Origin of the sequence: Tardiphaga sp. 172_B4_N1_3, assembly GCF_052076035.1 — a bacterium.
Taxonomy (GTDB): Bacteria; Pseudomonadota; Alphaproteobacteria; order Rhizobiales; family Xanthobacteraceae; genus Tardiphaga; species Tardiphaga robiniae.
Genome location: NZ_CP197238.1, coordinates 4,884,482 through 4,939,637, shown reverse-complemented (window position 1 = coordinate 4,939,637; position 55,156 = coordinate 4,884,482). Strand labels below are relative to the sequence as shown.

57 protein-coding genes (2 of these 57 cut by a window edge) are annotated in these 55,156 nt (G+C 62.2%); 25 read left to right on the top strand and 32 right to left on the bottom strand.

The window, feature by feature from the left end; all coding sequences use genetic code 11:
* From pheT to AB7783_RS23385, 3 genes are all read left to right on the top strand, one after another.
* A protein-coding gene (gene pheT / locus AB7783_RS23395; RefSeq protein ID WP_441278915.1) for a phenylalanine--tRNA ligase subunit beta crosses the window boundary here: on the top strand, nt 1-2,094 show its 3' portion. The gene continues 312 nt to the left of window position 1, outside the view; 2,094 of the gene's 2,406 nt are visible here — the last part of the coding sequence; the start codon falls outside the window, past its left edge; its stop codon occupies nt 2,092-2,094.
* Entirely contained in the window at nt 2,091-2,858 is a 768-nt protein-coding gene (locus AB7783_RS23390; RefSeq protein WP_244558212.1) for a sulfite exporter TauE/SafE family protein, read from the top strand. The genes pheT and AB7783_RS23390 overlap by 4 nt, the downstream gene beginning before the upstream one ends.
* A 73-nt stretch (nt 2,859-2,931) precedes the next feature.
* Nucleotides 2,932-3,879: an MBL fold metallo-hydrolase gene (locus AB7783_RS23385; protein WP_441278914.1), complete on the top strand. Its 948-nt coding sequence runs from the start codon at nt 2,932-2,934 to the stop codon at nt 3,877-3,879.
* A 25-nt stretch (nt 3,880-3,904) separates the two neighbouring features.
* Here the strand turns inward: AB7783_RS23385 and AB7783_RS23380 are convergent, their stop codons facing one another.
* Nucleotides 3,905-5,308, bottom strand: a complete 1,404-nt coding sequence (locus AB7783_RS23380) for a flavin monoamine oxidase family protein (RefSeq protein WP_441278913.1) — start codon at nt 5,306-5,308, stop codon at nt 3,905-3,907.
* A gap of 194 nt (nt 5,309-5,502) precedes the next feature.
* Between AB7783_RS23380 and AB7783_RS23375 the strand changes: the two genes are divergently transcribed.
* A complete protein-coding gene (locus AB7783_RS23375) occupies nt 5,503-6,390 on the top strand; it encodes a YiiX/YebB-like N1pC/P60 family cysteine hydrolase (protein ID WP_120287707.1) in 888 nt (295 codons plus the stop codon).
* 9 nt (nt 6,391-6,399) lie between these two features.
* On the opposite strand, the gene AB7783_RS23370 is transcribed toward AB7783_RS23375, so the two are convergent.
* From AB7783_RS23370 to AB7783_RS23360, 3 genes are read right to left on the bottom strand one after another with little or no spacing between them, the layout of a single operon-like run.
* Complete coding sequence (locus AB7783_RS23370) at nt 6,400-7,251, bottom strand: carbohydrate ABC transporter permease (protein ID WP_068730277.1); 852 nt, start codon at nt 7,249-7,251, stop codon at nt 6,400-6,402.
* Nucleotides 7,252-7,264: 13 nt separating this feature from the next.
* Nucleotides 7,265-8,143, bottom strand: a complete 879-nt coding sequence (locus AB7783_RS23365) for a carbohydrate ABC transporter permease (protein ID WP_441278912.1) — start codon at nt 8,141-8,143, stop codon at nt 7,265-7,267.
* 53 nt (nt 8,144-8,196) lie between these two features.
* On the bottom strand, nt 8,197-9,579 hold the full coding sequence (locus AB7783_RS23360) for an ABC transporter substrate-binding protein (RefSeq protein WP_089263039.1): 1,383 nt from the start codon (nt 9,577-9,579) through the stop codon (nt 8,197-8,199).
* A 140-nt stretch (nt 9,580-9,719) separates the two neighbouring features.
* Here AB7783_RS23360 and AB7783_RS23355 point away from each other — a divergent pair, with 140 nt between their 5' ends.
* Nucleotides 9,720-10,472, top strand: a complete 753-nt coding sequence (locus AB7783_RS23355; RefSeq protein ID WP_441278911.1) for a sulfate transporter family protein — start codon at nt 9,720-9,722, stop codon at nt 10,470-10,472.
* On the opposite strand, the gene nth is transcribed toward AB7783_RS23355, so the two are convergent.
* A complete protein-coding gene (nth, locus tag AB7783_RS23350; protein WP_441278910.1) occupies nt 10,469-11,245 on the bottom strand; it encodes an endonuclease III in 777 nt (258 codons plus the stop codon). The genes AB7783_RS23355 and nth overlap by 4 nt on opposite strands.
* Nucleotides 11,246-11,267: 22 nt before the next feature.
* Here nth and AB7783_RS23345 point away from each other — a divergent pair, with 22 nt between their 5' ends.
* A complete protein-coding gene (locus tag AB7783_RS23345) occupies nt 11,268-11,786 on the top strand; it encodes a DUF2244 domain-containing protein (protein ID WP_441278909.1) in 519 nt (172 codons plus the stop codon).
* Nucleotides 11,787-11,867: 81 nt separating this feature from the next.
* Nucleotides 11,868-12,749, top strand: coding sequence for a methylated-DNA--[protein]-cysteine S-methyltransferase (locus AB7783_RS23340; protein WP_441278908.1), 882 nt, complete (start codon nt 11,868-11,870; stop codon nt 12,747-12,749).
* 43 nt (nt 12,750-12,792) lie between these two features.
* Here the strand turns inward: AB7783_RS23340 and AB7783_RS23335 are convergent, their stop codons facing one another.
* The 3 genes from AB7783_RS23335 to AB7783_RS23325 form a co-directional block, all read right to left on the bottom strand.
* Nucleotides 12,793-14,160 carry an MFS transporter gene (locus tag AB7783_RS23335; protein ID WP_441278907.1) on the bottom strand — a complete coding sequence of 456 codons (1,368 nt, stop codon included), beginning with the start codon at nt 14,158-14,160 and terminating at the stop codon, nt 12,793-12,795.
* Nucleotides 14,161-14,236: 76 nt separating this feature from the next.
* Nucleotides 14,237-15,766 carry an aldehyde dehydrogenase gene (locus tag AB7783_RS23330; protein WP_441278906.1) on the bottom strand — a complete coding sequence of 510 codons (1,530 nt, stop codon included), beginning with the start codon at nt 15,764-15,766 and terminating at the stop codon, nt 14,237-14,239.
* Nucleotides 15,763-16,413 (bottom strand): GntR family transcriptional regulator, encoded by a 651-nt coding sequence (locus AB7783_RS23325; protein ID WP_320446131.1) that lies wholly within the window; start codon nt 16,411-16,413, stop codon nt 15,763-15,765. Before AB7783_RS23325 ends, AB7783_RS23330 begins: the two co-directional genes overlap by 4 nt.
* 171 nt (nt 16,414-16,584) lie before the next feature.
* Here AB7783_RS23325 and AB7783_RS23320 point away from each other — a divergent pair, with 171 nt between their 5' ends.
* On the top strand, nt 16,585-17,376 hold the full coding sequence (locus AB7783_RS23320) for an alpha/beta fold hydrolase (protein WP_441278905.1): 792 nt from the start codon (nt 16,585-16,587) through the stop codon (nt 17,374-17,376).
* A 26-nt stretch (nt 17,377-17,402) separates the two neighbouring features.
* Here AB7783_RS23320 and AB7783_RS23315 read toward each other — a convergent pair whose 3' ends face one another.
* From AB7783_RS23315 to dnaK, 8 genes are all read right to left on the bottom strand, one after another.
* Entirely contained in the window at nt 17,403-18,026 is a 624-nt protein-coding gene (locus tag AB7783_RS23315) for a 2,3-bisphosphoglycerate-dependent phosphoglycerate mutase (protein WP_441278904.1), read from the bottom strand.
* Between the two features lie 22 nt (nt 18,027-18,048).
* Entirely contained in the window at nt 18,049-18,864 is an 816-nt protein-coding gene (dapB, locus tag AB7783_RS23310; RefSeq protein WP_089263057.1) for a 4-hydroxy-tetrahydrodipicolinate reductase, read from the bottom strand.
* A gap of 120 nt (nt 18,865-18,984) precedes the next feature.
* Nucleotides 18,985-19,287: a DUF1330 domain-containing protein gene (locus AB7783_RS23305; RefSeq protein WP_068730266.1), complete on the bottom strand. Its 303-nt coding sequence runs from the start codon at nt 19,285-19,287 to the stop codon at nt 18,985-18,987.
* 23 nt (nt 19,288-19,310) lie between these two features.
* The gene (gene pyrF, locus AB7783_RS23300; protein WP_441278903.1) at nt 19,311-20,027 is read right to left on the bottom strand and encodes an orotidine-5'-phosphate decarboxylase; all 717 of its coding nucleotides are present in this window, start codon (nt 20,025-20,027) and stop codon (nt 19,311-19,313) included.
* 6 nt (nt 20,028-20,033) lie between these two features.
* Nucleotides 20,034-20,612, bottom strand: a complete 579-nt coding sequence (locus AB7783_RS23295; RefSeq protein WP_093757831.1) for an NADPH-dependent FMN reductase — start codon at nt 20,610-20,612, stop codon at nt 20,034-20,036.
* 45 nt (nt 20,613-20,657) lie between these two features.
* Nucleotides 20,658-21,260: a class I SAM-dependent methyltransferase gene (locus tag AB7783_RS23290; RefSeq protein ID WP_441278902.1), complete on the bottom strand. Its 603-nt coding sequence runs from the start codon at nt 21,258-21,260 to the stop codon at nt 20,658-20,660.
* Nucleotides 21,261-21,352: 92 nt separating this feature from the next.
* A complete protein-coding gene (gene dnaJ / locus AB7783_RS23285) occupies nt 21,353-22,495 on the bottom strand; it encodes a molecular chaperone DnaJ (RefSeq protein ID WP_092140889.1) in 1,143 nt (380 codons plus the stop codon).
* A gap of 183 nt (nt 22,496-22,678) precedes the next feature.
* Nucleotides 22,679-24,577 carry a molecular chaperone DnaK gene (gene dnaK / locus AB7783_RS23280; protein ID WP_068730261.1) on the bottom strand — a complete coding sequence of 633 codons (1,899 nt, stop codon included), beginning with the start codon at nt 24,575-24,577 and terminating at the stop codon, nt 22,679-22,681.
* A 379-nt stretch (nt 24,578-24,956) separates the two neighbouring features.
* Here dnaK and AB7783_RS23275 point away from each other — a divergent pair, with 379 nt between their 5' ends.
* Together AB7783_RS23275 and pncA are read left to right on the top strand one after the other, a co-directional pair.
* Nucleotides 24,957-25,901, top strand: a complete 945-nt coding sequence (locus tag AB7783_RS23275; RefSeq protein WP_441278901.1) for a hypothetical protein — start codon at nt 24,957-24,959, stop codon at nt 25,899-25,901.
* An 85-nt stretch (nt 25,902-25,986) separates the two neighbouring features.
* Nucleotides 25,987-26,703 (top strand): bifunctional nicotinamidase/pyrazinamidase, encoded by a 717-nt coding sequence (gene pncA / locus AB7783_RS23270; protein WP_441278900.1) that lies wholly within the window; start codon nt 25,987-25,989, stop codon nt 26,701-26,703.
* Between the two features lie 54 nt (nt 26,704-26,757).
* On the opposite strand, the gene grpE is transcribed toward pncA, so the two are convergent.
* A complete protein-coding gene (grpE, locus tag AB7783_RS23265) occupies nt 26,758-27,357 on the bottom strand; it encodes a nucleotide exchange factor GrpE (RefSeq protein WP_120287695.1) in 600 nt (199 codons plus the stop codon).
* Between the two features lie 105 nt (nt 27,358-27,462).
* Nucleotides 27,463-28,551 (bottom strand): heat-inducible transcriptional repressor HrcA, encoded by a 1,089-nt coding sequence (gene hrcA, locus AB7783_RS23260; RefSeq protein WP_068730256.1) that lies wholly within the window; start codon nt 28,549-28,551, stop codon nt 27,463-27,465.
* 153 nt (nt 28,552-28,704) lie between these two features.
* Here hrcA and rph point away from each other — a divergent pair, with 153 nt between their 5' ends.
* Genes rph through hemW form a run of 3 tightly spaced genes read left to right on the top strand, consistent with a single transcriptional unit; the run spans nt 28,705 to nt 31,248 of the window.
* Nucleotides 28,705-29,427, top strand: coding sequence for a ribonuclease PH (gene rph / locus AB7783_RS23255; RefSeq protein WP_092140905.1), 723 nt, complete (start codon nt 28,705-28,707; stop codon nt 29,425-29,427).
* Between the two features lie 35 nt (nt 29,428-29,462).
* Nucleotides 29,463-30,098 carry an RdgB/HAM1 family non-canonical purine NTP pyrophosphatase gene (gene rdgB / locus AB7783_RS23250; protein WP_441278899.1) on the top strand — a complete coding sequence of 212 codons (636 nt, stop codon included), beginning with the start codon at nt 29,463-29,465 and terminating at the stop codon, nt 30,096-30,098.
* On the top strand, nt 30,085-31,248 hold the full coding sequence (gene hemW / locus AB7783_RS23245) for a radical SAM family heme chaperone HemW (protein WP_441278898.1): 1,164 nt from the start codon (nt 30,085-30,087) through the stop codon (nt 31,246-31,248). Before rdgB ends, hemW begins: the two co-directional genes overlap by 14 nt.
* A 3-nt stretch (nt 31,249-31,251) precedes the next feature.
* On the opposite strand, the gene AB7783_RS23240 is transcribed toward hemW, so the two are convergent.
* Nucleotides 31,252-32,478, bottom strand: a complete 1,227-nt coding sequence (locus tag AB7783_RS23240) for a penicillin-binding protein activator (protein WP_093757821.1) — start codon at nt 32,476-32,478, stop codon at nt 31,252-31,254.
* A 225-nt stretch (nt 32,479-32,703) separates the two neighbouring features.
* Here AB7783_RS23240 and rsmI point away from each other — a divergent pair, with 225 nt between their 5' ends.
* The 3 genes from rsmI to gshB are packed head-to-tail and all read left to right on the top strand — an operon-like array spanning nt 32,704 to nt 35,038.
* A complete protein-coding gene (gene rsmI, locus AB7783_RS23235) occupies nt 32,704-33,660 on the top strand; it encodes a 16S rRNA (cytidine(1402)-2'-O)-methyltransferase (protein ID WP_441278897.1) in 957 nt (318 codons plus the stop codon).
* The gene (locus AB7783_RS23230; protein ID WP_175369361.1) at nt 33,647-34,060 is read left to right on the top strand and encodes a YraN family protein; all 414 of its coding nucleotides are present in this window, start codon (nt 33,647-33,649) and stop codon (nt 34,058-34,060) included. Before rsmI ends, AB7783_RS23230 begins: the two co-directional genes overlap by 14 nt.
* A 36-nt stretch (nt 34,061-34,096) precedes the next feature.
* Complete coding sequence (gshB, locus tag AB7783_RS23225; RefSeq protein ID WP_441278896.1) at nt 34,097-35,038, top strand: glutathione synthase; 942 nt, start codon at nt 34,097-34,099, stop codon at nt 35,036-35,038.
* An 11-nt stretch (nt 35,039-35,049) separates the two neighbouring features.
* Here the strand turns inward: gshB and AB7783_RS23220 are convergent, their stop codons facing one another.
* Nucleotides 35,050-35,232 (bottom strand): hypothetical protein, encoded by a 183-nt coding sequence (locus AB7783_RS23220; RefSeq protein WP_184512517.1) that lies wholly within the window; start codon nt 35,230-35,232, stop codon nt 35,050-35,052.
* On the opposite strand from AB7783_RS23220, the gene AB7783_RS23215 reads away from it, so the two are divergent.
* The gene (locus tag AB7783_RS23215) at nt 35,231-36,211 is read left to right on the top strand and encodes an MBL fold metallo-hydrolase (protein ID WP_441278895.1); all 981 of its coding nucleotides are present in this window, start codon (nt 35,231-35,233) and stop codon (nt 36,209-36,211) included. The genes AB7783_RS23220 and AB7783_RS23215 overlap by 2 nt on opposite strands.
* A 72-nt stretch (nt 36,212-36,283) precedes the next feature.
* Here the strand turns inward: AB7783_RS23215 and AB7783_RS23210 are convergent, their stop codons facing one another.
* Nucleotides 36,284-37,318: a diguanylate cyclase domain-containing protein gene (locus AB7783_RS23210; RefSeq protein ID WP_441278894.1), complete on the bottom strand. Its 1,035-nt coding sequence runs from the start codon at nt 37,316-37,318 to the stop codon at nt 36,284-36,286.
* Nucleotides 37,319-37,500: 182 nt separating this feature from the next.
* On the opposite strand from AB7783_RS23210, the gene AB7783_RS23205 reads away from it, so the two are divergent.
* From AB7783_RS23205 to AB7783_RS23190, 4 genes are all read left to right on the top strand, one after another.
* The gene (locus AB7783_RS23205; protein ID WP_441278893.1) at nt 37,501-39,039 is read left to right on the top strand and encodes a YifB family Mg chelatase-like AAA ATPase; all 1,539 of its coding nucleotides are present in this window, start codon (nt 37,501-37,503) and stop codon (nt 39,037-39,039) included.
* 106 nt (nt 39,040-39,145) lie between these two features.
* On the top strand, nt 39,146-39,616 hold the full coding sequence (locus AB7783_RS23200; RefSeq protein ID WP_309941494.1) for a hypothetical protein: 471 nt from the start codon (nt 39,146-39,148) through the stop codon (nt 39,614-39,616).
* A 175-nt stretch (nt 39,617-39,791) separates the two neighbouring features.
* On the top strand, nt 39,792-42,038 hold the full coding sequence (locus AB7783_RS23195; RefSeq protein ID WP_441278892.1) for an ATP-binding protein: 2,247 nt from the start codon (nt 39,792-39,794) through the stop codon (nt 42,036-42,038).
* Nucleotides 42,039-42,176: 138 nt separating this feature from the next.
* Nucleotides 42,177-43,127, top strand: coding sequence for a GNAT family N-acetyltransferase (locus AB7783_RS23190; RefSeq protein ID WP_441279754.1), 951 nt, complete (start codon nt 42,177-42,179; stop codon nt 43,125-43,127).
* Between the two features lie 4 nt (nt 43,128-43,131).
* Here AB7783_RS23190 and coaA read toward each other — a convergent pair whose 3' ends face one another.
* Genes coaA through hisB form a run of 7 tightly spaced genes read right to left on the bottom strand, consistent with a single transcriptional unit; the run spans nt 43,132 to nt 47,785 of the window.
* Nucleotides 43,132-44,085 carry a type I pantothenate kinase gene (gene coaA, locus AB7783_RS23185; protein ID WP_089263094.1) on the bottom strand — a complete coding sequence of 318 codons (954 nt, stop codon included), beginning with the start codon at nt 44,083-44,085 and terminating at the stop codon, nt 43,132-43,134.
* Nucleotides 44,086-44,113: 28 nt separating this feature from the next.
* Nucleotides 44,114-44,434: a phosphoribosyl-ATP diphosphatase gene (locus tag AB7783_RS23180; protein ID WP_089263096.1), complete on the bottom strand. Its 321-nt coding sequence runs from the start codon at nt 44,432-44,434 to the stop codon at nt 44,114-44,116.
* Between the two features lie 48 nt (nt 44,435-44,482).
* Nucleotides 44,483-45,244, bottom strand: coding sequence for an imidazole glycerol phosphate synthase subunit HisF (gene hisF, locus AB7783_RS23175; RefSeq protein WP_068730242.1), 762 nt, complete (start codon nt 45,242-45,244; stop codon nt 44,483-44,485).
* Between the two features lie 10 nt (nt 45,245-45,254).
* On the bottom strand, nt 45,255-45,986 hold the full coding sequence (gene hisA / locus AB7783_RS23170; protein ID WP_120288087.1) for a 1-(5-phosphoribosyl)-5-[(5-phosphoribosylamino)methylideneamino]imidazole-4-carboxamide isomerase: 732 nt from the start codon (nt 45,984-45,986) through the stop codon (nt 45,255-45,257).
* Nucleotides 45,983-46,633, bottom strand: coding sequence for an imidazole glycerol phosphate synthase subunit HisH (gene hisH, locus AB7783_RS23165; RefSeq protein ID WP_441278891.1), 651 nt, complete (start codon nt 46,631-46,633; stop codon nt 45,983-45,985). Before hisH ends, hisA begins: the two co-directional genes overlap by 4 nt.
* Nucleotides 46,630-47,160: a DUF2628 domain-containing protein gene (locus AB7783_RS23160; RefSeq protein WP_089263100.1), complete on the bottom strand. Its 531-nt coding sequence runs from the start codon at nt 47,158-47,160 to the stop codon at nt 46,630-46,632. The genes hisH and AB7783_RS23160 overlap by 4 nt, the downstream gene beginning before the upstream one ends.
* Nucleotides 47,161-47,191: 31 nt before the next feature.
* Nucleotides 47,192-47,785 carry an imidazoleglycerol-phosphate dehydratase HisB gene (hisB, locus tag AB7783_RS23155; protein ID WP_089263102.1) on the bottom strand — a complete coding sequence of 198 codons (594 nt, stop codon included), beginning with the start codon at nt 47,783-47,785 and terminating at the stop codon, nt 47,192-47,194.
* 201 nt (nt 47,786-47,986) lie between these two features.
* Here hisB and hslV point away from each other — a divergent pair, with 201 nt between their 5' ends.
* The 3 genes from hslV to hslU are packed head-to-tail and all read left to right on the top strand — an operon-like array spanning nt 47,987 to nt 50,510.
* Nucleotides 47,987-48,559, top strand: a complete 573-nt coding sequence (hslV, locus tag AB7783_RS23150; protein WP_068730238.1) for an ATP-dependent protease subunit HslV — start codon at nt 47,987-47,989, stop codon at nt 48,557-48,559.
* A complete protein-coding gene (locus AB7783_RS23145; RefSeq protein ID WP_441278890.1) occupies nt 48,556-49,167 on the top strand; it encodes a DUF2585 domain-containing protein in 612 nt (203 codons plus the stop codon). The genes hslV and AB7783_RS23145 overlap by 4 nt, the downstream gene beginning before the upstream one ends.
* A 41-nt stretch (nt 49,168-49,208) precedes the next feature.
* A complete protein-coding gene (gene hslU, locus AB7783_RS23140) occupies nt 49,209-50,510 on the top strand; it encodes an ATP-dependent protease ATPase subunit HslU (RefSeq protein ID WP_093757810.1) in 1,302 nt (433 codons plus the stop codon).
* 49 nt (nt 50,511-50,559) lie between these two features.
* Here the strand turns inward: hslU and AB7783_RS23135 are convergent, their stop codons facing one another.
* From AB7783_RS23135 to AB7783_RS23125, 3 genes are read right to left on the bottom strand one after another with little or no spacing between them, the layout of a single operon-like run.
* Nucleotides 50,560-51,156 carry a Smr/MutS family protein gene (locus AB7783_RS23135; protein ID WP_441278889.1) on the bottom strand — a complete coding sequence of 199 codons (597 nt, stop codon included), beginning with the start codon at nt 51,154-51,156 and terminating at the stop codon, nt 50,560-50,562.
* Nucleotides 51,153-52,991, bottom strand: coding sequence for a murein transglycosylase A (gene mltA, locus AB7783_RS23130; protein WP_441278888.1), 1,839 nt, complete (start codon nt 52,989-52,991; stop codon nt 51,153-51,155). Before mltA ends, AB7783_RS23135 begins: the two co-directional genes overlap by 4 nt.
* Entirely contained in the window at nt 52,888-53,583 is a 696-nt protein-coding gene (locus AB7783_RS23125; protein WP_068730234.1) for a Tim44/TimA family putative adaptor protein, read from the bottom strand. The genes mltA and AB7783_RS23125 overlap by 104 nt, the downstream gene beginning before the upstream one ends.
* Nucleotides 53,584-54,087: 504 nt before the next feature.
* Here AB7783_RS23125 and secB point away from each other — a divergent pair.
* Nucleotides 54,088-54,567 carry a protein-export chaperone SecB gene (secB, locus tag AB7783_RS23120; protein ID WP_068730233.1) on the top strand — a complete coding sequence of 160 codons (480 nt, stop codon included), beginning with the start codon at nt 54,088-54,090 and terminating at the stop codon, nt 54,565-54,567.
* A gap of 61 nt (nt 54,568-54,628) precedes the next feature.
* On the opposite strand, the gene dnaQ is transcribed toward secB, so the two are convergent.
* A protein-coding gene (gene dnaQ, locus AB7783_RS23115) for a DNA polymerase III subunit epsilon (protein ID WP_089263111.1) crosses the window boundary here: on the bottom strand, nt 54,629-55,156 show its 3' portion. 174 nt of this gene lie beyond the right edge of the window; the window shows 528 of its 702 coding nt (coding positions 175-702); its start codon lies off the right edge, out of view; the stop codon is at nt 54,629-54,631.

Sequence of the window (55,156 nt, the reverse complement as noted above, 5' to 3'; positions counted from 1 at the left end):
ACCATCGGCCTCGGCAATATCCGCGGCGTCGAAAGCCAGGGCATGTTGTGCTCGGCCGGCGAACTCGGACTCCCCGACGTGATCGACGGCATCATCGAACTGCCCGCCGATGCGCCCGTCGGCGCGATCTATGCCGACTGGGCCAAACTCGGCGATCCCGTCATAGAAATCAACCTGACGCCCAATCGTCAGGACTGCACCGGCGTGTCGGGCATTGCGCGCGATCTCGCCGCGGCCGACATGGGCGTGTTCAAGAATCCCGGCATCAAGCCGATCAAGGGCGAATTCCCCTGCCCGGTGAAAGTCACCGTCGAAGACGCCAAGCTGTGCCCCGGCTTCGCACTGCGTCTCGTGCGCGGCGTCAAGAACGGCCCATCGCCGGAGTGGCTGCAGAAGAAGCTGACCTCCATCGGCCTGCGCCCAATCAATGCACTGGTCGACATCACCAACTTCCTGACCTTCGACCGCGCCCGTCCGCTGCATGTGTTCGATGCGTCCAAGGTAAAGGGTGACATCGTTGTCCGCCGCGCACGTGACGGCGAGACGCTGCTCGCGCTCGACGGCAAGACCTACACACTCGACAGCAAGGCCTGCGTTATCGCCGATGACAACGGCGTGGAATCGCTCGCCGGCATCATGGGCGGCGAAGCCTCCGGCTGTTCGGAAGACACCACCGATGTACTGATCGAATCCGCGCTGTGGAACGAGATCAATATCGCGCAGACCGGCCGCAGGCTCGGGATCAATTCCGACGCGCGTTATCGGTTCGAGCGCGGCGTCGATCCGGTGTTCATGGTGCCCGGTCTCGAACTGGCAACCAAGCTGGTGATGGAACTGTGCGGCGGCGCACCGTCGGAGAGCATCGTCGTTGGCAAGCCCTACGGCGACGACCGTATCATCGACTTCCCGATTGCCGAGGTGAAGCGCCTCGCCGCCATCGACGTGCCATTCCCGGAGATGCGACGCATCCTGACGCATCTCGGCTTCATGGTGGCCGGTAGCGGCCCCGTGGTGAAGGTTGCAGTGCCGTCATGGCGTAGCGACGTGACCGGCAAGGCTGACATCGTCGAAGAAGTCATGCGCATCTTCGGCGTCGACAAGGTGCCGATGACGCCGTTCCCGCGCGGCGATGCCCCGCGCAAGCCGGTACTGACGCAGATCCAGCAGCGCACCCGCCGCGCCAAGCGTGGACTGGCCGCGCGCGGCCTCGTCGAGGCCGTGACATGGTCGTTCATCTCGAAGCCGCATGCCGAGGTGTTCGGCGGCGGCGCGCCGGAACTGGCGCTGGCCAACCCGATCGCCTCCGACCTCTCCGACATGCGGCCGAGCCTGTTGCCCGGACTGATCGCAGCCGCTCAGGCCAATGCGCATCGCGGTTCGTCCGACCTAGCGCTGTTCGAAGTCGGCCAGATCTTCCGCGGCGATCGCCCGCAGGATCAGTTCATGGCTGCATCCGGCGTGCGGCGTGGCCTCGCCTCGTCGGCTGGCAACGGCCGTCATTGGTCAGGCGCCAGCGCTGCGAACGCACTCGACGCCAAGGCCGATGCCTTTGCAGTTCTCGCAGCCGCAGGTGCGCCGATGCAGGCGCTGCAGATCGTCGCTGGTGGCGCCGACTGGCTACATCCTGGCCGGTCCGGCACGATCCAGATCGGTCCGCAGAACGTCCTCGGTCATTTCGGCGAATTGCACCCGCGCACGCTCGAAGCACTCGGTGCCGACGGCCCGTTGATGGCGTTCGAAGTGATCCTCGATCGCATTCCCGACGCCAAGCAGAAGGCGACCCGCGCCAAACCGACTTTGGAGCTCTCGGCGTTCCAGCCTGTATCACGCGACTTCGCCTTCATCGTCGATCGCAAGGTCAGGTCCGGCGACATCGTCCGTGCGGCAGCCGGCGTAGACAAAAAGCTGGTCACCGATGTGACCGTGTTCGACGTCTACGAAGGCAAGGGCATCGACGACGACAAGAAGTCGGTGGCAATTGCGGTCACGATCCAGCCGCGCGAGAAGACGCTGACTGATCAGGAAATCGATGCGGTGGCAGCGAAGATCGTGGCGGAAGTAACGAAGAAGACGGGCGGCACGTTACGCGCATGATGGAATCACTCGGCCTGGTCCAGTATTCGACCACGTCGCTCGTTTTTATCACCGTCACCGCCTTCATCGCCGGACTGGCCCGCGGGTTTTCGGGCTTCGGTTCGGCGCTGATCTTCATGCCGCTCGCCTCAAGCGTGGCGGGCGCGCAGGTCGCGTCGCCCTTGCTGCTGTTGATCGACTTCTCGACTACGCTGACGCTGATCCCGAACGCCGCAAGACGAGCCGACAGGCGCGACGTCAGCATCATTTCGCTGGGCGCACTTATTGGCGTGCCGCTCGGCACGATGGCCTTGGCCTGGGCCGATCCGCTGACTGTTCGTTGGGGCATCGTCGCACTGATCGTCACGATGCTGACGCTACTGATCTCCGGCTGGCGCTATCCCGGTAAGCCGACCGTTCCGGTGACGGTCAGTGTCGGCGGCGTCGCCGGCTTTTTTGGTGGCTTGGCGCAACTCGGCGGCCCGCCGATAGTGATGTATTGGCTGCGAGACGCCGCAGTCGCTGCCGTCACCCGCGCAAATATCATCCTGTATTTCGCGGTTGCAGACGTCTTGATCATCATCAGTTATACGATCGGCGGATTGTGGAGCACGGCCATCCTTGGGCTCGCGGTAGTGACCGGCCCCCTGTTCGGCCTCGGCCTGTGGATTGGCTCGAAACTGTTCGGCAAGGCCAGCGACGAGCTGTTCCGCAAGATCTGCTACGCGCTGATCGCCGTCTCGGCGCTGATCAGCCTGCCGCTGTTCGACGGGATATTTCACTGACGCTTGCGTGACTTGCGGCGCCAGCCGCCGCGGCGCTAGGGTCTCTCCAATTCAAGAACAACGGGAGACGACCATGATCGATCGCCGCGACATGCTGAAGTTTGCCGCTGCCGGCGCCATGGTCTTCGCGGCGCGCCCCGCGCTGGCGCAGACGCCGGCAAAACCGCGCACCAGGATCATATTTCTCGGCACCAAGGGCGGCCCACGCGTCGGCGTCGGTGCATCCAATCCAGCCAATCTCGTTGTGGTCAACGACACGCCATTCGTGATCGATTGCGGCATGGGCGTCGGCCGGCAACTGGTCAATGCCGGCGTGCCGCTTCCCTCGGTGAAGTATATCTTCATCAGCCACCACCATTCCGATCACAATCTGGAATACGGCAACTTGTTCTACAATGCTTGGGCCGCAGGCCTCTCGACGCCGATCCACTCGTTTGGTCCCAAGGGCATCGAGGCAATGACCCGGACTTACTGGGAGTTGAACAAATTCGACGTTGATACCCGCATCGAAGATGAAGGCCGCCCCGATCCGCGGCCGTTGCTCGTTGCCAAGGATATCACCGAGGATGGCGTGGTGCTGCAGACCGTCGACGTCAAGGTGACAGCCTTCCGCACTCCGCATCCGCCGATCGTCGACAGCTTCGCCTACAAATTCGAGACGCCCGACGGCGTCATCGTGTTCTCCAGCGACACCGCTTACAACCCGAGGCTAGCAGAGTTCGCCAAGGGAGCGGACGTGCTGGTGCATGAGGCACTTTACGTGCCCGCTGTTGACCGGCTGGTGATCAAGACGAAGAACGGCGCAACGCTGAAAAAGCATTTGATGGAAAGCCACACCACCACCGAGGATGTCGGCCGCATCGCCGCCGCGGCTGGCGTGAAGGTGCTGGTGCTCAGCCACTTCGTGCCGGGCGACGATCCCGAAGTCACCGACGAGGACTGGATCTCGGGCGTGCGAAAGAATTTTTCCGGCAAGATCATCGTGGCCAAAGATCTGATGCAGCTGGCGCTACCGGTGTAGCGCCAATAGCAGCCTCACGTCGCGGCTACTCCAACCCCGCTCCGCTCGACCGCTGCCGCCGCTGCTTCGTCCGCACCGGCTTGTCTGGTTCCGGCTCTTTCATTGCGCCGATCTTCTTGAGCGCCGCCTCTGCTGCGCGCTCGCCGCTTTCCCATGCGCCATCGACCGTGCCCCACAATGTTTCGTGCGTGGCTTCGCCGGCAAGGAACAGATTGCCCATAGGCTCAGCCAATACGCGGCGCGAGGCCTGGCCACCCGGTGCGGCCCCCGACATGGCTCCGAGCACGAATGGCATCGTATCCCAGCGCGTCGTTGCAGAACGCTTGATCGCCGGTTTGATATCGGAGCCGAACAGCTTCGTCAGCCATTCAACGGCGAAAGCCACCATCGCGGCCTCGCCCTGAGTTGCAAGGTCGCGGCCGAATGCGCCCGCGACATCGACGGTACACAGCGATGACCCGCCAATGTTCGCAAACAGTGCACCGGTACGTGTGCTCGTGCTTTGTTCGACCATCAGCTCATCGCGACCCAGCCCGAGCGGATTGCCAGTAAACTGTAGCGCGATACGGTCATAGCTGCCGAGGCTGAGTTTTGCCGCCGCGTCGAGCTGCCGCTTTGGCAGTTCCGGCGTGAACTTGATTGTCCCCGACGACAACACATTGCTTGATGCGGTGATGATCACCGCCCGCGCCGCAATGCGCCCTGACGCCGTCTCAATGCCGATGTCGCGTCCGCTCCAGGTCACGCGCGTCGCAGGGGTCGACAGCGCCACCGGAACGGCCTCGCCGAGCTTGCCCATCAACGCCCCGAGCCCCTGGCGCGTGGCAACATCGATGGCGCGATCCTGCGCGCGCGAGAGATCCAGCGTCGAGAGATCCTTGAGGTCCTTGCCGGTCGCATAGGCCCCGAGCACGAAATCGATCGTGCCCGCCCAGTCCCCGAGGTCCTTCGGCAGCGCCGCGGCGCAGGAGATGTCGGCACGGCGCGCTGCTTCGTCGATGGCGCGATTGGCCCGCACGACCGCAGCGAGCAATTCCTCGGTCTCGCCGGCGCGGGCATTGCGACGGCCGATACGTAGCTTCTGGCTCGGCGGCGATGGCGCGACATCAATTCCCACCGGCCGGGCAAGCTTCACCACTGCGTTGGTTTCCGGCGTGTGCAGCCAGCGCGCGCCGCGATCGAACGGGGCGTCGAAACTTGTCGCGTCTGTCATGCACCGTCCGCCAATCCGGCTGGAGGCCTCGACCACGATCACCTTGCGATTGGCCGCCTGGATACGACGCGCCGCAGCGATGCCCGCAGCGCCCGCGCCAATCACGACAATGTCAGCATCCCGCGGCAGCGACGCGGCCAATGTCCTTGCGCCGAACAGCGGCACAAGTGTCAATGCTGCGGACGCCGACAGGAAATCTCGGCGTGAAATCGTCATGACATGGTTTCCGAAATTTTATGATGCATGAGAACGTCTCGCGAACCTTGCCGTATTCGAGGGTGTGCGGCAACCGTCGTGGTGAATGAATCGTCACCAGCGCCGCGCGGGCATGAACCAAATTGCAATGGCTCTCGACCATGATGGAGCCAGGGAAAGCGGTCGACATGAACCGCGCTGGGGGAGTCACGATCATGGGCCTCATGCTCGATACGGTCGGGAAACTGATCGCGAAATATCTGCAGAAGGAGCTGCCCGGCTACGAGCCATTCACGCCGAGCGACCCCGAACGCCTGCGCGGTATCATCGAGGAAGGTGACGTGCTGCTGGTCGAAGGCAACAACCGCGTCTCCGGCATCATCAAATATCTCACGCAATCGACCTGGTCGCATGCCGCGCTCTATGTCGGCCCAATCGATGGTGCTGCAGAGCCGAACGGCGAGCCGCATGTGCTGATCGAGGCCAATATCGGCGAAGGTGTCACCTCGGCACCGCTGTCGAAATATTATCCGTTCCACACCCGCCTGTGCCGCCCGGTCGGTCTGTCCTACGAGGACCGCACCACTGTGTGTCGCTACGCCATCAACCGGATTGGCTTTGGTTACGACACCAAGAACATTCTCGACCTGATGCGCTTCCTGATCCCGCTGCCAATACCGCAGCGCTGGCGGCGGCGCATGATCGCTTTCGGCTCCGGCGATCCCACCAAGATCATCTGCTCGGCATTGATCGCGCAGGCTTTCGATGCCGTGCGCTATCCGATTCTGCCGAAAATCACCCGCGCCGGTAGCCGCCAGGCCCGTCGCGAGATTCTGCACATCCGCGATTCATCGCTGTATATGCCCAGGGATTTCGATATCTCGCCCTATTTCGAAGTGGTGAAGCCGACCATTGAACTCGGATTCGACTACACGGCATTGCATTGGGCCGACAAACAAAAGCCGCTCCGGGAGGTGGCGGGCACTTTCGATCCATTTCCGGACGTCTTCGGCACGCCGACGCTCATTCCTGAGACGACTGACACGGAAGCGGAAGTGGCTGACGAAGACGTGAGCAGGCCTCGGATCAGGCTTATCGCCTGATCCGCCACTTCAAGACTTGACCGCGCCCGCTGTGAGTCCGCCGACCATGTAGCGCCGAAAGGCGTAATACACTGCGGCTGGTGGTAGCGCGTAAATAAAGCCCGTGGTCATCAGCAATTCCCAGGGCGAGTCATCAGCGGCCAGGAAGTTGCCGAGCGCGACGGGTAGCGTGATCTCGGTATCCTTGGACAGCAGCAGGAAGGCGTAGAGATATTCGTTCCAGGCGAGCAGCAGCGCATAAGTCCCGATCGCGACCAGCGATGGCAACATCAGCGGCACATAGACCATCCGAAACAGTTGCAGCGGCGTCGCGCCGTCCATGATGGCGGCTTCGTCGAGCTCGAGCGGCAGCTTGTCCGACGCCTGCTTGAGCACCCAGATCGCATAGGGCGAAGCAATGGTCACCATCGCCAGGATCAGCGACCAGTGATTGTTGAGCAGGCCGTAATTGCCCATGGTGCGATACATTGGCACAGCGAGGAATGCGGCGGGAATGAAATAGGTGAACAGCGCCATGTTCATCACCGTTCGGCCGCCGCGGACGCGCAGGCGACTGATCGCAAAGGCCGCCGATGTCGCAATCACCAGCGTCAGCGCACCGACCGCCACCGCGATGACGACCGAGTTCAGGAACTGCGCCCAGAAATCGCGCAGGAAATAGTGCTGCTGATTGAACACGATTCTGAAATTGTTCAGCGTCGGATGGTCGGGCCACAACTTGCCCGCGAACGCATCCTGCTTCGGCGAGATCGCGAACAGGAACATGTGGTAGATCGGAATCAACGTCCAGATCAGCACGGGAATGCCGATCAGCAGCAACCGCGCTTCGGTGCCGACTTCTCGTAGCGTTGGCACTCTCATCGGGTGAACCTCTTCATCGAGAGAGCCGTTTCATCATGAAATAGACCAGCGGCAGCACAAGCGGCATCGCGCAAACGATGGATGCCATCGACATGTCGAGCTGATCGAGGCGGAGATAGCGAATCCCCAATGTGGACAGAACATGAGTGAGATCCGCTGGCCCGCCTCCCGTCAACAGATAGACGCTGTTGAAGTCGCCGAGCGTCCAGATCATCGAAAGCAGCGTGCAGGTGAGATACAGCGTCTGCATCGATGGCCAGGTAATGAAGCGGAATTTCTGCCACCAGCTGGCGCCGTCCACATCGGCGGCCTCGAACATGTCCGTCGAGATTGCCAGACGTCCTGTCATCAGGATCAGCGTCCAGAACGGCAGCGACTTCCAGATGTGGACCATGATCGCCAGCGTCAGGCCGATGGCGGGATCGTTCAGCCAGTTGGGCCCATCCTCGCCGGTAAACTTGAAGATCAGATTATTGACCACGCCCCATTCGGGATTGAACATGAAGCGCACCGACAGGATGGTCGGGATCGACGGCACCGCCCAAGGCAGGATGAACAGTACCGACAGCCAGCGTATCCATGTCCGTGACTGCACGAAGAAGCCGGACAGAAACAGAGCGATCAGCATCTTCACATTGATGCCGATAATCAGGAAGATCAGCGTGTTGACGACGGCGCGCGCGAATACCGGATCGTTATAGAGCGCGACGTAACTCGCCGGGTGCCGCGCCAGCCACAAGCCATAACCGATCGGATAGACCACGAAGGCGGCGAACACGAGCAGATAGGGCGCGATCATCACGACGCCCCAGACCTGCGGCGTCGTCAGGCGGGCCGACCATGGCCGGCGTGGCAGCGTATCGGCGGGAGCGGGATAGGTGATCGTGGCCATGCTGTACACCATTGCAAAAGCCGGCCGCGAGGGGCGGCCGGCTTTGTCTCGGACTAACCCGCGATTTCCTTGATGCGGGCGATCAACTCATCGACGGCCTTCTCGACCGGCACCTTCTCGCTGACCACGCGGTTCATCGCCTTGGCCCAGACGTTCTCGTTATTGAGGATCGTGAACTTGTAGTTCTTCACGAAATCGAACGACGAGGTGCCTCCCGTGAACTGGGTGTAGACCGCCTTGCGATGCTTGTCGGCCTGCCAGAACGGGCTTGCCTGTCCGGCCTTGGTCACCGGGAACCAGCGACCCAGCGCACCTTCGACATAGGGGCCAAGGTTTTCCTCTTCCATCAGGAACTTGACGAATTCCTTGGCGCCCGCCTTGTTCTTCGACTGCGAGAAGATCATCCCCGTCTTCACGTCTGAGCGATACTTGATCGGCGTGCCGTCCGGCTTTAGCGGGAACGATGCCGTAACGATCGTCTCTTCATAGGCCTTCTTGCCGGCCGCGCGCTGCTCCGGCGTCAACGTCTGGTTTTGCGAATCCTCGAACCACTTCGCCGCGATCGAAATCGTGAAGTTGTGGGTCATGATGATGCTCTTGTTGTGGAAGGCGACATTGTTGTCGGGGTCCTTCCACGTCGTCGAGGATGGCGGCGTGCAGCCCTTGATATAGGTGTCGGTATAGTCCCTGAGCGCGCCGATCAGACCTTCCTTGACCTTGGGGTCGTCCACCAGAAGCTTGCCATCGTCGTCCACCAACTTGACGTTATAGGCATCCATGAAGGTGTAGAACGATTGCAGCGAGTCCGTGGACTCCACGCCCATCGGCTGGCCGACACCATAGGCACGGCTGCCTGACGCCTTGCGATAGGCCGGCTGGACCTTATCGCACCAGAACGACCAATAGCCCTTCCAGTCCTTGGGAATATCGCTGATCTTGTAGCCGGCCTGCTCGAGCAGATCGCTCCAGATCTCCACATGCATCGACTGCTGCTTCAGCGGAAAGCCGTAATACGCCTTCTTCTTGGTCTGGCCGTTCATCAGATAGGCCGTCTCGACCGTATTCGGCGCGAATTTATCCATCATCGGCTTTAGGATGTCGGTGATATCTTCCAGCTTGCCTTCGAAGGCCCATTTGCCGGATGCCTGCACATCGTAGGTGTCGGCATAGGCGACATCCGGCGGCGTACCGGAATCCAGCGCAGCCACGGTCTTCGGGATCATGTCCTGTATGGCATATTGCGAGAGTTCGACCTTGATCTTGGTTTTGTCTTCGAACTTCTTGATCGCCGCCAGCAGCGATTCATCTTCAGACTTATAAAACCCCTTGCTGAACCAGACGGTGATGCTTTGCTGCGCGAAGGCGGGCGCTGCGGTCAGAAACAAGCCGGAAGCGGCAGTGGCGAAAACAAGCGCACGGGTACCCTTGGTGATCAAGACGTCGTCCTCCCTGATGATTGTTTTTCTTGAGACTACCTCTTTCTATTTATCCGTCCAGTGAAGAAGTCGATGCTGCGCTGCACTTGTCTGACAACTTCGCAAGGGTTACGTCTTCGTGATTGCAAGGAGAAAATCGGATGCTTGTCGCTGCCGCCAAGGCGCTATCGCAAATTCTTTCACCGCCGATGCGCAGCATCCTGTGGAAGTCGATCGGACTTGCCCTGGTTTTAATCACTGTCCTGGCAATCGGCATGCAGCGGTTGTTGAACTGGGCTGCCACTTCGGGCGGCGTCTGGGCCGAAAGCACGATCGGGTCGGACTACCACACGATGATCAATGTGTTGTCCTGGACCTTGTCGATTGCCGCAGGTCTCGGCGTCGTCGCCGGCGCAATCTTTCTGATGCCGGCGATTACGTCACTGGTCGCCAGCGTGTTCGTCGATGATGTTGCCGATATCGTCGAGCGCGAGCACTATCCCGCGGAGCGGGTCGGCGTCGCATTGCCGTTCGGGCTCGCGATCACCGAAGGCGGCAAGACCGCGCTGCTGACCATCGCGGTCTATCTGATCGCGCTGCCCTTCGTATTCTTCGCCGGCATTGGTTTCGTTGTCTTCTTCATCGCCACAGCGTGGCTGCTCGGCCGCGAATATTTCGAACTGGCCGCCATGCGGTTCCGCTCGCCGGCGGACGCCAAGGCGATGCGCAAGCAGCATGCGGCGACGGTGTTCACCGCCGGGCTGTTCATCGCAGCCTTCGTCTCGATCCCGATCGTCAACCTGGCCACACCGCTGTTCGGCATGACCTTCATGGTCCATATGCACAAGCGATTGAGCGGACCACGACCGGAGTTGATCGAGCCGGGTCGCGTGACGAAGATGCCGGTCGCCTAGACCACCGTCTTCTCCGGCCACTGGCACAGATCGTTGATCAGACATACCTCGCAGCGCGGCTTGCGCGCGAGGCACGTATAGCGGCCGTGCAGGATGAGCCAATGATGGGCATGCAGCATGAACTCGTGCGGGATCACGCGCTCCAGCTCCAGCTCCACGTCGAGCACGTTCTTGCCCGGCGCCATGTTGGTGCGATTGCCGACGCGGAAGACATGGGTGTCCACAGCCATCGTGTGCTCGCCAAACGCCATGTTGAGCACGACATTGGCTGTCTTGCGCCCCGCCCCCGGTAACGACTCGATTTCGGCGCGGGTGCGCGGCACGACGCCGCCGAATTCGCGGATCAGTTTTTCCGACAGCGCGATGACGTTCTTCGCCTTGGTGCGGTAGAGTCCAATTGTCTTGATATAGTCCCGCACCGCCTCTTCGCCGAGATCAATCATTTTCTGCGGCGTATCGGCGATGGGAAACAGCGCGCGCGTCGCCTTGTTGACGCCGGCGTCAGTCGCCTGCGCGGACAACACCACTGCAACCAGCAATGTGTAGGGATTGAGATGTTCGAGCTCGCCCTTGGGCTCGGGATTAGCCTTGCGGAAGCGCGAGAAGGCTTCATGGACCTGGGCTTTGGTCCAAGGCTTCAACTTGATGGGTTTCAGCTTGATGGGCTTCGGCTTGGCGACCTTCTTCGCAGGCGCCTTTACCGCTTTCGCTACAACCTTCTTTGCAGGACTGGACTTTGCGCTGGCGGCGAGCTTGCGGGTGATTTTCGGCATCAAAGGGATATACTGAGGGACCATGACATCAGGCAACGACTTTGACGTCCCGCCGGAACCGATGCTGTTCAGCGCGCTGCTGCGTCCGCATCACGCGCTGGGTCGCAAGGGCTTCCTCGTGCTCATGGGTTTCATCAGCATGGTCTCGTTCGGCGCGGGGATGGCCTTCCTGTTGATGGGCGCATGGCCGGTGCTCGGCTTTTTCGGCCTCGACCTGCTGGCGATCTATATCGCCTTCAAGATCTACGACAGACGCGCCAGGGCCACCGAAGAGATCACGGTCACGCCGTCGGAAATCCGTGTGCGCCGGGTCAGCCCATCAGGCGACGTCGTGGAATGGGCATTCAATCCGCTCTGGGTGCAGATCGATCAGGTGTGCCACGCCGAATTCGGCATCGAGCAGCTTTTTCTGGTGTCGCGCGGCCGTCGGGTGTCGATCGCACGGTTCCTCGGCGCGGAGGAAAAGGCGAGCTTCATCAAAGCCTTGATGGAAGCGCTACAGGCCGCCAAACGCGGCCAGACCTATAATCCGGTGAGCTGATGATCAATCGGGAAACGGGTGGTTTGCGCACCGGGGCAGGCCTACATCGATATCATGATGAATCTTGCCAGAGACCTAGCGATGACTGAGCATCGCCCGATCAAGCCGGGCCAGCGCGACGCGGCCCTGCGCGATTACGATTCCGTGCGCCGTGCCATCGGCTTCATGCACTCGCAGTGGCGGGACCAGCCGAACATCGAGGCCGTGGCGGATGCCGCGAGCGTGACGCCGGACGAGTTGCATCACCTGTTCCGCCGCTGGGCGGGACTGACACCGAAAGCGTTCATGCAGGCGCTGACGCTCGACCACGCCAAGCACCTGCTGCGCGATTCCGCCAGCGTCCTCGACGCCGCGCTCGACTCAGGCCTTTCCGGCCCGGGCCGGCTGCACGATCTCTTCGTAACCCATGAAGCGATGTCACCCGGAGAATGGAAAACCGGCGGCGCCGGCATGGAGCTGCGTTATGGCTTCCATTCCTCGCCGTTCGGAACCGCCATCGTGATCGCCAGCGACCGCGGCCTTGCGGGTCTCGCTTTCTCCGATCCCGGCGACGAACAGCGCGCTTTCGCCGACATGAGCCGGCGCTGGCCGGCGGCCACATTGATTGAGGACACTCCCGGCACGGCCGGACTGGCGCAGCGCATCTTCGACAGCAAGCTGTGGCGCCCGGACCAGCCGCTGCGGGTGGTGTTGATCGGGACGGATTTCGAAGTCCGCGTCTGGGAAACGCTGCTGAAGATCCCGATGGGTCGTGCGGTCAGCTATTCGGATATCGCCTGCAAGATCGACAACCCGAAGGCCTCACGCGCCGTCGGCGCGGCCGTGGGCAAGAACCCGATTTCCTTCGTGGTGCCGTGCCATCGCGCGCTCGGTAAATCCGGCGCGCTGACGGGTTATCATTGGGGCATTACACGGAAGCAGGCCATGATCGGCTGGGAAGCCGGACAGGTGGGAGCGAATTAGCAGCAATGGGCCGCAGTTTCCTGCGACCCATTGGACTGAACGACTAAGACGCTTCCTTCAGCACGGGCGCTGAGGATTCGTCGGTCTTCATTTCTTCAAGGCTGCGGTTCCGTGGCTCAATGCCGAACGCCCACACCGTGATGATCTGCAGCACCAGCAATCCGATCATCAGCGCCATTACGCCTGCAACGCCGCGCGCCTCGAACAGGGTCACCACCAAGAACGGCGTCACGATGGTTGCGCCGCGCCCCAGCGTGTTGACGATCCCCGACGCCCGCAAGCGCACTTCGGTGGGGAATAGTTCGGGGATATAGATGCCGAACAGCAACGCAACCAGCACATAGATCGGGATTGTGAGCGCGAAACCGACCGCTGGCAGCAGAAGCGGATCGGAAATCATCGGATAGATGATGCCCAACACCACCGCGATCAGCGACGAACCGATGATGGTCGGCTTGCGGCCCCAACGGTCGGCCGTCAGCGCGCCGATGGCCGAGCCGACCGGAGCACCCAGCGCCATCAGCAGCGAGTAACTGAACGACGTGGCGACACTCAATCCCTGTTTGATGAAGAACACCGGCAGCCAGGTCACGAAGCCATACAGCAATGTGTTGATGGTGATCAGGCAGATCGAACCGACGATCATACGCGACAGCAGTGGGGGCGCGAATAGCGACGACAGCTGGCCGGACGCCTGCAAGGTCGGGACCGTGGTCACCGGCGGCAGCGGCTTGCCTTGGGCGGCCTCACTCTCGATCTTCTGCATGAGCGCCTCTGCCTCCTCGCGGCGGCCGACGGCCTCGAGCCAGCGCGGCGACTCCGGCAGGTTCTTGCGCATGTACCAGACCACCAGCGCACCGATGCCGCCGAGTACGAACATGGCGCGCCATCCGAACATCGGCACCACGAACGAGGCCACCAGTAGCGCTACCGGCAGACCACTGACGACGCAGACGGCCATCAGCCCCAGATACTTGCCGCGCGAACGCGCGGGAACGAACTCGGTCATCGTCGAGTAGCCGACCACGTTTTCGGCACCGAGTCCGAGGCCCATCACGAAGCGGCACAGGATCAGGATGGTCATGTTTGGTGCGAATGCCGCCGCAAGCGATGCCACGCCGAACAGCAACAGATTGAACTGATAGGAGAAGCGACGGCCGTAGCGATCGCCGAGAAAGCCGGTACCGAACGAGCCGAGCATCATTCCGAAGAACGTCGCCGAAATGAACAGCGCGTTCTCCGCGAGTGTCGAGAAGCCGCTCTTGAGCGTCACGCCCAGCACTGTTCCCGCGATATAGATGTCAAAGCCGTCGAAGAACATTCCAATCCCGATCAACGTCATGATGCGGTAGTGGAACGGTCCGATCGGCAGCCGGTCCAACCGGCCGCCCGCATTTACTGATGTCGGCATCGTCGTCTCTCCCTGTTTGTTTCCATATCGATTAGCGCCGTCCCTCTGTGGGGGATCTGTTGGCGATCGCTTTGCTCTAGTTCAGTCGCTTCTGCCCCGCCGTGTCGCGATACCAGTCGAACGGGCCATCGCCCGTCGCCACCATCACGCTCTTGGTGTTGAAGTGATCATCGAAGCTTTCGGTGCCGCATTCACGGCCGATGCCACTGTCGTCCACGCCGCCCCAGGGCGATGCAGGATCGAGGCGATGATGATCATTGATCCAGACGATCCCCGCCTTGACGCGGCCAGCGACGCGATGCGCGCGCGCGACATCACGGGTGCGAATGGCCGCTGCAAGCCCGAACGGGGAATCATTGGCCAGACGCAACGCATCGGCCTCGTCCTTGAACGGCGTGACAGAGGTGAACGGACCGAACACCTCTTCCTGGAAGATGCGCATGTCCGACCGAACATCCGCGAACACCGTGGGCTCCACGAAGAACCCGTTTTCGTGACCGGCTATCTTTGCCGCAACGCCACCAGCGACCAGCCGGGCGCCATCCTCGTGACCGAAACGTGCATAGGACAGCACGCGGTCACGCTGGCGCGCCGAGATCACCGGGCCGAGCTGCGTGTTGGGATCGAACGGATCGCCGATACGGATAGACTTCGTCTTGGCCTGCAGCTTCGCTACGAACTCGTCGTAGACCGAGGCCTGCACGATATGCCTGGAAGCGCAGACGCAAGTCTGGCCGGCACCGATGAAGGCGCCGAAAGCGGCGTAATTGACCGCCTGATCGACATCGAAATCATCGAACACCATGACAGGCGTCTTGCCGCCGAGCTCCATGGTCTGATGCGCGAACACTTTCGCCGCGGATGATCCAGCGATGCGTCCCGCTTCAGTGCCACCGGTCAGCACCAGCTTGTTGATGTCAGGGTGTTCGGACAGCATCTTGCCGGCGCTCGGGCCGTAGCCGAGCACGATATTAAATACGCCCGGCGGCAGACCGGCTTCGGTGAAGATCTGCGCGAGCTTCAACGTGGTCAGGGGCGTATATTCCGACGGCTTGACGACGGTGACGCAACCGGTGGCCAGAACCGCAGCCAGCGACTTGCACAGGATCATCAGCGGATGATTGAACGGCGTACAGTTCGCCACGATCCCGATCGGCGTGCGCAGCGTATAGTTGAGATACGCGCCTTCAACCGGAATGACGGAATCGCGCCGCGCCAGGGCGACGCCCGCGAAGTAGCGGAAGAAGTCCGGGAGGCGCGAGAGCTGCGCACGTGTCTCGTTGACTGGACGGCCGTTGTTCAACGTTTCCAGCCGATATAGCGTGTCTAGGTTGGCCTCGAACGCATCGGCGAGCTTATTGATCAGGCGCGCACGGGCACGTGTATCCATGCCACCCCAGGCGCGCCCTTCGAACGCCGCACGCGCGCTCTTCATGGCATGATCGATATCGACTGCGGTCGAATTGGGAATTCGCGCGATGACGTCGCCCGTGGCCGGGTTGCGCACATCGATCATCTCGCCGTTGCCGGCCTCGACTTCGCGGCCGTCTACGAAGTTGCCGTGAATCTCGACATCGATGGAGCCGGTTTTGGCTGGAATGTTCATAGATCTCTCCCTTCGACAATGATCGCGTTACGCGCCAGGGCAGGCAGCACGCGCTTTTCTGTTTTCTCGATGTGGGCCTTGATGATGCGCGCCGCGCCGCGCTGGTCGCGGCGCTGCATGGCGTCGATCAGGCTGACGTGCTCACCCACGAGCTGCATGTGATCGCGGCCCTTGACGTTGGCGATGCTGACGCGCACCAGCCGGTCGGCCTGTTCGATCAGATCGCGCGCGGCCGACGCCATGCGCCGGTTGCCAGACGCCTGTGCCAGCGCGATGTGGAAGGCGCGGTTATAATCGATGAAATCTTCCGCCGAGCCGTCGAACGACCTGTACTGGTCCAATCCGCGCAGGATGTTGTCCGAGGCGTGCTCGATCGCTTCCGACACACAGGCCGGCTCGACCGCATAGCGAAACCGCAACAGGTCCCGGGCGTCCGAGATCGAGATCGGATTGACCCGATAACCCTGGCGCGGCTGCACCGTCACGAGATGCTCGCGCTCCAGCCGCAGCAAAGCCTCACGTACGGGCTGGCGGCTGACCGCATAGCGCTCCGCCAGCTCCTGCTCCCGCATATCATCGCCTGGTAGAAAGCGACACATCAGGATATCAGACCTGAGACTATTGTAGACATTATCTCGAAGAAGCACGGATATTTCCTCTGATTCTCCGACGAAGATGCATCTCGTGAAATATCACGTCAAGTCAGATTTGCGCGATCGGGGACTTGCTTTTAGGCTCCGGTCCGGGACACAACAGGATAGGCGGATGCGACAGCCGATCAGGCTGCGGGCTGCAAGCTTTTGACGGGAGAGGCAAAAATGGCAGATCGGCGCTTGGCAAACGGCACCGTCAATGCAGCGCAATTCGGCGAAGGACCGGCCATCGTGCTGCTTCACTCGCTGCTGTCTGACCGGGCAAGCTTCGACAGCATCGTGCCCTCGCTGGCCAAGAGCCACCGTGTCATCGTTCCCGAATTGCCGGGTTTTGGGGGATCAGACACCGTAAGCGGCGGACTGGCCGTGGTGGCGGACCGCGTGGCGGAGGCCGTCAGGGACTGCGGCGACGGCGCGGACACGATCGTGCTCGGTAACGGCTATGGCGGTTTCGTTGCCTTGCAGATGGCGATCCGCCATCCCGGCATCGCAGGCCGTCTGGTTCTCGCCGATTGCGGCGCTGCGTTTTCCGAACCCGGTCGTGAGGCGTTCCGCAACATGGCGACGGCCGCATCGACCAAGGGATTGCCGGCGGTTACCGATGTCGCGATGCGACGTTTGTTCGCTGCCGAATTTCAGGAGCAGAACCCGGAGCTGATGCGCGATCGACGCGAGGCCTTTTTGCGCACGGATCCCAAGGTGTTTCAGAGTGCCTGCGAGTCCCTGGCGACGCTGGACCTGCGCCCCGAGATCGGGACCGTCAAAGTGCCGGTGCTGGTGCTGGTCGGCGAGCACGATGAAGCGACGCCACCACCGATGTCCAGAGAGCTTGCTGCCGGACTACCTGATGCACGGCTGATCGTGCTTCCGGGCTGCGCGCATGTCCCGCAATTGCAGAAGCCGGACGTCTTTCTCGATGCGATCTCGGATTTCGTGTCGGTTGCGATGGCGCGCTAGCCGCGCCACGCAACCGAGCGCGTCGATCAACCCGCCAGATCGAGTTTCGACGCCACCGTCGCATCGGCATTGAGCCGATAGATCACCGGCACGCCGGTTGCGAGTTCGCGGGCGAGAATGCCTTCCGGCGTCAGCTTCTCCAGCACCATGATCAGGGCACGCAGCGAATTGCCGTGGGCCGCTACCAGCGTGCGTTCGCCGCGCAGCACGCAGGGCAGGATTTCCTGCACGAAATACGGCAGCGTGCGCGCCAGCGTATCCTTCAGGCTCTCGCCACCGGGCGGCGGCACGTCATAGGAACGACGCCAGACATGGACCTGCTCCTCGCCCCATTTGGCGCGGGCGTCGTCCTTATTAAGGCCGGAGAGATCACCGTAATCGCGCTCGTTCAGCGCCAGATGTTTCGTGATCGGCAGGCCGGTCTGGCCCATCTCTTCCAGTGCGAGATTGAGCGTGTGCTGCGCGCGGGTCAGCGCCGAGGTGAACGCGACATCGAAGGTCAGCCCCTGCGCCTTCAGCTTGCGGCCGGCTGCCTTGGCCTCTGCGACGCCCTTCTCGGTGAGATCAGGATCTTTCCAGCCGGTGAAAAGGTTCTTCAGATTCCATTCGCTCTGTCCATGACGGACGAGGACGAGAAGACGTTCGTTCATCGAGAATTCCGTTTCGTTCTTCTTACATTTCACCAAGGCCGAGCACGTCAGCCATCGAGTACAAACCTGGCTTTTTTCCATGCGCCCACATCGCCGCCTTCAGCGCACCATGGGCGAAGATCATGCGATCCTCGGCCTTGTGCGACAGCTCGATGCGTTCATGGGGACCGGCGAAGATCACCGTATGATCGCCAGCGACAGTACCGCCGCGCAACGAGGCAAAGCCGATATCGCCGGTTTTGCGCGCGCCGGTGAGCCCGTCGCGGCCACGCGCCGAATGTTGCTCGAGCGGAATCTTGCGACCCTCGGCAGCAGCCTGACCCAGCATGAAAGCTGTGCCCGAGGGCGCGTCGATCTTGGCCTTGTGATGCATCTCCAGCACTTCGATGTCGAAGCCGTCATCGAGCGACTGCGCAACGCGCTTCACCAACGCGGCGAGCAGATTGACGCCGAGGCTCATATTGCCCGACTGCACGACGATGGCCTGACCGGTCACGCTCTTGATCACCGCGTTGTCCGACGACGACAGGCCGGTGGTGCCGATCACGTGAACGAGGCCGCGCTGGGCTGCGATCGCAACATTGGCGATGGTCGCCGCAGGCACCGTGAAATCAAGAATACCATCGGCATCCTTCGACAGCGTCCAGAGGTCGGCCGAGAGTTTGACGCCGTTCTCGGGCAGGCCGGCGAGCACGCCGGCATCCTGTCCGAGCAGCTCCGAGCCGGGCGCCTCGAGCGCACCGGAAACGACAGCGCCGGGGGTTTCGGAGATGGTGCGGATCAGCGCGCGGCCCATTCGGCCGCCGGCGCCAGCAACGATCAGTCTCATATCGGACATTGAACGATCCTCAGTATCTCAAGGCGGTATAGCGGCGCGTTGCCACGGCGGCAACACGCCCACGGTACCTAAAGTCCTTAGATACCAATCAGATCAAACACATGCTTAAGGCCCTGCCGCTCAAGGCTGCGGACCGTCATACCCCTCGATGATCACGAGATCGCTCTCGCCGTGCGGGCTGCGCATCGCGACCAACCGCTGGTATTCCGGCGAATTGTAACAGGCTAGCGCGGTCGCGTAGTCCTTGAATTCGAGCACAACATTGCGCGAGCGCGACGTGCCTTCCTTGGCCTCGAACTGACCACCCCGCACCAGGAATTTGGCCCCGAATTTATTGAAGACCGGGCCGTTCTCGGCCACGTATTGCTTGTAGCCGTCCATATTGTGCACGTCGACGCGTGCAATCCAGTAAGCCTTGGCCATCTGTCTCTCTCCCTGTCCCGTTCTTACTTGTTCGCCAGTGCCTGCGTAATTTCGGCGACGATCGCCTCGGCCGCAGCCTTCGGATCAGCAGCTTCCATTACCGGACGGCCGACCACCAGATAGTCCGAACCTTCGGCAATCGCACGTGCCGGGGTCATGATCCGCTTCTGATCGCCCACGTCACTGCCCGCAGGGCGCACACCGGGCGTGACCAGACACATCTCAGGCTTGATATGCTTGCGCAGGTTCGCCGCCTCTTCCGGTGAGCAGACGAGGCCATCGATACCGAGCGCCTGCGCCTGCTGCGCGCGCACGGCGACGAGATCGCTGACACCGAGTTGATAGCCCGCGGCCTTCAGATCCTCGTTGTCGTACGAGGTCAGCACTGTCACCGCGAGGATCTTTAGGCCGGAGCCCTTGCTGGCATTGGCCGCCGCCTGCATGGTCTGCGGATACCCATGCACGGTGAGGAAGGTCGCGCCGAGCTTCGCCACGCTTTCCACACCGCGCGCGACGGTGTTGCCGATGTCGTGCATCTTCAGATCGGCGAACACCTTCTTTCCGGTATCGGCGAGCTTGCGCACCAGCGGCAGACCACCAGCATAGCCGAGCTGATAGCCGATCTTGTAGAACGTCACGCTGTCGCCAAGCCGCGCGATCATCGCTTCGGCAGCGTCAACATCCGGCAAATCGAGCGCGACGATCAGGCGGTCGCGGGGATCAATGGTCTGCAACGTCATCTCGTCTCACTTCATCTGCTGCGCGACATCGATAAGCTGGCGCACCATCGCCGTCATCGCATCCTTGTCGGCGGCGTGTTTCAGCCGGTCCATATCGTCATAGGCCTCACCGGCGAACGCCAGCGTGAGCTGGTTCGGGATCACCATCGCGCGACACGCCGACAGCACCAGCCGCAAGGCCTGCAAACAACGCGCACCGCCAAGCCGCCCATTCGAAGCCGCCGCAATCGCAAACGGCCGCTCGCGAAACACCTGGCCCTTGCTCTCATGCGTGTCTTCCACGCGCGAGATCCAGTCGATCGTATTCTTCACCAGCGGCGGCAGCGACGCGTTGTATTCAGGCGTCACGATCAGCACACCATGATGCGCCGATATCATACGCTTCAGATCGAGCGCATGTTTCGGTACGCCGGAATTGCTCTCAAGGTCGCCGTCATAGATCGGCAGCGGAAAGTCGCCGAGCGAAATCCTGGTGGCATCGACATCGGCGCGAACCAGCGCGTCAATGGCGACAGCCGCGAGTTTCGCATTCAGCGACCCTGTGCGCAGCGAGCCTGGAATAACGAGGATCTTGATCGCAGCCATGATTCCGATCGTCGGGGCGAAGCCACCGCGCGATCGCGGCCGGCACTAGCGTTTGCGATACACCCAGACGCGCGCCGGCGGAAGGTTCATCCAGATCCGCTCGGAGGCCTCTGTGGACACGCCGGGCAGCGATTTGGGGATCGGCGGCGCCACCGAATAGGTGAACTGCACGAAGGGCGCGTTCGGCGACATCGCCGCGAAGGCATCGCGGATTAGCTTGAGGCGCGTCAGCATCGGCTTGGTGACCAGCGGCAGGCCGGAGACGACGGCGGAGGCGGGCTCTTTCAGCACATCCCACAGGGTATCGCGCAATGTGTAGGCGTCGCCCTGAACGATCGTCGCCTGCGGGTAGCGCTCACGCAGCAGTGCGCAAAAGGTGGGATTGAATTCGACGAGCACCAGACGTTTCTGGTCCACCCCGTGCGCAACCAGCGCAGAGGTGATCGCGCCGGTGCCGGGTCCAAGTTCGATGACCGGACCGATCGCATCATTGTCGACATATTGCGCCATCGTGCGGGCAAGAGCTTTGCCCGACGGCATCACGGCACCCATATGCAGCGGCTTATCGATCCACGAACGGAGGAAGCGAACCTCGTCGTCGAGACGGAGCGGCTTCTTCAACGTACGCGCGGACGAGTGCAGAGGCATGTCGCTTCCAGGCAGACCGCGGAACGTGCGGAACGTCAGAATTTCGTCATAAAGAGGTATAGGCAACAATAGAAACGGTCAAGCTTCCAACGTCAGGAGCCTGTCCGCGTTCCGAAGAAGTCCTTGACCTTAGTGAAGAAACCCGCGGCTTCAGGTTGCGTTGCACCCGAAGACAGTTTCTCGAATTCGGCCAGCAGCTCCTGCTGCTTTTTCGTCAGGTTCTGCGGCGTTTCCACGACGACCTGGACATACATGTCGCCGGTCTGGCGCGAGCGCAGCACCGGCATGCCCTTCGACGAAACGCGGAAGCGGCGCCCGGACTGGGTGCCCGAGGGAACCTTGACCTTGTTGCGTCCGCCTTCGATGGTTGGCACTTCGAATTCACCGCCCAGCGCCGCGGTCACCATCGAGATCGGCACGCGGCAATGCAGGTCCGCGCCATCGCGCTGGAAGAAGTCGTGCGAGGCCAGCGACAGGAAAATATAGAGATCGCCCGACGGACCACCGCGCGCGCCGGCTTCGCCTTCATTGGCAAGACGAATGCGGGTGCCGTCCTCGACGCCCGCCGGAATGTTGACCGAGAGCGTGCGCTCACGCTCGACGCGGCCGGCGCCGGAGCAGCTCGGGCACGGATCCTCGATCATCTGACCCCGGCCCTGACAGCTCGGGCAGGTCCTTTCCAGCGTGAAGAAGCCCTGGGCCTGACGGACGCGGCCGGCACCGCCGCAGGTCGAACAGGCCTTCGGCTTGGTTCCTGCCTTGGCGCCGGTGCCGGAGCAGGCTTCGCAGGTCACCGCGACCGGAATCTCGATCTGTGCGGTCTTGCCGGAGTAAGCCTCCTCCAGCGTGATTTCCATGTTGTAGCGAAGATCTGCCCCGCGCTCGCGGCCGCCGCTGCGGCCACCGCCGCGCTGTCCAGCCATGCCGAACAGGTCTTCGAAAATGTCGGAGAAGGAGGAGGCGAAGCCGGATCCAAAGCCCGGACCACCGCCGCCACCATTGCCCTGTTCGAAGGCCGCATGGCCATAACGGTCATAGGCCGCGCGCTTGTCGCCGTCCTTGAGGACGTCGTAGGCCTCGGCAATTTCCTTGAACTTCACTTCAGCGGCGGCATCGCCTGGATTCTTGTCCGGATGCCATTTCATCGCAAGCTTGCGAAACGACGTCTTCAGGGTCGCATCATTCGCGCCGCGCTCGACTTCCAACGTCTCGTAATAACATTGCTTGGTGGACATCAGTCAGATCCGCCCGAAATTGGTCCTCATCCCGAGGAGCATCCCAGAAGAACGCATCGATGAAGATGCTACTCCCGCACTAACAAAACTTGCCTAACAAGGCCCGCCTGACAAAAAACAACCCTCATCCTTCGAGACGCGCACCGCGCTACTCAGGATGAGGGTCATCGTTCCGCTCGCCTATCAGGCCGACTTCTTCGGCTTGTCGTCGTCGACTTCCGTGAATTCGGCGTCGACCACGTCATCCTTCTCGGCATCGCGCTTGGCGTCAGCCTCGGCCTGCTGGGTGTACATCGCTTCGCCGAGCTTCATCGAAGCTTGCGCCAGCGTGTTGGTCTTGGCCTTGATCGCCTCGGCATCATCACCCTTCAGAGCTTCCTTCAGGTCGCTCATGGCATCCTCGATGGCGCGGCGCTCGGTCTCACCAACCTTGTCGCCATGCTCGCCGAGAGCCTTCTCGGTCGAATGCACGAGGGCATCGCCGTGGTTCTTGGCATCGACAGCCTCACGACGCTTCTTGTCCTCGGCAGCGTTCGCTTCGGCGTCCTTGACCATCTTCTGGATGTCGGACTCGGACAGACCGCCGGATGCCTGGATCCGGATCTGCTGTTCCTTGTTGGTCGCCTTGTCCTTCGCCGACACGTTGACGATGCCATTGGCGTCGATGTCGAAGGTCACCTCGACCTGCGGCATGCCGCGCGGAGCCGGCGGAATGCCCATCAGGTCGAACTGGCCGAGCGGCTTGTTGTCGGCCGCCATTTCGCGCTCACCCTGGAAGACCCGGATGGTAACGGCGTTCTGGTTGTCTTCGGCCGTCGAGAACACCTGGCTCTTCTTGGTCGGGATCGTTGTATTGCGCTCGATGATCCGGGTGAACACGCCACCCAGCGTCTCGATGCCCAGCGACAGCGGGGTCACGTCGAGCAGCAGCACGTCCTTGACGTCGCCCTGCAGCACGCCGGCCTGAATGGCGGCGCCGATGGCCACGACTTCGTCCGGGTTGACGCCCTTGTGGGGCTCCTTGCCGAAGAACTGCTTCACGACTTCCTGGATCTTCGGCATGCGGATCATGCCGCCGACCAGAACCACTTCGCCGATTTCACCGGCGGTGAGGCCGGCATCCTTGAGCGCCTTGCGGCAAGGCTCGATGGTCTTCTGCACGAGATCGTCGACCAGCGCTTCGAACTTGGCGCGGGTCAGCTTCAGCGTCAGATGCTTCGGACCTGAGGCATCCGCCGTGATGAACGGCAGGTTGATTTCGGTCTGGGTCGTCGACGACAGCTCGATCTTCGCCTTTTCTGCAGCTTCCTTCAGACGCTGCAGGGCCAGCTTGTCGTTGCGCAGGTCGATGCCCTGCTCTTTCTTGAACTCGTCGGCGAGGTAGCCGACCAGACGCATGTCGAAGTCTTCACCGCCGAGAAACGTATCGCCGTTGGTGGACTTCACTTCGAACACGCCGTCGCCGATCTCAAGGATCGAGACGTCGAAGGTACCACCGCCGAGGTCGTACACCGCGATGGTGCCGGACTTCGACTTGTCGAGGCCGTAAGCGAGCGCAGCAGCAGTCGGCTCGTTGATGATGCGCAGCACTTCGAGACCAGCGATCTTGCCGGCATCCTTGGTGGCCTGACGCTGGGCGTCGTTGAAGTAAGCGGGCACGGTGATGACGGCCTGCTCGACCTTCTGGCCGAGATGAGCCTCCGCGGTCTCCTTCATCTTCTGCAGCGTGAAGGCGGAGATCTGCGAGGGCGAATAGGTTTTACCGTCGACTTCGACCCAGGCGTCGCCATTGCCACCTTTGGCAATCTTGTAGGGGACGAGCTTCTTGTCCTTCTCGACGGTCGGATCGTCATAGCGGCGGCCGATCAGGCGCTTCACCGCGAAAATGGTGCGCTCGGGATTGGTAACTGCCTGGCGCTTGGCCGGCTGGCCGACGAGGCGCTCGCCATCATCGGTAAAAGCCACGATGGACGGCGTGGTCCGCATGCCTTCTGCGTTCTCGATGACCTTCGGCGTTTTGCCATCCATGACGGCGACGCAGGAATTCGTCGTACCGAGGTCGATACCGATGACCTTTCCCATGCTCTCATATCCTTTTTCTGCGGCAGGTTGGCTGGGCCCTGACGGCACCCCGCTCCCAACCCCCAAACATCAACTATTCGCGATATTGCGACGGTAGGCCTCATATAGGAGGGGGGGTGGTGGCCGCAAGGCATCTGGCACACTCCAGACCCATGAAAACACGACCGGTGCGCGAAATTAATATTTGGTGAAACAGACCCTTGGCGGTTGTTTCGCCAATACGCGACGGATGGGCGCGGACGGCGCCGGGAACGGATTTATGGCTTGATCTGTTGGCGGAACAGGGCAACCGTGAACGCCCTTCCGGCCGGTCGCGTGACGGCCAAGGCCGGAGCCCCGCACCATCGAACAGCCTCAATGCAAACCCAGTAGATTTTTCATGAAACATGCTGCGCCCCTGTTCGCCTTGACCATGCTGACGGCCATTTCGGTCGCCCACCGTCCCGCTTTGGCGGCCGATCCGATTTTCCCGCCGGGGCTCCGCGTGGGTCTGGCCCCGCTGGTCGGCCTCGCCCCGGCAAAGACCTTTGTCGGCTTCGAGACCTCCGATCAGGGCGTTAAGGTGCTCATGACCGAGCTACCAGCCGCCGCCTTCAACGAGGTTGAGATCGCGTTCAAGGCCAATCCGGCTGGTATGGCCGCGAAGCCCGAGAGCATCGAGACCACGGCCGGAAAGGCCTTCTACACGATCGAGAACGCCAAGGACGCGACCGGCAATGTCAGGCGCTATTCGATGATCGTCGGCGGCGGGACCTTCTCCGGCTATGTCGCCGTGCAGGTCCCGGAAAACGCCCAGAAAATCTACACCGACGACGCGGTGCGCCAGATGCTCTCATCCGCCGTGGTCCGCAAGGAAGTCCCGCTGGCAGAACAACTCGGTCTGATGCCGTTCAAGGTCTCGGAAATGAGCGACTTCAAGACCGTCCGCACGCTGGCGCCGGGTGCCGCGCTATTGCTGGCCGACTCGAGCGACGAGAACAGCATCGAAACGAGTCCTTTCGTGGTGATCGGCAGCCTGGCCTCCGCGCCGGAAAAGGCTGAAGATCGCGGCCGCTTTGCCCAGCAGGCCGCAGGCACGATTCCCGGCCTGCGCGAAGGCCGCATCACCATGTCGGAGCCGCAACGGATCGACGGCATGGCAGGCTGGGAGACCCGTATCGACGCCGTCAGCGGCAAGAACAACACGCCGGTCAGCGTTGTGCAGTGGCTGCGCTTCGGCGGCGGCAAGGTCACCATGCGCATTATCGCAAGCGCCCCACGTGACGATTGGGCCAAGGCGTTTCCGCGCTTCCGCGCCGTGCGCGACGGTATCGAGCCGCGCTAAAGAACGCACGGCCGTCCTCACGGCCCGCTTTACGATCTCCCCGTGACCTGATTTGCTGGGCCAATTTGGTACGGGGAATTTCGCGATGCTCAACAGACGTCAGATTCTCGGGGGGCTTGGAGCCGTAGCCATGACCAGTCTAGCTCCCAAAACATTATCCGCCGCCGGCAAGGTCAGTCTCGATCGCACATCCGTTCTGCTGGTGATCGACGTGCAGAACTGCTTCCTGCCGGGCGGCAGCTTGGCCGTGAAGGACGGCGACAAGGTCGTCCCGGTCATCAACGGCATCGCGAAGAAATTCGCCGATGTGGTGATGACGCAGGACTGGCACACGCCGGGCCATATCTCCTTCGCATCCAGCCACAGCGGCAAGAAGCCGTTTGAGACCCTTGAGGTGAAATACGGCAAGCAGGTGCTGTGGCCGGATCACTGCGTGCAGGGCACTGAAGGGGCTGCGCTGTCGAAGGATCTCGCGATCCCGCATACCGAGCTGATCCTGCGCAAGGGCTTCAACAAGGACGTCGACAGCTATTCGGCGTTTACCGAGGCTGACGGAAAGACCACCACCGGTCTTGCCGCCTATCTGAAAGCCCGCAAATTGCAGCGCGTATTTATCGTCGGCCTCGCCACCGACTTCTGTGTCGCGTGGTCGGCGCTCGATGCGCGAAAAGCAGGTTTCGATGTCTATGTAGTCGAAGATGCCTGCCGCGGCATCGACACGCAGGGCTCACTGGCCAAAGCCTGGGCCGACATGAACAAGGCCGGCGTGAAGCGTATTCAGTCGGGCGATCTGGCGGCTTGACTCTCGCTGTCATCGCCCGGCTTGACCGGGCGATCCAGCTCCTACTACGCAGCTTTACTCCGACGCTACAGGTGCAGCCTTGGCGCCACCCTTCGAGACACCAACCAGCGCCGGGCGCAGCACGCGCTCGCCAATGGTGTAGCCGGCCTGCACGACCTGAACGACGGTGCCCGCAGGCACGGAAGCATCGGGCACTTCGTACATCGCCTGCTGGAAATTCGGATCGAACTTCTCGCCCGACGGGTCGAACTTCTTCACGCCGTTCTTTTCCAGCGTGTTGAGCAGCGAACGCTCGGTGAGCTCGACGCCTTCGAGGAGCGCCTTCAGGCCCGGATCGGCCGCGGCCTTGGTGTCGGCAGGCACGGCATCCAGCGCACGCTGCAGGCTGTCGGCGATATCGAGCACTTCGCGCGCGAAATTGGCGATCGCATAGGTGCGGCCGTCCGCGACTTCCTTCTGGGTCCGCTTGCGCAGGTTTTCCATCTCCGCCAGCGTGCGCAGCATCTTGTCGCGCGATTCCGCTGCTTCCTTGGTCAGGGCCTCGACCGAATTCGGTTCCGGATCGTCCGGCATGATGTAGGGCTTGGAGACCACCGGATCGGCGGCCTGCGCCGTCTTGTCCTGATTGTCGTTCTGCCCATTGGAATCAGTCATCACGCTGCCTTCTCAAAAACACGCCAAAATGGTGGGATTGCTGAGCGGGATATCGGGGTTTGAGCGCCGAAAATCAAGCGCAACCGGCCGGATTCGGCCGATCTGTCAGCCCCCGAGCATGCGGCTGACGATGCGCGCCGCGTAATCTACCATCGGGATCACCCGCGCATAGTTCAGCCGGGTCGGCCCGATGACACCGAGAACGCCGACAATATGGCCGGCGCCATCGCTGTAGGGCGCAATGATCGTGGACGAGCCGGACAGCGAGAACAGCTTGTTTTCCGAGCCGATGAAGATGCGGACACCTTCGGCCGTCTCCGCCCGGCCGAGAAGGTCGATCACCTCGCGCTTGGCTTCGAGATCGTCGAACAGGAGGCGAACGCGTTCAAGATCCTCCAGCGCATGGAGATCCTCGAGCAGATTGGCCTGGCCGCGCACGATCAGCTGCCGATCGTCCTTCTCGCCACCCGACCAGCTGGCAATGCCGGCGGCAATGACCTTCTGGGTCAGCTGATCGAGTTCGATCTGGTTCTGGGTCAGCGCCGTTTCCAGCTCCAGCCGGGCCTCAGCCAGCGTACGGCCGCGAATCCGGGCATTGAGGAAGTTCGACGCCTCGTTCAGCGCCGACGACGGCACGCCGGGCGGCAGGGTCAGCACGCGATTTTCGACCTGGCCATCCTCGGCGACCAACACGACCAGCGCCTTTTCGGGCTCCAGACGGACGAATTCGATGTGTTTCAGCCGCACATTGGACTTGGCGGTCAGAACCACCGCTGCCGCGCGGGTCAGCCCGGACAGCTGCGTCAGCGCCTCGCCGAGCGCCGCCTCCACCGTCTGCGAGCGCCCCACCGAGGACAGTTGCTGCTGGATCGATTGCCGCTCCGGCTCGGTGAGGTCACCGACCTGCATCAAGGCATCGACAAAAAACCGCAGTCCGAGTTCGGTCGGCAGCCGTCCTGCAGAGGTATGCGGCGCATAGATCAGGCCGAGCTGCTCCAGGTCCGACATGACGTTGCGGACCGACGCCGGCGACAGCGGAACCGTGATCAGGCGCGAAATATTGCGCGAACCGACCGGTTCGCCGGTGGCGAGATAGCTCTCGACGATCTGCCGGAAGATCTCACGCGATCGCTCATTGAGCTGGGCGAGCCCGGCATGCGGCGAAATCAGGCCGATCGGATCGTGGTGGGCCACAGGGTACTCCTTGAGGACCTAATCTGTCGCCCCGAGCCCCCGGATACAAGCACCATTGCGGTTGTGGAACCTGCCCTGCCCTTGCCGCTGCGGTCCGTGGCCCCTAAAAGCACCGCGAACAGGCTTTCTCTGGACATTTGGAAGGATTTTCTCATGCGGCCAAGCCGTCGTGCGCCCGATGAACTGCGCGCCGTGTCGCTGGAACGCGGCGTGGTCAAATATGCCGAAGGTTCCTGCATGGTGAAATTCGGCGACACTCATGTGCTGGTGACCGCCACGCTGGAAGAGCGCCTGCCGCCATGGCTCAAGGGCCAGGGCCGCGGCTGGGTCACCGCCGAATACGGCATGCTGCCCCGCGCCACGCTGGAACGCACCCGCCGCGAAGCCGCATCCGGCAAGCAGGGCGGCCGCACCGTCGAGATCCAGCGCCTGATCGGCCGCTCGCTGCGCGCTGCCGTCGACCTCGAAGCGCTCGGCGAACGCCAGATCACCATCGACTGCGACGTGATCCAGGCCGATGGGGGCACCCGTACGGCGTCGATCACCGGCGCATGGGTTGCGCTGGCCGACTGCATCTCGTGGATGAAGAACCGCAACATGTTTAAGAATGGCGGCGGCAACGTGCTGCGCGACAATATCGCCGCGATTTCCTGCGGCATCTATCAGGGCACCCCGGTGCTCGATCTCGACTACGCCGAGGATTCCGAAGCCGATACCGACGCCAATTTCGTGATGACCGGCGACGGCCGCATCATCGAGGTGCAGGGGACCGCCGAGAAGACACCATTCACGCAGGATGAGTTCCTGAAGTTGATGGCACTGGCGCAAAAGGGCGTCGGACGCCTCGTCGAGCTCCAGAAAATGGCCGTCACGTGATTCCGCAAGTCATCAAGCAGGCGTAGACTCGCATCATGCATCGTCGAATCACTGGGAAGCTCGTCATCGCCACCCACAATCCCGGCAAGCTTGCCGAGATGCGCGATCTCCTGGCGCCCTATGGCATCGAAGCAGTATCGGCCGGCGAACTCGACCTCGCCGAGCCCGACGAGACCGGCGACACCTTCAAGGCCAATGCCGCCATCAAGGCGATTGCCGCGGCCAATGTCGCGCAATTGCCGGCCTTCGCGGATGATTCAGGCCTCGTCGTCGATGCCCTCGACGGCGCACCCGGCATCTTCTCGGCGCGCTGGGCCGGCGAGTCCAAGGACTTCACCGGCGCGATGACGCGGATCGAACGCCTGTTGCAGGAGCGCGGCGCGACCTCGCCTGACAAGCGCACCGCGCATTTCGTCTCGGCACTCTGCGTGGCGTGGCCCGACGGTCATCTCGAGGAAGTCGAAGCGCACGCCCATGGCACGCTGGTCTGGCCGCCGCGCGGCACTGCCGGCTTCGGCTACGATCCGATATTCCTGCCCGATGGTCACACCCGCACCTATGGCGAAATGACCGCGGTCGAGAAGCACGGGTTGCCGCCACTCGGCGAGGGCTTGTCGCATCGCGCCAGGGCATTCGTGAAACTCGCGGAGATCTGCCTTGAACCCCGCTGACGCACAGCAGGACGCTTTCGGCGTCTATGTGCACTGGCCGTTCTGCCTGTCGAAGTGCCCGTATTGCGACTTCAACAGCCACGTCCGTCATCACGCCGTCGACGAAGTACGTTTCGCGCGGGCCTTCGCACGGGAGATCGAAACCACGGCTGCCCGCACGCCAGGCCGCACCGTGACGTCGATCTTTCTCGGCGGCGGCACGCCGTCGCTGATGCAGCCGCAGACCGTCGGCGCGATTCTGGATTCGATCGGAAAATACTGGAACGTTGCCTCCGACGTCGAAGTATCACTCGAAGCTAACCCGACCTCCGTCGAAGCGACGCGCTTTCGCGGTTATCGCGAGGCCGGCGTCAACCGCGTGTCGCTCGGCGTACAAGCGCTTGACGATGCGTCGCTGAAATCACTGGGACGTTTGCATACGGCGCGCGAGGCACTCGATGCCGTGGCCATCGCGCGCAGCGCGTTCGATCGGTATTCGTTCGATCTGATCTATGCGCGCCCCGACCAGACCCCGCAGATGTGGACCGACGAACTCAAGCTCGCCATCTCGGAAGCCGCCGAGCATCTATCGCTGTATCAGCTGACCATCGAGGAAGGCACGCCGTTCTTCGGGTTGCACGCCGCCGGCAAGCTCAAGACCCCCGACGAGGGCCTCGCGCGCGCACTTTATGACGTGACGCAGGAAGTCTGCGCACAGCAGGGCCTGCCGTTCTACGAGATTTCCAACCACGCTCGCCCCGGTGCGGAGTGCAAGCACAATCTCGTCTACTGGCGCGGTCAGGAATATGCCGGCATCGGGCCTGGCGCCCATGGCCGCCTCGACATCGACGGTGTCAGACATGCCATTGCCACCGAGAAGCGTCCGGAAGCCTGGGTGATGCGTGTGGAAGACAACGGCCACGGCGTCACGTCGGATGAATTGCTCAACAGCGAAGAACGCGCCGACGAATATCTGCTGATGGGCCTGCGCCTCGCCGAAGGCATCGATCCCGCGCGCTATCAGATGCTGTCCGGCCGCGCGCTGGATGAGAAGCGCATCGCCATCCTGCGCGAGGAAGGCGCCATCGTCGTCGAGCAGAACGGCCGCCTGCGCGTGACGCAGGAGGGATTCCCTGTGCTTGATGCTGTCGTGGCAGATCTGGCGGCGTAGGCGCTACGCCCCGAAACTCTTCGGCGAGCCCGCCACGGCCTGACCACCACCCGACGCAACCTTCATCACGGCGAGGCCGCGATCGTTGCCGCCATCGCTGCGGAAACGAAACAGACCATCGATGCCGGCAAAGCCGGATGGATTGGTGAGCGTTTCAGGTGCGAAGCGCTGTCCGCCTTGGGTGCGCGCCAAAGCGGCGACCAGCGCGACCGCATCGTAAGCGAGCGTCGCGGTACGCACGGGATCGCCGCCATATTTCGCGCGATAACGGCCCGCAAAGGCACGAAACCCTGCAGGATCTGGCGCGGCATAGAGCCCGCCCTGCAAGGCCGCGCTGTTGAAGACGCGCGGATTGTCCCACAGGCCCGTGCCGAGCAATTGCACATTGCGCAGATTGGCACCCGCCGCAGTCAAGGCATCAGCCGTTGCGACAACCGCGTCGCCATCGTCGGCAATGAACAACGCGTCGGCGCCGGTGAGCGATGCGGCAATGTTGCGTGCTGCGCTGGAGCGGTCCGCGCCATACCGCTCAAAAGCGACGACGCGGCCACCCTTGCGCGCGACGGCCTGCTTGAACGCAACTTCAACCACATTGCCATAGGCATTCTCGGGCAGCATCGCCGCAAAGGAGCGTTTGCCCGTGCCCGCGGCGTAATCGACGATGCGATTGACGTCGGACTCGGGCAGGAAACTGAGCAAATAGACACCACGGCCGGCGACGCTGGAATCGGTCGAGAACGCGATCACCGGCACGTTGCGCGCGCGCGTGAGCTGCGCGGTGGCCGGCACTGACAGCGCAAACAACGGTCCGAGAATGATTTCGGATCCTTCGTCGAGCGCCTGCTGGGCGGCCTGCTGCGCGCCCTGCGCACTGCCATTGTCATCCTTGATCAGGAGTTGAATGCTGGGATTCTGGAATTCGGTGAGCGCCATTTCGGCGGCGTTCTTCATCGACTGCGCGGCGACGCCAGCATTGCCGGAAGCCGACAGCGGCAGGATCAGTCCGACTTTCGTGCCCCCGGTGCCGATGGCTTGCGACTGCTGCGCCGGTCCGGCAGGCGGTCCCGATGGCGCCGTCGGTCCGGTGCCAAACGCATTGGTCAGCGTCGATTGCACACCCGCGCAGGCCCCGAGCAGCGGCGCGCCCAACAGCAGGCCGACAGCCGTCCGCCGTGTTGCGCCCGACGTCGCGCCCTTGGTCCCGGATTTGGGGTCGAACGGATCCGCCATCACTTCTCTTCTCTCGGCCGTATCAGATCGGCCCGCCTCGGCACCCACTATACAGTGTGAGGCGCGGATTCAGACATATTGTCGGCGATAAGTTAACCAAAACAAAAGCTTTATGTCCGGCATACCCCGTCACCGCGGCCGGATTAGCACGACGGGAATGAACCACGGCCAAACGCCCAAAAAACGGCTGTCCCCCTTTGGCGCAATTCGCTCTACATTGTCGCCATGCGCGCAACACCCCTCTCCTCATCGCCTGCGGACGCCGCGGCACCATCGGCCCGGACCTTCACGGTCTCCGGCCATCTGCTCATGGCACCGAAAGCTGTTCCGGGGCTGCATCTCGTAGCCACGCCGATCGGCAATCTTGGCGACATCACCCTGCGCGCGCTGGAGACCCTGGCGGGGGTCGATATTATCGCCTGCGAAGACACCCGCATCACCCGCCGCCTGACCGAGCGCTACGGGATCACTGGCACACTCAAGCAATATCATGAACACAATGCCGAACAGGCACGGCCAAAAATTCTTGAAAAGCTGTCGCAGGGCGCGTCCATCGCGCTGGTGTCGGATGCCGGCACGCCATTGATTTCCGACCCGGGCTTCAAACTGGTGCGGGAAGTGACTGCAGCAGGCTTCAATGTGATTTCGCTGCCGGGGCCATCCTCGGTGCTGGCCGCGCTGGCCGTGTCGGCGCTGCCGACCGATCGCTTCTTCTTCGAGGGCTTTCTGCCATCGCGGCAGATGGCACGCCGCTCACGGCTGACGGAGCTCGCTGCCATCGACGCCACGCTGGTGATGTTCGACTCCGGCAACCGCGTGCAGGAAACGCTGGCTGATCTCGCCGATATCATGGGCAACCGCGATGCGGCGATCTGCCGCGAACTCACGAAGATGCATGAAGAGATCAATCGTGGACCCATTGTCGATCTGGCCAAGGGGGCCGATGGGCTGGAGACCCGCGGTGAATTCGTGCTCGTCATCGGGCCACCGGCTGCGGATGCGCAGGCCATGACCGAGAACGATCTCGATGCCCTGCTGCGCAGCTCGTTGCAGCGCGACAGCGTCAAGGATGCCGTGGCGCATGCGGTCGAACTGTCCGGCCGGCCGCGCCGCGCCGTCTATGCCCGCGCGCTGGAGCTCGCCAAGGAGATTCACAGGGACTCCGGCGATGGCGAAGACTGACAAAGTCTCCGCGCCGAAACCCGCGGCCAGACCGGCAGCGCCGGAACGTGTTGCCGCGTTCAATACCGGCCTCTCCGCCGAAAGCCGTGCCGCTGCTTTGCTGCTGGCCAAGGGCTACCGCATCCTCGCCCGCCGCTTTCGTACCCCCCATGGCGAGATCGACATTGTCGCCAAGAAACGCAGCCTGATCGCCTTTGTCGAGGTGAAGGCCCGCGCCAGCCTGGACGAGGCCGCCTATGCGGTGACACCACGTCAGCAGGCCCGGATCATGGATGCCGCCCAGGGCTGGCTGATGGCGCATCCCGAACATGCAGAATTCGACCTGCGTTTCGACGTCGTGCTGATTGCGCCAAGACATCTGCCACGCCATCTGTTAGCGGCATTCGACGCCAGTACCTGAATTTTCGCTTTCCCGACCACAATTCCGGACCCCAGCATGACCTTGAACGTCGCCGTCCAGATGGACCCCATTGCGCGCATCAATCACAAGGGCGATTCGACCTTCGCGATGTTGCTGGAAGCCCAGAAGCGTGGCCACAAACTGTCCTATTACACGCCGGACAAGCTCTCGCTGCGCGGCAATGACGTGGTGGCGCCAGTGCAATCGCTGTCGGTGCGCGATATCGAGGGCGATTATTTCACCCTCGGCGATCCCACCCGCACCAACATGGAATCCTTCGACGTGGTGTTGCTGCGGCAGGACCCGCCATTCGATCTCGCTTACATCACCTCGACGCATCTGCTCGAGCGCATTCATCCGAAGACGCTGGTGGTCAATGATCCAGCCTCGGTGCGCAACGCGCCGGAGAAGATCTTTGTGATGGGCTTCTCGGACCTGATGCCGCCGACGCTGATCTCGCGCGACAAGGACGAGATCAATGCATTCCGCGCCGAGCATGGCGCCGTGGTGATGAAGCCGCTGCACGGCCATGGCGGCGCAGCGGTGTTTCGCGTGCTGCCGCAGGACATGAATTTCGGTTCGCTCTACGATCTGTTCTCCGTGACCTTCAAGGAGCAGTGGGTCATCCAGCGCTTCCTCCCCGAAGTGAAGCATGGTGACAAGCGCATCATCCTGATCGACGGCGAATTCGCGGGTGCCGTGAACCGCGTGCCGGCTGAAGACGATTTGCGCTCTAACATGGTGCGTGGCGGCGCCGCCAAGGCCACCGAACTCTCGCCGCGTGAGCGCGAAATCTGCGAACGGGTCGGACCGGCACTGCGTGATCTCGGTCTGCTGTTCGTCGGTATCGACGTGATCGACGGCAATCTCACCGAGATCAACGTGACGTCGCCCACGGGCATTCGCGCCATCGCCAAGCTTGGCGGACCGGATGTCGCGGCGCGTGTGTGGGACGTGGTCGAAGCGAAGCGGAAGTAACTCCGCTCACATCACTCGTTGCGCTGCGTCAATGATTGACGCATCTGTTCGAATTCCATTTGTCGCAATTCTCCGCCTGCTGCTTTTGCTTGCCAGTCATGGACGGCAAGCGCAGCATGTTGATGCACGCTTGACCAATCGGGCGGCCCGCTACATGTGGCGGCAAGCAAAAGCATTTCAGTGGAGAAACGCATGACTTCAGAAGTTTCGCGAAGGTCCCTGCTCTCGCTCGGCGCTGGTTTGGGCGCAAATCTTCTCGCTCCCGGCCTCATCGGCAGCGCATCGGCCAAGGCACCAAAGCTCGGCACACAGGCGCCCTACTTCCACCGTTTCATGTTAGGCAGCGCGGAAGTCACCGTTGTCTCCGACGGACCTTTGCCGCTCGGCGATCCCTCCGGCACATTCGTCGGCGTACCCAAGGAAGACGTGCAGAAGATGCTGACAGATAATTTCCTCAGCAGCAGCAATGTCGTGCTCGAACAGAACGCGCCGATCGTCAACATGGGCGACAAGCTCATCCTGTTCGACACCGGCATGGGCACGTCACAACTATTCGGCAACACCACGGGCCGCCTGCAGAAGAGCATGGCCGAAGCCGGCATCAAGCCGGGCGATATCGATGCCGTCGTGTGCTCGCACGCCCATATCGATCATATCGGCGGCATCGTCGATGCCAATGACAAGCCGCTGTTTCCCAACGCGCAGGTCTATCTCAGCGAGGAAGACTTCAAGTTCTGGACCGACGAAGGCAAGCTCGGTTCGCCGCTCAAGGACTTCATCGTCCATGCACGCAAGAACCTGCTGCCGGTCAAGGATCGCCTGGTGTTCTTCAAGGACGGCCAGGAGTTCCTGCCGGGCGTCACCGCCATGCATGCACCTGGCCATACGTTCGGCCACCACATGTTCATGATACAGTCGGACGGGAAATCTTTCGCCTTCCTCGGCGACCTCACCCATCATCAGGTGCTGCTGCTGGAGAAGCCGCGGATGGAGTTCGCCTATGACTCCGATCCGAAGATGGCAGCGGCGACGCGGGTGAAGATGCTCGACATGCTCGCAGCCAACAAGACCGCCGTGATGTCCTATCACTTCGCGTGGCCGGGCTATGGTCATGTGGTGAAATCAGGCGACGGCTTCCGCTATATCGCCGAGCCGATGGTGATGAATCTCTAGCGGAAATCCTGCGACTTTCCTGCGGCGATCTTGAGACAGTGACCGCCGCAGGAATTCCGCAGCAATTTATCCTCACGCCGCGGATGAGGCGTCCCTCGGACGTCTCTCCGCTCCGCGTTTGTAGATCCGGAACGTGCCACGTCCGGCATCCTTCGCCGCATAGAGCGCCGAATCGGCCATGGCTGCGAATTGCGATGACGTGCAGTTATCGGCCAGCGCGATGCCGACCGATGCACCGACGCGCAACTGTTGCCCACGATGATCGATGGGCAGGCCTAGCTGCGTGACAATGGCGCGCGCCGTCTCCGAGGCTTCCTCGAATTCCGCGTGAGGCCCCAGCAGAACCGCGAATTCGTCACCGCCGAGTCGTGCGACCAGTTCCGCACCGGCACAGATGTTGCGAATTCGATTTGCAACGACGGTCAGGCAGGCATCGCCGGCGGCGTGGCCGAAACAGTCATTGACCGGCTTGAATTCATCGAGATCGATCAACAGCAGCGCGCCGAACGGCTTCACCTTGATGGCCGACGCCGCATCGAAGAGCGACAGCTTGGTTTGAAACTGGCTGCGATTGGCGAGGCCGGTCAGCGTATCGAATTCGGCGAGATAGCGATTGCGATCCGCCAGAATTTTCTCTTCGGTGATGTCTTGCTTCATGCCGAAAATGCGGACGGCAACGCCGTCGACCGACTCGGCAGTGGCCGTGATCCTGATCCAGCGCCGGTTGCCCTTGAAGGTGATGATCTCCGCATCGAGACTGAAGCCCGTGCGATCCTCGATGGCCTTGCTGCGCTGCTTCGTCAGTTCCCTGACGGATTCTTCGGGATAACAGGCGAGCGCCTCCTCGCGAATCGGCGTCGAGCCACGCGGTAGATCGAAGATGTCATAGACGACATCGGTCCAGACCAGCGATTCATCGGAGAGGTCGCATTCCCAGACGCCGATTCGCGCTGCCGCCGAGGAGCGATCGAATATCTTCCGGCTATGCGCCAGCGAAGCAGCCTGTTGATCGATGATGGCCTGCTGAGCTTCGATCTGCGCCTTCAGCGCAGCGATCAGGTCGGCGTCATCCGGAGCGTCTGGCGGCATCGACAAGCGATCTGACATCTGCGGGCACCCAGTCTTCGTCTCGAAGCTCATAGGATGCTTTGCATGACGTGTTTAAGATTTTCTACGCCAATGGCCGACTTCAGCCAAAACCAGCATACTTTACCGCTACATTTCGTTCACTGATTGTTCTTGAAGTATAAGCAACCTTAGGTTACGCTCTCCTCTCAAATGAGGGCGGCATGGTTCAACGGGTTTCCACCGTAGCCTTTGAGGGGATCGAGGCCCGCGCGGTCGACGTGCAGGTTCAGGTCGTGCCCGGCCTGCCGAATTTCCTGATCGTCGGCCTGCCCGACAAGGCAGTATCCGAAGCGCGCGAACGGGTCCGTGCCGCGCTGGTCGCCTCGGGTCTGGCGCTGCCGGCACGGCGGATCATCGTCAATCTCGCGCCCGCTGACTTACCCAAGGAAGGCAGCCATTACGATCTGCCGATCGCGCTGGGATTGATGGCCGCGATCGGCGCGATTCCGCCGGATGCATTGGCGGGTTTTACCGTACTCGGCGAACTCGGTCTCGATGGTTCGCTCGCTCCCGTGGCCGGCGTACTGCCGGCCGCGATCGGCGCCAATGCGCGCGACGAAGGATTGATCTGTCCGGCGGACTGCGGGGCAGAAGCCGCCTGGGCCAGCCCGGACATTCAGATCATCGCCGCGACGTCGCTGATCCAGATCGCCAATCACTTTAAGGGCACGCAGGTTCTGTCGCGGCCGCAGCCGAAGATACATGCGCGTGAGGAAACGCTGCTGGATCTGCGCGACATCAAGGGACAGGAAAGCGCCAAGCGCGCGCTGGAGATCGCTGCCGCGGGCGGCCATCACCTGCTGATGGCAGGGAGTCCAGGATCAGGCAAATCCATGCTGGCGGCACGGCTCCCGTCGATCCTGCCGCCACTATCGCCGGCGGAGCTCCTCGAAGTCTCGATGATTGCGTCGGTGGCCGGCGAGATCAAGGACGGCGCACTCACCTCACGCCGGCCGTTCCGCGCACCGCATCATTCTGCCAGCATGGCCGCACTCACCGGGGGCGGGTTGCGCGCGCGGCCGGGCGAGATTTCGCTGGCGCATCAAGGCGTGCTGTTTCTCGACGAACTGCCGGAGTTCGATCCGCGCGTGCTGGATTCGCTGCGCGCGCCGCTTGAGAATGGCGAGGTGGCGGTCTCGCGCGCCAATCACCGCGTCACCTATCCCGCGCGCTTTATGCTGGTCGCTGCGATGAATCCATGCCGTTGCGGTCACGCGTTCGAGCCGGGCTTCTCCTGCAAGCGCGGCCGCATCGATCGTTGCACCTCGGATTATCAGGCGCGCATCTCGGGCCCCTTGATGGACCGCATCGATCTGCGCATCGAAGTCCCGGCGGTGACCGCGGCGGATCTCATTCTGCCGCCACCGTCGGAAGGTTCCGCCGAAGTCGCGGCGCGTGTCGCCGCCGCGCGCGATCTGCAGACCATGCGCTATGCGGCGGCGGGATTGCCGGGCACACATACCAATGCCTCCGCGCCGGCCTCTGTGCTGGAAACGGTAGCGCAGCCGGATGCCCAGGGACTGACATTGTTGCGCGATGCCGCCGAAACGATGCGACTGACCGCGCGCGGCTATCACCGCGTGCTGCGCGTGGCGCGGACGCTGGCGGATCTCGACGGCGCCGAGAAAATCGGGCGGCTGCATCTGGCCGAAGCGTTGTCTTACCGCGCGCTGGCGGAGGACATTCGCCGCGCCGCGTGAATTTCGGCAACGCCCCTGATGTGGACGTCAACGCGATAGTAACGAGTTTTGTTTACGCTCTGCTCACCATAACCCCGCGTTACGGGGCCAGGGCGAGTATCGTGTCATGCTGCGTTTCAAGATTTTAGCCTCGACGATTCCTCTGGTACTCGCGGCATTTCTCGCCCGTGGCGATCTCGTAGCCGGCACGCATCCCTGCATCTCCACCGGTGAGACCAGCGTCCAGATCGCCACCATGCCCTGGCAGGCGCAATCGCATGTCAGCTTCACCAGCGATCCCTTGCAGGCAACCGTCCGTGTGCAGATCGTCGATAGCGCCGAGATTGCCGACTTCGTCGTACTTGATGATGTCGATGCGGCGGAACCGGACGCTTGTCCCGTCACCGCTGCGACGCGCTTCATCGGCATCGCCGACACATCGGTAACATCAGAGCCCGTCATCTATCTGTCGGAACAGGGCGACGCCGACTACCGGATCTTCGTGAAATCTCGCAGCTTCACGGCGCGCGATGCCGCAGCGCTGATCGTCAGCGCCCACAGCCGGAGCCCGGCGCGGATGGCAGCGGCCAGCCTCTAGGCTGCGCATTAACGCTTCATCAACCATGTCTGCGCGGGCAAATTCAAAACTGCCACCGTGCAAGCACTTGGCAACAACATACCCGCATTGTTTCTGAGATCTGCGATCGCCTGATCGCGGCCTGTATTCGCGTGCAATCGCGAGCCATGATGTGACCAAGCCGGAGTGCTGATCTGTGGCGAAAGGTGTCTTCCGGATCAAGATCTACTTCCGCCGCTTCGCGCGCCGTTTTCCGTGGCTTGCTTTTGTCATCCGCTCCTTCGTGATGTTCTCGGCTGCCTTCGGTGGCGCCTATGGTTTCATCTCAGGTTCGACCTCGAAAGACTCAGGTTACGACCCGCACGCTTTTGCGATCGGCGCCAGCTTCCTGTTCGCGCTGGCCTGCGTCGCCCTGGCCACCATGAGTATCCGCATGCGCTTCATGGGCAAACGGATGCGCAAACTGGCTGCGCATAACGAAGCCCTGGTCGACCGGAACTGGGAATTGAAGGAAGCCGAAGAGCGCGCGCGCAGCCTGTTCGAAGCGCAGGGCGACCTGATCGTGATCCGCAACAGCGAAGGCTGCATCACCTTCGTCAACGATGCCTATTGTGCGCTGGCGGAACAATCGCGCGAAGCATTGATCGGCAGCCACTTCGAACTCACGCTGCTGGAGCAGGGCGATATCGCCAACGAGTCGAACGGCACCAGCATGCACGATCAGAAGATCGCCACGGCGACCGGTCCGCGCTGGATCGCCTGGCGCGAAGGTCTGGTGCGCATCGATGCGGGCCAGCCCGCCGAGTTGCAATGCGTGGGTCGCGATGTCACCGACCGCACCCAGACCGAGCGCGCCCTCGGTGAAGCCCGTGATCATGCCAATGCCGCCAACCGCGCCAAGTCGCGGTTCCTCGCGATGGCGTCGCATGAAATCCGCACGCCGCTGAACGGCATTCTCGGCATGAGCGGCTTGCTGCTCGATACGCCGCTGACACCCGAACAGACCACTTACGCCAAGGCCGTGAAGACCTCCGGCGATGCGCTGCTGTCGCTGATCGAGGAGCTGCTGGATTACTCCAAGATCGAGGCCGGCAAGATCGATCTGGAACATCGCCCCTTTGCACTAGCCGGATTGATCGAGGACATCACCGAATTGCTGGCGCCGCGCGCGCAGGCACGCAATCTCGAAATCGCGGCCTATGTCGATGAGCGATTGCCGCTGACAGTGATGGGCGATGCGGCGCGCCTGCGCCAGGTGCTGCTCAATCTCGCCGGCAATGCCATCAAGTTCACAGCGACCGGCGGCGTAGCGCTGATCGTCGAGCCCGGCATCTGGCCGAACGAAGTCTCTTTCCTGGTGCGTGACACCGGCATCGGCATCGCGCCGGATGCGCAGCAGCGCATCTTCCGCGAATTCGAACAGGCAGACGAGGGCACCGCGCGCCATTATGGCGGAACGGGTCTTGGCCTCAGCATCAGCGAGCGCATCGTCAAGCGCATGAACGGCCGCATCACGCTGCAGAGCACGCTCGGTGCCGGCTCGACATTCGAAGTGTCTATCCCGCTCGCCGCTTCCGACAGCGGCACCGCGACCTTCGTGCCACCGGATCTCACGGGCCTTTCGGTAATGCTGGTGGCGCCGCAGACCATCGAAGCCTCACTGACGGCCCTGCGGCTCGGGCGCTGGGGGGCACAGACTTGCACCGTGTCCGATATTGCCGTCGCGCAAGCCCTGCTACCCGAACGGTCGTGGCATGCCGTCATGATCGATCGCGCCCTTGGTGCTGACGCTGCCGAGCACCTCGCGGACACCGCAATTCCGCATGCGCTGCGACGGATCGTGCTGTTCACGCCTGCGATGCGCCATGAATTGCAGCCCGCGACGCCGAGTGCGTTTACCGGCTATCTGGTGAAGCCACTGCGTGCGGCCTCGCTTGCCGCGCGCCTGACATTACAGACGGACTCACCGACGATCGCCGCCGATGATCTGTTGGATCGCGATCCGGCCACACCGGAACCAACGGCGGCGATGGCACCCAGCCTCTCGATCCTGGTCGCCGAAGACAACGAGATCAACGCGCTACTGATGCGCTCGTTGCTGACGCGGCTTGGCCACAAGCCGGTCGTGACCACCAATGGCGAAGAGGCACTGGAATCCTGGCTCGCCTCCGACTCCGCAGGCACGCCCTATGACCTCGTCCTGATGGATATCCAAATGCCGAAGCTCGACGGCATCGAGACCACCAAACGCATTCGCGCGCGCGAGGCCGGTCAACGCGTCAGGCGTACCCCGATCCTGGCCCTCACAGCGAATGCACTGGTCGAAGATCGCTATGCCTGTTTCGAGGCCGGCATGGACGGCTTCCTGATGAAGCCGCTGGACCGCGACAAGCTCGCGGAAGCCCTCAAGGGACTCGCCAAGATGCGGCACGTCGCCGCCTAGCAGCTCCACCTTCGCTGTCACACCCCCGCAACACGCCCGTCACACGGCTGTTGAGCGCCCGTGATGTCTGGTGCGGATAAGCCGCATCGATGATTCGCGTGATGCCTGCGGCACAAGGCGATTGAGTTGGGGATGGCCATGCACGGCAACGAACTGGTGCGACCGAAGCAGGGTTTCATGCAGATGTTGCGGCCCCAGAACATGAGCGCCGCCGCGCAGACGGCGATCACCTGGTTCAAGCCGCCGCTGCATCTCCATCCCGCCAACGGCATTCCGGTCGCCACGAATTCGTTAGGCCGGATGGGTCCGCTCGAAGTTCGCCTCGCGCAGGACAAGCGCGACGTGAAGCGCGCGCAGCGTCTGCGCTACAAGGTATTCTACAAGGACGGCACCGCGATCGCCGACGCCGCCACTATGCTGGCACGCCGCGACAAGGATGCATTCGACAAGATCTGCGATCACCTTCTCGTCGTCGATCACGATGCAAAGCCCACACTGTCCGGCAAGCAGCCGGTGGTCGGTACCTATCGTCTGCTACGCCATGAGGCGGCCATGCAGAACGGGGGTTTCTATACCGACAGCGAATTCGATTTGTCGGGGATGATCGAGCGCCATGCCGGTCTGCGCTTTCTTGAACTCGGCCGCTCCTGCGTGCTGCCGCGCTACCGCAACAAGCGTACCGTCGAATTGCTGTGGCAGGGCATCTGGAGCTATGTGCGGCAGAACAAGTTCGACGTCATGATCGGCTGCGCCAGCTTTGAAGGCACCGATCCGGATCGCCTCGCGCTGCCGCTGTCGTTCCTGCACCACAATGCGCGTGCCCCCGAGGCCTGGCGCGCCCGCGCGCATCCGTCGCGCTATGTCGAGATGAACCGGATGGCCGCGGATGCCATCGACACCAAGGCGGCGCTTCGTGCGCTACCGCCGCTGATCAAAGGCTATCTACGGATCGGCGCCATGATCGGCGACGGCGCCGTGATCGATCATCAGTTCGGCACCACCGACGTTCTGATCGTGATGCCGGTGACGTCGATCGGCGCACGCTATATCGAGCATTTCAGCACGGACACCTCACGCCACGCGGCTTAATCGCTTAGAGGCGACGCAGCGCGACGTTTTCCACCACGTGATCCGCGCCCTTTTTAAGGATCAGCGTCGCACGCGGCCGCGTCGGCAGGATGTTGTCTTCGAGATTGGCGAGGTTGGTGCGCTCCCAGATCGCCAGCGCCGTCGCGGTGGCTTCTTCATCCGACAGCAATGCGTAGCGATTGAAATAGGATCGCGGATCGTGGAATGCGGTGTCGCGCAGCGCCAGAAACCGTCTCACATACCAGTCGCGCAGTACCGGCTCATCGGCGTCGATATAGACGGAGAAGTCAAAGAAGTCGGAGACCACAGGCACCGCCTTGCCGTCGCGCGGGAGGCGGCCGGTCTGTAGCACATTGACGCCTTCGACGATCAGGATGTCGGGCTGATCGACCTCGACCCACTTGTTTGGGACCACGTCGTAAGTGAGATGCGAATACACAGGCGCGCGGACGGCATTGCGGCCGGCTTTGATGTCACTGAGAAACTGTAGCAGCGTTGGCAGATCGTAGCTTTCGGGAAAGCCTTTCTTCTGCATGATGCCTTCGCGCTCAAGCACCGCATTCGGATAGAGAAAGCCGTCGGTGGTGACGAGATCGACCTTGGGCCGCGGCGACCATCTTGCGAGCAGTGCCTGCAGCACGCGAGCGGTGGTCGACTTGCCGACAGCCACCGACCCGGCGACGCCGATGATATAGGGCATCTTGCGATCCTCGATGCCGAGGAACTTGCGCTGCGCGTAATACAGACGTTGTGTCGCCGTGACATAGATCGAAAGCAGGCGGGACAGCGGCAGGTAAATCTCTTCGACCTCGCGTAGATCGAGGCGATCATACATCGAACGCAGGGCGGCGATCTCGCCGGCCTCCAGCGTCATCGGCGTATCGTCGCGCAGCTTGGCCCACTGCTCCCGCGAGAAATTCCGATAGGGATTGTATTGTTGGTCTGCCCGCATATCCATGAAGCGGTCCCCGTTGTGATCGACGCTGTTACTCGCTCTTGCGCGACGCTTTCTCTTGCAGTCCGGATTGCGACGTGCGCTGACCGAGCGCCGCCTCGACCTCCTGAATCGTCACGCCGCGCGCTTTCAGCAGCACCAGCAGATGAAACAGCAGGTCGGCACTTTCATTGATCAGATTGGTGCGATCGTTCTCAACCGCCGCGATCACGGTCTCGACCGCTTCCTCGCCGAATTTCTTGGCGCAATGCTCGGCGCCCTTGTCGAGCAGCTTGCGGGTATAGGACGCGTCGCCACCCGCCGCCGCGCGGGCGTCGATGGTGTCGGCGAGATCGTGAAGCGTAAAAGCCATTTCGACGCCTTGTTGGCTGGGCAGCGCAGACTCCTGCCAGAGATTGACCTAGGGGTCGAGCCGCATCGGCAGTCCGGCCCGGACCATATGCTCCTTGGCCTCGCGAATGGTAAATTCCCCGAAGTGAAAAATCGAGGCCGCCAGCACCGCGGTGGCGTGGCCGCTCCTGATACCTTCGACCAGATGATCGAGATTGCCGACGCCGCCCGAAGCGATCACCGGTACGCCGACGCTGTCGGCGATGGCCCGGGTCAGTTCGATATCGAAGCCGGAGCGGGTGCCGTCGCGATCCATCGAGGTGAGCAGGATTTCACCCGCGCCCAATGACACGACTTCCTGGGCAAACTCGATCGCATCGATGCCAGTCGACTTGCGGCCGCCATGGGTAAAGATCTCCCAGCGCGAGCCGGACCGTTTGGCGTCGATCGCCACCACGATGCACTGATCGCCGAACTTCTCGGCGGCTTCCTTGACGAACTGGCGATTGGCCACCGCGGCCGAATTGATCGAGACCTTGTCGGCACCGGCGCGCAGCAGCGTCTTGATATCGTCCACCGTACGCACCCCACCGCCGACCGTGAGCGGCATGAAGCAGGCTTCAGCGGTGCGACGCACCACATCCATCATGGTGCCGCGGTTTTCGTGGGTAGCGTTGATATCGAGGAAAGTGAGCTCGTCGGCGCCAGCGGCGTCATAGGCGATCGCAGCCTCTACGGGATCGCCGGCATCGCGCAGGTCGACGAAGTTGACGCCCTTCACCACGCGTCCATCCTTGACGTCGAGGCAGGGGATGACGCGGACTTTGAACATGGCTCGGTCCTTATGCCGCCTGCTTGATGAGCTTCAGCGCCTCGGCCGGATCAATCCGCCCGTCATACAGCGCACGGCCGGAGATCGCGCCTTCGAGCTTCGCAGCACGTGGCTCAAGCATGGCCTTGATATCATCGATGGAGGCGAGACCGCCCGAGGCGATCACCGGAATTGAAATCGAATCTGCCAGCGCAATCGTCGCATCCCAATTGATACCCTTGAGCAAACCGTCGCGCGCGATATCGGTGAAGATGATGGCGGCGACGCCAGCATCTTCAAAACGCTGCGCGATTTCCAGTGCAGTGACGGTCGAGGTCTCAGCCCAGCCCTCAACGGCAACCTTGCCGTCGCGCGCATCGAGGCCGACGGCCACCTTGCCGGGGAATTTCTTCGCGGCTTCCTTCACGAGCGCGGGATCGCGCACCGCAGCCGTGCCGATGATGACGCGGGTGATACCTTTGGAAAGCCAGGCTTCCACCGTCTTGAGATCGCGAATGCCGCCGCCGAGCTGCACTGGCATCTTGATGACCTTCAGCATCGATTCTACGGCCTGCGCATTCACCGGCTTGCCTGCAAAGGCGCCATCGAGATCGACGACATGAAGATATTCGAAGCCTTGAGTCTCGAAGTCGCGCGCCTGTGCGGCGGGATCGAGGTTGAACACAGTGGCGCGCGCCATGTCGCCCTGCTCAAGGCGAACGCACTGGCCGTTTTTCAGATCGATGGCGGGAAAGAGAATCACGGCTTCCACTTCAGAAAGTTCGAAATCAGAGCCAGCCCGAAACGCTGGCTCTTTTCGGGATGAAATTGCGTACCGATCGCGGTGTCCTTGCCGACGATGGCAGTGATAGGACCGCCGTAATCGGCGCGCGCCAGCACATCGGCCTCGTTGACCGCATTCAGGTGATAGGAGTGCACGAAATAGGCGTGGCGACCCTTCGGCCCAAGCGGCAGGCGCTCCAACACCGCGTGCTCACGCACCATGTCGAGCGTGTTCCAGCCCATATGCGGGATCTTGAGATTCTCTTCGCGCGGCGTGATCTTCTCGACATCGCCGGCAATCCAGCCCAGCCCGTCGGTCGTGACGTGTTCCTTGCCCTTGGTCGCCATCAGCTGCATGCCGACGCAGATGCCGAAGAAGGGGCGCGCCTTGTCGCGCACCGCTTCGGTCATCGCCTCGACCATGCCGTCCAGCGAATCCAGTCCCTTGCGGCAATCCGCGAAAGCGCCGACGCCGGGCAGCACGATGCGATCGGCGCGAAATACCGTTTCGGGATCGCGCGTGACGATGATTTTCTCCGGCACATCCATGCTGCGCGCGGCGCGCTCGAACGCTTTCGCTGCGGAGTGCAGGTTGCCCGAGCCGTAATCGATAATGGCAACGCTCACCGTGTCACTCCCGGTTGCGGGAATAACCCGATGATGTCGTTTTGCGCCGGAGACGGCGGACGTGAGAAAGACTGGCTGGGAACGTGACGGGTCGGCGGCGGACCGCCGCGATCGCTCGCCCACTGATCGTTGACTGCGTTGTGCTGCGCGGTCCAGCGATCGAAGAAGCGACGCTCGGCGGCATCCTTGTTATCGGCGACGACCACATCGAGCTGACGCCACTTGCCGCGCGACAGCGTCCAGCGGCGCAGGCTGGCCGCCTCGAAGCCCATCAGCAGCGCGAACAGCAGCATCACGACGAAACGGGCGCCGAGATCGACCTTCAACATCGACAGCGCGACTTCGCCGGCGATCGACAGCACGACATAGCCGAGCAGTGCCCACCACAGCCGATGATAGATCAGCCAGATCAGGCCGGCGACGAACGCCCAGAAATGGAATCCATCGCGCACGAACTCGAACTTGTCCGTTGCCGCAAACGGCTCAGGGCCGGCACCGCGAGGTGCGTGAACTGTGTAGACCGGCATGGCAAACTCCGCCCGAAACCGTAGAGGCCGATCAGCCGCCGAGCTGACCCTTGGTGGATGGCACTTCGCCGGCATTGCGCGGATCGATCGCAACACCCGCCCGCAGTGCCCGCGCCAGACCCTTGAAGCAGGATTCGGCAATGTGATGGCTGTTCTCGCCATATAGGGTTTCGACGTGCAAAGTCACGCCCGCATTGCCGGCAAAGGCGTTGAACCACTCGCGCACCAGCTCGGTGTCGAATTCGCCGATCTTGTGGGTCGGGAAGGTGGACTTGAACACCAGCACCGGCCGGCCGGAAATATCCAGCGCCACCCGGGTCAGGGTCTCGTCCATCGGCATATAGACCGAGGCATAGCGGGTGATCCCGGCCATGTCGCCAAGTGCCTGCTTGACCGCCTGGCCAAGCGCGATACCGACATCCTCCACCGTATGATGGAAATCGACATGAAGGTCGCCGACCGCTTTCACGGTGACGTCGATGCGGGAATGGCGGGCGAGCAGATCGAGCATATGGTCGAAGAAGCCGATTCCGGTGGTCGATTTGGATACGCCGGTACCGTCGAGGTTCACGGAGACCTCGATATCGGTTTCCTTGGTCTTGCGCTTGATCGTCGCCGTGCGCATGAAAACGCCTCTCCGCCTGCTGAAAACGCGCCCTTTTAACAGGGAGATGACACCTTCGCTACCGCGGGAGAGCCGATTCCGGACCGATCTTTACGCCTATGGTGACCGGAATCCGCGCGCATCGGCCGCTGGCCCATGCTTCCTCGCCGGATTTGCAACGGCCGGTATCCGTGCCTAGATCAGGCGCTCAAGAGGGTTTCCATGAACGCATCCTATTCGGCCTCCCATGACGGATCGTCTCCGGTCTGGCACGGCACCACCATCCTGACCGTCCGCAAGGGCGGTAAAGTCGTGATCGGTGGCGACGGCCAGGTCTCGATTGGCCAGACGGTCATCAAATCCAACGCCAAAAAGGTCCGTAAACTGGGCAAGGGCGACGTGATCGGCGGCTTTGCCGGCGCCACGGCGGACGCCTTCACCCTATTCGAGCGGCTGGAAGCCAAATTGGAACAGTATCCCGGCCAATTGACCCGGGCGGCCGTCGAACTCGCCAAGGACTGGCGCACCGACCGCTATCTGCGCCGGCTGGAAGCCATGATGATCGTCGCCGACAAGGACGTCTCGCTGGTACTGACCGGCACCGGCGACGTGCTCGAGCCGGAAGCCGGCGTGATGGCCATCGGCTCCGGCGGCAATTACGCACTGGCTGCGGCGCGGGCGCTGGTCGATACCGATCAGGATGCCGAGACCATCGTGCGCAAGTCGCTCGATATCGCCGCCGATATCTGCGTCTACACCAACCGGAACGTGACGCTGGAAATGCTGGAGGCATGACCGCCGCGGGTCACAATACCCGCGCGTCGTCCGTCAGCGACCTCTCGGTCAAGCAGGGCGTCGTCATCGCGCTCGGCCTGCTCGCCCTGCAGGCGACTCTTCTTTATGCGATGGGGCGATTGCCGATCTGCGCCTGTGGCTACGTGAAGCTGTGGCATGGCGTGGTGCTGAGTTCGGAGAATTCACAGCACCTCTCCGACTGGTACACATTCTCTCACATCATCCATGGCTTCCTGTTTTACGCCGCCACCTGGCTGCTGTTTCCACGACTGCCCTGGATCGCGCGGCTGATCGTCGCCATGCTCATTGAAGGCGGCTGGGAGCTGCTGGAGAATTCGAGCTGGATCATCGAACGCTATCGCGCGGGTACGATGTCGCTGGATTATTTCGGCGACAGCATCGTCAATTCGCTGGCTGATACACTGTCGATGATCACGGGCTTCATCCTGGCGCGGAAGCTGCCGGTCGCCGCGACCGTCGCGATCGCGCTTCTGTTCGAGATTCTGGTCGGCCTGCACATTCGCGACAATCTCTCTTTGAACGTGATCATGTTGATTCATCCATTCGAAGCGATCCGAACCTGGCAGGCCGGCCCACCCATTATCTGATCCGCTTGTCCCCACGCCCTTCTCAACTTACGTAGAGTGACATGACCGACTTTTCTCCCCGCGAAATCGTAAGCGAACTCGACCGGTTCATCGTCGGCCAGCACGACGCCAAGCGCGCGGTATCGATCGCGCTGCGCAATCGTTGGCGGCGCCTGCAACTGACCGGATCGCTCCGCGAGGAAGTGCTGCCAAAGAACATCCTGATGATCGGCCCCACCGGCGTCGGCAAGACCGAGATCGCACGGCGGCTGGCGAAGCTCGCTGGCGCGCCGTTCATCAAGGTCGAAGCGACCAAGTTCACTGAGGTCGGCTATGTCGGCCGCGACGTCGAGCAGATCATCAGGGACCTCGTCGAGGTCGCGATCTCGCTAACCCGCGAGCGCAAGCGCAAGGACGTCCAGGCACGCGCTCAGCTCGCCGCCGAGGATCGCGTGGTCGACGCGCTGGTCGGCGCCACCGCGAGCGCAGCAACGAAAGAGTCGTTCCGCAAGAAACTTCGCACCGGCGAGCTCAACGACAAGGAAATCGAGATCGAGGTTCAGTCCTCCGGCGGCCCCTCGATGTTCGAAATCCCGGGCATGCCCGGCGCGCAGATGGGCGCGATCTCGATTGGCGATATCTTCGGCAAGATGGGGAAGGGCACCAAGACGCGCCGCCTGCGGGTGGAAGATGCGCATGAGCCGCTGGTGAATGAGGAAGCCGACAAGCTGCTCGACAGCGACGCGCTCGTGCAGGAAGCGATTTCAGTCGTCGAGAACAACGGCATCGTGTTCCTCGACGAGATCGACAAGATCTGCGTGCGTGATGGGCGCAGCGGCGGCGAAGTCTCGCGCGAAGGCGTGCAACGCGACCTGCTGCCGCTGATCGAAGGCACCACCGTCTCCACCAAGCATGGCGCGGTGAAGACCGACCATATTCTGTTCATCGCATCCGGCGCGTTCCACATCGCGAAGCCGAGCGACTTGTTACCAGAATTGCAAGGCCGCCTGCCGATCCGCGTCGAGCTCAATGCGCTGACCCGTGATGACATGCGCCGCATTCTCACCGAGCCAGAGGCTTCGCTGATCAAGCAGTATGTGGCACTATTGCAGACCGAAGGCGTGACGCTTGAGTTTGCAGATGATGCCATCGATGCACTGGCCGATGTTGCCGTTGCCGTGAATTCAACCGTCGAGAATATCGGCGCACGACGATTGCAGACGGTGATGGAGCGCGTGCTCGACGAGATTTCCTTCGCTGCGCCCGATCGCAACGGCGAGACCGTCCGAATCGATGCCGCCTATGTGCAGAAGCATGTGGGGGATCTGGCGAAGAATTCGGATCTGAGCCGGTTTATTTTGTGAGACGAAGCACCGACCTCTCGCTCCCTCGCCCCGCTCTTGCGGGGAGAGGTTAAGAACGCGCCCGCCTGATCCGCACATACAGCGCACCGGCGCCGCCGTGCCCGACATGCGCTTCCTCAAATCCAACCACCAGCGAACGAAACTCCGGCAGTCCCAGCCAGAGCGGCACCTGGCGGCGCAGGATACCGCGTTCGGATTCGGGGCCGGTTGTCCGGCCCTTGCCGGTGATAACCAGCACGAAAGTCATGCCGTCATGGCTGGCGCGATGCAGGAATGCCGACAGCGCGTGATGCGCGCGCGTCTGTGTCATTCCGTGCAGATCGATCCGCGCGTCGATGTCCTTGCGACCGCGCGAGAGCTGCGAACGCTCGCGACGCCCGAGCGGCGCCAGAGGCGGCACCGGCGGCGGCGCAGGCTTTGCGGTTTTGAGGACTGCCGACGGTGCCGAGGTCATCTTCTTGGGCGCCGCGACTTTCACAAGCGTTGGCCCGTCTTCCTCAGGCTCCGGCTTCACCACACGCTTCTTGCGCAGCGGCTTGACCTGTTTGGCGACCAGTTCCCACAGCGCGCGCTCCTCTTCGCTCAGCACGCGGCGACGGCGCGGCGCCACGGGATCGATGAGTTGCGGTGGACGTGAACGCTTCATTGCCAGGGAAAACGGAAGAGGGACTGCGGCTGCTTCGCTGCGCGACGATACACGCGGTGCCTGGCTTTGGCACGTTTCGGTTTAACTTCCCGCTTCACTTCAGGTTTTACTTCGGGTTTTTTCTGCGACTTCGCCTCGGCTGCGACTTGAGGCGCGACCGCAGGCCGTGCCTCCGGCAATGGCACTGTCGTAGCCGCGGCTGGCGGGGATGTCGGAGCGGGCGCGACTACAGCCGCAGCTGGTTTTGCAACTGGCAATGGCGTCGTCATTGTCACGGCTGGCGCCGCGGGCTTCGACGCGACCGATGTATCAGACCTGGACGTATCGGGCCTTGCTGCAGCCTTGTTATCGATCGCGAAATTTTCGACCTTCGATGCTTCGACCGGCTTCGGCTCGGTCTGCGGAAACAGCTTTGCGATTGTCTCCGACGGCCGCGCATCGGGCAGCGGCATGTGATGGCCGCGCGCAGAGGGATCGAGACTCTTCGGTACCAGCATAACAAAGCGCGCAGGATGGCGCATCCGGCCGGCGACTCGGCCAGCTTCTGCGCCGGCCCCAAAATACAGATCGGCACGGGCCGGACCGACAATGGCCGAGCCGGTGTCCTGCGCTACCATCAGGCGACGGAACGGCGTCTTTGCCGTATCCGAGTCGACCGGCAGATCGCCTTCGATGAAGAACGGTGTGCCATAGACATGCAGCGACTTGTCGACGGCGATGGATCGGCCCGGCGTCAGCGGCACGCCTTGCGCACCGACGGCTTCGTCCTTGTCGGAGAGCTGCACTTCGCGAAAGAAGACATAGGAGCGATTCTGCCGACGCAGTTCGCTCGCGGCATCTGGATTCTCTTCCATATATTGCCGGATACGCTGCATCGACATCTGCTCGCGCGGGATGATGCCGCGATCAATCAGCACGCGACCGACCGGCGTGTAGCGATAGCCATTATGCGCATCGTAATTGATCCGCACCGTGCCGCCGTCTTCGAGGCGGACGCGCGCCGAGCCCTGGATCTGCGTGAACAGCAAATCGGTCTGGCTCTTCAGCCAGACGATTTCGAGCCCGCGCCCGGCGATGGCGCCGTCTTCGATCTCACCACGATCATAATAAGGCACGAGTTTGCGACGGCCAATCTTGCGGAACACATCGCCGCCATTCGGCATGCTTGCGGATGACTGGCGATAGCCGCGCACAAACAGATTCGACGGGCGGCGATAGACCGGCACGGTGTAAACGTCAGTCTTCGTGCGCGAACCGTCGATCACCGGCTCATAGTAGCCGGTGACGAAACCTTCAGGCTCGCCGAGCCGTGAGATACGCAGCGGCAGAAAATGGTCTTCGAAGAAAGCGCGGGCCTTGGCGCCATCGGAAATCTCGGCAGTTCTCGCAGCCCGGCAGGGATCGCGGAGCGTAGTGCCGAGCGCCTTCGAATCCGTTGGTGGGTTGCGTTGAGCAACAATCGGCTTGCAGCTGGTGCGAAAAGCCTGGAAGGCGAGGAGGTGATCGTCCTCGCTCCAGCCGGCGATATCGGCCCAACTCACCGGCGCATATTGGCTGCCTGTGAATTCGAACGGCCATTCCCGCGGCGGATTGTGCCGGGGCACATACACAAATTGTGCAGGATCATTCTTGACGTGCTTAGCGTGACGCCGGACGCGTGCGTCTGCTGAGGCAGGCACCAACGCAGCAGCAACCACGCACAGCGCGGCAAGCCGGCCGAGCCTGGCAGCGTTACTGCACGCTGCCGGTGCCAACCAGCTTCCAGTTCGGATCGCGCGAAGTGATGTCGCGGGCAAAGGTCCAGACGTCGGTGATGTCGCTGACCTTGTCGGCATTGCCGTCGACCACAGCGCCGGTCTTGTCGCGCGTCACCGAGATCATCTGCGACACGAAACGTACGGTGAGCTGTGCCGCGCGATCGCGCACTTCGGCCCCAACGAGTTCAGCCTTGTCGATCGAAACGAAACGGGTCTCGGTCTTCTGCTCGTTCTTCTCGCGGTCCTTGATGACGGCGTCGAACGAGTCGAACACTTCCGATGACAGCAGATCCTTCAGCGACCGACGATCGCCATTGGCAAAGGCCAACACGATCATCTCATAGGCGCCCTTCGCGCCGGTGATGAAATGGCGCGGATCGAACGACGAATCCTGGTCGACGATGGCATCGAGACCGGCGGCGAGCGGCGTGCCCGGTTCGGTGATGCCCTTCCAGCGCTCGGCGGGAGAGACGTCGGCGGCCGGGGCCGGCGCAGCCTGATCGATGGGACCGCCAGGCATCGGCACGACATTGCCTTCGGGCGGCAGAGCATCACGCGCGGCGCGGTCGAAGGGCGGACGCTCCTCGCCGGTGCGCTGTCCGAGCACGTTGCGCAGGCGGATGAAAATGAAGACCGCCAGTGCCAGGAAGATGATGGTGTAAATGTCCACGTCTTATTGCTTTCTGATCGGTGCCGGGCATGCCCGGCGGAAGACTATGCCGCCCATCGCGGTGCTGAAATCGGCTCCCACAGGGTCGGGAGATCGCGTCATGGGCGAACCTGCTCCATGTAGACATGAAACTAAGCCCAGCCAATGGCGCGCCATCGTGTCCGGCTGCGGCAAAGCGGCCTTCGCACCGGCAGCCTCGACCGCAACCGTTTCGATAAATTCTAGCGCGTTTGTCTGTCAGAGGAAATCGGATCGAACGAGGAAAACCCGCACTTTCAGTCATTTAACGTGAATTCGGAGCGAATATGACCGGTTTTGCACCTGGATGCCCAAGCGGTGGGTCAAACCAGCGATTTTCTAGCGTCCAGGTTGTGGCGTGGCATCCTTGTCGAGTGCCGCAGGCCTATGATAGCCACTCGCCGCGATCACCTCATTCGACCGTTCGTGCGGACGCCCGCGACGAACCGGTTCCACCCGCCCGGCAGCGCTTCAGGAGAATTTTCGATGGCAAACGGCAACGGCACCCCTCCGGAGCAGTCCCCCCCTCAGCTTAATGTACTGGCGCAGTACACCAAGGACCTGTCGTTCGAAAACCCGAACGCCCCAGCCTCGCTGGCACCGCAGGCCCAGCAGCCAAACATCAATATCCAGATCAATGTCGGCGCCAACAATCTCTCCGAGAGCGAATATGAAGTGACGCTGTCGGTCGAGGGCAAGGCCGAGAACGCCGGCTCGGTGCTGTTCTCTTTCGAACTGGCCTATGCCGGCGTGTTCCGCATTGTCAACGTGCCACAGGAAAACCTGCACCCGCTGGTTATGATCGAGTGCCCACGCCTACTCTTCCCGTTCGCGCGCGAAATCATCGCCACCGCGGTGCGCGATGGTGGCTTCCCGCCGCTGATGCTCGATCCCGTGGATTTCGTCGGTCTGTACCGGCAGAACCTGGAACGTCAGGCTCAAGCCGACGCTGGTCCGGCAAACTAAGTTCGGGTGCTCCAAACAATAAGCTTACGTCATGGCCGGGCTTGTCCCGGCCATTGTCGTTTTACGACGGCGTTCCCAGAAATTCGTTCCAGATTGCCTTCTCGCCCATCGTTGCGACAAAGGCGCGGTGCTCGGCGCGATCGGCTTCGGTCACGCGCGGCGCAAGTGCGATCTCGCGCTGGCGGCGCGGCGCGTCATTGATGCTGCCGGTGCGCTGCGCAGGCGCTTCGTCCGCCAGGATCAGTTGCGACTGACGGGCGCCAATGAGGTCTATATAGACTTCCGCCAGCAATTCGGAGTCGAGCAGCGCGCCGTGCTTGGTGCGGCGGGAATTGTCGATCGCATAGCGGGCGCAGAGATCGTCGAGCTTGTTCGACACACCGGGATGCTTGCGGCGCGCCAGCAGCAGCGTGTCAACGAGACGCTCGCGCGGCACCGGCGGGCGCTTGATGCGATCGAGTTCGGCATTGATGAAGCCGAGGTCGAACATGCCGTTATGAATCACCAGCGGCGAATCGCCGATGAAGGCCATGAAGTCGTCGACCACTTCGTGAAACAGCGGCTTGGTCGACAGGAACTCGGCCGACAG

What these genes read in the sequence shown, in the direction of transcription:
- AB7783_RS23390 (WP_244558212.1), top strand. Translation starts at nt 2,091, where the DNA reads ATGATGGAATCACTCGGCCTGGTCCAGTATTCGACCACGTCGCTCGTT.
- AB7783_RS23385 (WP_441278914.1), top strand. Translation starts at nt 2,932, where the DNA reads ATGATCGATCGCCGCGACATGCTGAAGTTTGCCGCTGCCGGCGCCATG.
- AB7783_RS23380 (WP_441278913.1), bottom strand. Translation starts at nt 5,308, where the DNA reads ATGACGATTTCACGCCGAGATTTCCTGTCGGCGTCCGCAGCATTGACA.
- AB7783_RS23375 (WP_120287707.1), top strand. Translation starts at nt 5,503, where the DNA reads ATGGGCCTCATGCTCGATACGGTCGGGAAACTGATCGCGAAATATCTG.
- AB7783_RS23370 (WP_068730277.1), bottom strand. Translation starts at nt 7,251, where the DNA reads ATGAGAGTGCCAACGCTACGAGAAGTCGGCACCGAAGCGCGGTTGCTG.
- AB7783_RS23365 (WP_441278912.1), bottom strand. Translation starts at nt 8,143, where the DNA reads ATGGCCACGATCACCTATCCCGCTCCCGCCGATACGCTGCCACGCCGG.
- AB7783_RS23355 (WP_441278911.1), top strand. Translation starts at nt 9,720, where the DNA reads ATGCTTGTCGCTGCCGCCAAGGCGCTATCGCAAATTCTTTCACCGCCG.
- nth (WP_441278910.1), bottom strand. Translation starts at nt 11,245, where the DNA reads ATGCCGAAAATCACCCGCAAGCTCGCCGCCAGCGCAAAGTCCAGTCCT.
- AB7783_RS23345 (WP_441278909.1), top strand. Translation starts at nt 11,268, where the DNA reads ATGACATCAGGCAACGACTTTGACGTCCCGCCGGAACCGATGCTGTTC.
- AB7783_RS23340 (WP_441278908.1), top strand. Translation starts at nt 11,868, where the DNA reads ATGACTGAGCATCGCCCGATCAAGCCGGGCCAGCGCGACGCGGCCCTG.
- AB7783_RS23335 (WP_441278907.1), bottom strand. Translation starts at nt 14,160, where the DNA reads ATGCCGACATCAGTAAATGCGGGCGGCCGGTTGGACCGGCTGCCGATC.
- AB7783_RS23330 (WP_441278906.1), bottom strand. Translation starts at nt 15,766, where the DNA reads ATGAACATTCCAGCCAAAACCGGCTCCATCGATGTCGAGATTCACGGC.
- AB7783_RS23320 (WP_441278905.1), top strand. Translation starts at nt 16,585, where the DNA reads ATGGCAGATCGGCGCTTGGCAAACGGCACCGTCAATGCAGCGCAATTC.
- AB7783_RS23315 (WP_441278904.1), bottom strand. Translation starts at nt 18,026, where the DNA reads ATGAACGAACGTCTTCTCGTCCTCGTCCGTCATGGACAGAGCGAATGG.
- dapB (WP_089263057.1), bottom strand. Translation starts at nt 18,864, where the DNA reads ATGTCCGATATGAGACTGATCGTTGCTGGCGCCGGCGGCCGAATGGGC.
- AB7783_RS23305 (WP_068730266.1), bottom strand. Translation starts at nt 19,287, where the DNA reads ATGGCCAAGGCTTACTGGATTGCACGCGTCGACGTGCACAATATGGAC.
- pyrF (WP_441278903.1), bottom strand. Translation starts at nt 20,027, where the DNA reads ATGACGTTGCAGACCATTGATCCCCGCGACCGCCTGATCGTCGCGCTC.
- AB7783_RS23295 (WP_093757831.1), bottom strand. Translation starts at nt 20,612, where the DNA reads ATGGCTGCGATCAAGATCCTCGTTATTCCAGGCTCGCTGCGCACAGGG.
- AB7783_RS23290 (WP_441278902.1), bottom strand. Translation starts at nt 21,260, where the DNA reads ATGCCTCTGCACTCGTCCGCGCGTACGTTGAAGAAGCCGCTCCGTCTC.
- dnaJ (WP_092140889.1), bottom strand. Translation starts at nt 22,495, where the DNA reads ATGTCCACCAAGCAATGTTATTACGAGACGTTGGAAGTCGAGCGCGGC.
- dnaK (WP_068730261.1), bottom strand. Translation starts at nt 24,577, where the DNA reads ATGGGAAAGGTCATCGGTATCGACCTCGGTACGACGAATTCCTGCGTC.
- AB7783_RS23275 (WP_441278901.1), top strand. Translation starts at nt 24,957, where the DNA reads ATGAAACATGCTGCGCCCCTGTTCGCCTTGACCATGCTGACGGCCATT.
- pncA (WP_441278900.1), top strand. Translation starts at nt 25,987, where the DNA reads ATGCTCAACAGACGTCAGATTCTCGGGGGGCTTGGAGCCGTAGCCATG.
- grpE (WP_120287695.1), bottom strand. Translation starts at nt 27,357, where the DNA reads ATGACTGATTCCAATGGGCAGAACGACAATCAGGACAAGACGGCGCAG.
- rph (WP_092140905.1), top strand. Translation starts at nt 28,705, where the DNA reads ATGCGGCCAAGCCGTCGTGCGCCCGATGAACTGCGCGCCGTGTCGCTG.
- rdgB (WP_441278899.1), top strand. Translation starts at nt 29,463, where the DNA reads ATGCATCGTCGAATCACTGGGAAGCTCGTCATCGCCACCCACAATCCC.
- AB7783_RS23240 (WP_093757821.1), bottom strand. Translation starts at nt 32,478, where the DNA reads ATGGCGGATCCGTTCGACCCCAAATCCGGGACCAAGGGCGCGACGTCG.
- rsmI (WP_441278897.1), top strand. Translation starts at nt 32,704, where the DNA reads ATGCGCGCAACACCCCTCTCCTCATCGCCTGCGGACGCCGCGGCACCA.
- AB7783_RS23230 (WP_175369361.1), top strand. Translation starts at nt 33,647, where the DNA reads ATGGCGAAGACTGACAAAGTCTCCGCGCCGAAACCCGCGGCCAGACCG.
- gshB (WP_441278896.1), top strand. Translation starts at nt 34,097, where the DNA reads ATGACCTTGAACGTCGCCGTCCAGATGGACCCCATTGCGCGCATCAAT.
- AB7783_RS23215 (WP_441278895.1), top strand. Translation starts at nt 35,231, where the DNA reads ATGACTTCAGAAGTTTCGCGAAGGTCCCTGCTCTCGCTCGGCGCTGGT.
- AB7783_RS23220 (WP_184512517.1), bottom strand. Translation starts at nt 35,232, where the DNA reads ATGCGTTTCTCCACTGAAATGCTTTTGCTTGCCGCCACATGTAGCGGG.
- AB7783_RS23210 (WP_441278894.1), bottom strand. Translation starts at nt 37,318, where the DNA reads ATGTCAGATCGCTTGTCGATGCCGCCAGACGCTCCGGATGACGCCGAC.
- AB7783_RS23205 (WP_441278893.1), top strand. Translation starts at nt 37,501, where the DNA reads ATGGTTCAACGGGTTTCCACCGTAGCCTTTGAGGGGATCGAGGCCCGC.
- AB7783_RS23200 (WP_309941494.1), top strand. Translation starts at nt 39,146, where the DNA reads ATGCTGCGTTTCAAGATTTTAGCCTCGACGATTCCTCTGGTACTCGCG.
- AB7783_RS23190 (WP_441279754.1), top strand. Translation starts at nt 42,177, where the DNA reads ATGCACGGCAACGAACTGGTGCGACCGAAGCAGGGTTTCATGCAGATG.
- coaA (WP_089263094.1), bottom strand. Translation starts at nt 44,085, where the DNA reads ATGGATATGCGGGCAGACCAACAATACAATCCCTATCGGAATTTCTCG.
- AB7783_RS23180 (WP_089263096.1), bottom strand. Translation starts at nt 44,434, where the DNA reads ATGGCTTTTACGCTTCACGATCTCGCCGACACCATCGACGCCCGCGCG.
- hisF (WP_068730242.1), bottom strand. Translation starts at nt 45,244, where the DNA reads ATGTTCAAAGTCCGCGTCATCCCCTGCCTCGACGTCAAGGATGGACGC.
- AB7783_RS23160 (WP_089263100.1), bottom strand. Translation starts at nt 47,160, where the DNA reads ATGCCGGTCTACACAGTTCACGCACCTCGCGGTGCCGGCCCTGAGCCG.
- hisB (WP_089263102.1), bottom strand. Translation starts at nt 47,785, where the DNA reads ATGCGCACGGCGACGATCAAGCGCAAGACCAAGGAAACCGATATCGAG.
- hslV (WP_068730238.1), top strand. Translation starts at nt 47,987, where the DNA reads ATGAACGCATCCTATTCGGCCTCCCATGACGGATCGTCTCCGGTCTGG.
- AB7783_RS23145 (WP_441278890.1), top strand. Translation starts at nt 48,556, where the DNA reads ATGACCGCCGCGGGTCACAATACCCGCGCGTCGTCCGTCAGCGACCTC.
- hslU (WP_093757810.1), top strand. Translation starts at nt 49,209, where the DNA reads ATGACCGACTTTTCTCCCCGCGAAATCGTAAGCGAACTCGACCGGTTC.
- AB7783_RS23135 (WP_441278889.1), bottom strand. Translation starts at nt 51,156, where the DNA reads ATGAAGCGTTCACGTCCACCGCAACTCATCGATCCCGTGGCGCCGCGC.
- mltA (WP_441278888.1), bottom strand. Translation starts at nt 52,991, where the DNA reads ATGCCGACAAGGTCAGCGACATCACCGACGTCTGGACCTTTGCCCGCG.
- secB (WP_068730233.1), top strand. Translation starts at nt 54,088, where the DNA reads ATGGCAAACGGCAACGGCACCCCTCCGGAGCAGTCCCCCCCTCAGCTT.